53 protein-coding genes, 1 other RNA gene and 1 pseudogene (1 of these 55 cut by a window edge) are annotated in these 56467 nt (G+C 60.5%); 35 read left to right on the forward strand and 20 right to left on the reverse strand.

Features of this window, described 5'->3' with window-relative positions; translation table 11 throughout:
* A partial coding sequence (locus ACM6HV_RS16495; RefSeq protein ID WP_414904773.1) for a M10 family metallopeptidase occupies positions 1 to 1419 on the reverse strand: 1419 nt, incomplete at its 3' end.
* Between the two features lie 267 nt (positions 1420 to 1686).
* On the opposite strand from ACM6HV_RS16495, the gene ACM6HV_RS16500 reads away from it, so the two are divergent.
* Positions 1687 to 2331, forward strand: a complete 645-nt coding sequence (locus ACM6HV_RS16500) for an MBL fold metallo-hydrolase (protein ID WP_145593167.1) — start codon at positions 1687 to 1689, stop codon at positions 2329 to 2331.
* 116 nt (positions 2332 to 2447) lie between these two features.
* Positions 2448 to 3182, forward strand: a complete 735-nt coding sequence (locus ACM6HV_RS16505) for an OmpA family protein (RefSeq protein WP_007961595.1) — start codon at positions 2448 to 2450, stop codon at positions 3180 to 3182.
* 263 nt (positions 3183 to 3445) lie between these two features.
* On the opposite strand, the gene ACM6HV_RS16510 is transcribed toward ACM6HV_RS16505, so the two are convergent.
* Complete coding sequence (locus tag ACM6HV_RS16510) at positions 3446 to 3880, reverse strand: YhcB family protein (protein WP_007961596.1); 435 nt, start codon at positions 3878 to 3880, stop codon at positions 3446 to 3448.
* Between the two features lie 144 nt (positions 3881 to 4024).
* On the opposite strand from ACM6HV_RS16510, the gene ACM6HV_RS16515 reads away from it, so the two are divergent.
* From ACM6HV_RS16515 to zapE, 3 genes are all read left to right on the forward strand, one after another.
* Entirely contained in the window at positions 4025 to 4654 is a 630-nt protein-coding gene (locus ACM6HV_RS16515) for an alpha/beta hydrolase (protein WP_414904992.1), read from the forward strand.
* 24 nt (positions 4655 to 4678) lie between these two features.
* On the forward strand, positions 4679 to 6034 hold the full coding sequence (locus tag ACM6HV_RS16520; RefSeq protein WP_414904774.1) for a tryptophan--tRNA ligase: 1356 nt from the start codon (positions 4679 to 4681) through the stop codon (positions 6032 to 6034).
* A 90-nt stretch (positions 6035 to 6124) separates the two neighbouring features.
* On the forward strand, positions 6125 to 7219 hold the full coding sequence (zapE, locus tag ACM6HV_RS16525; RefSeq protein ID WP_041074841.1) for a cell division protein ZapE: 1095 nt from the start codon (positions 6125 to 6127) through the stop codon (positions 7217 to 7219).
* Positions 7220 to 7399: 180 nt separating this feature from the next.
* On the opposite strand, the gene ACM6HV_RS16530 is transcribed toward zapE, so the two are convergent.
* Positions 7400 to 8296 (reverse strand): GlxA family transcriptional regulator, encoded by an 897-nt coding sequence (locus ACM6HV_RS16530; protein ID WP_174376918.1) that lies wholly within the window; start codon positions 8294 to 8296, stop codon positions 7400 to 7402.
* Between the two features lie 250 nt (positions 8297 to 8546).
* On the opposite strand from ACM6HV_RS16530, the gene ACM6HV_RS16535 reads away from it, so the two are divergent.
* Positions 8547 to 9683 carry an acyl-CoA dehydrogenase family protein gene (locus ACM6HV_RS16535; protein ID WP_414904775.1) on the forward strand — a complete coding sequence of 379 codons (1137 nt, stop codon included), beginning with the start codon at positions 8547 to 8549 and terminating at the stop codon, positions 9681 to 9683.
* A gap of 102 nt (positions 9684 to 9785) precedes the next feature.
* Here the strand turns inward: ACM6HV_RS16535 and ACM6HV_RS16540 are convergent, their stop codons facing one another.
* A complete protein-coding gene (locus ACM6HV_RS16540; RefSeq protein ID WP_041073179.1) occupies positions 9786 to 10826 on the reverse strand; it encodes an NADP(H)-dependent aldo-keto reductase in 1041 nt (346 codons plus the stop codon).
* Positions 10827 to 11070: 244 nt separating this feature from the next.
* Here ACM6HV_RS16540 and rplM point away from each other — a divergent pair, with 244 nt between their 5' ends.
* The 7 genes from rplM (at position 11071) to ACM6HV_RS16575 (ending at position 15956) form a co-directional block, all read left to right on the forward strand.
* Positions 11071 to 11499 carry a 50S ribosomal protein L13 gene (gene rplM / locus ACM6HV_RS16545; protein WP_003228062.1) on the forward strand — a complete coding sequence of 143 codons (429 nt, stop codon included), beginning with the start codon at positions 11071 to 11073 and terminating at the stop codon, positions 11497 to 11499.
* Positions 11500 to 11513: 14 nt separating this feature from the next.
* Positions 11514 to 11906, forward strand: a complete 393-nt coding sequence (gene rpsI, locus ACM6HV_RS16550; protein WP_007961615.1) for a 30S ribosomal protein S9 — start codon at positions 11514 to 11516, stop codon at positions 11904 to 11906.
* A 269-nt stretch (positions 11907 to 12175) separates the two neighbouring features.
* Entirely contained in the window at positions 12176 to 12769 is a 594-nt protein-coding gene (petA, locus tag ACM6HV_RS16555; protein WP_003228055.1) for a ubiquinol-cytochrome c reductase iron-sulfur subunit, read from the forward strand.
* The gene (locus ACM6HV_RS16560; RefSeq protein ID WP_095668348.1) at positions 12769 to 13980 is read left to right on the forward strand and encodes a cytochrome b; all 1212 of its coding nucleotides are present in this window, start codon (positions 12769 to 12771) and stop codon (positions 13978 to 13980) included. Before petA ends, ACM6HV_RS16560 begins: the two co-directional genes overlap by 1 nt.
* The gene (locus ACM6HV_RS16565; protein WP_414904776.1) at positions 13980 to 14762 is read left to right on the forward strand and encodes a cytochrome c1; all 783 of its coding nucleotides are present in this window, start codon (positions 13980 to 13982) and stop codon (positions 14760 to 14762) included. Before ACM6HV_RS16560 ends, ACM6HV_RS16565 begins: the two co-directional genes overlap by 1 nt.
* A gap of 146 nt (positions 14763 to 14908) precedes the next feature.
* The gene (locus ACM6HV_RS16570; protein ID WP_003228048.1) at positions 14909 to 15526 is read left to right on the forward strand and encodes a glutathione S-transferase N-terminal domain-containing protein; all 618 of its coding nucleotides are present in this window, start codon (positions 14909 to 14911) and stop codon (positions 15524 to 15526) included.
* Positions 15527 to 15542: 16 nt separating this feature from the next.
* Positions 15543 to 15956, forward strand: coding sequence for a ClpXP protease specificity-enhancing factor (locus ACM6HV_RS16575; protein WP_145593172.1), 414 nt, complete (start codon positions 15543 to 15545; stop codon positions 15954 to 15956).
* A gap of 152 nt (positions 15957 to 16108) precedes the next feature.
* Here ACM6HV_RS16575 and ACM6HV_RS16580 read toward each other — a convergent pair whose 3' ends face one another.
* The 4 genes from ACM6HV_RS16580 to ACM6HV_RS16595 form a co-directional block, all read right to left on the reverse strand.
* A complete protein-coding gene (locus tag ACM6HV_RS16580; RefSeq protein ID WP_145593173.1) occupies positions 16109 to 16687 on the reverse strand; it encodes a BON domain-containing protein in 579 nt (192 codons plus the stop codon).
* Complete coding sequence (locus tag ACM6HV_RS16585; protein ID WP_025109297.1) at positions 16684 to 17277, reverse strand: phosphoheptose isomerase; 594 nt, start codon at positions 17275 to 17277, stop codon at positions 16684 to 16686. The genes ACM6HV_RS16580 and ACM6HV_RS16585 overlap by 4 nt, the downstream gene beginning before the upstream one ends.
* Positions 17278 to 17381: 104 nt before the next feature.
* The gene (locus tag ACM6HV_RS16590; protein ID WP_414904777.1) at positions 17382 to 17744 is read right to left on the reverse strand and encodes a YraN family protein; all 363 of its coding nucleotides are present in this window, start codon (positions 17742 to 17744) and stop codon (positions 17382 to 17384) included.
* Entirely contained in the window at positions 17744 to 19555 is a 1812-nt protein-coding gene (locus tag ACM6HV_RS16595) for a penicillin-binding protein activator (protein WP_414904778.1), read from the reverse strand. The genes ACM6HV_RS16590 and ACM6HV_RS16595 overlap by 1 nt, the downstream gene beginning before the upstream one ends.
* 177 nt (positions 19556 to 19732) lie before the next feature.
* Here ACM6HV_RS16595 and rsmI point away from each other — a divergent pair, with 177 nt between their 5' ends.
* The 18 genes from rsmI (at position 19733) to lpxC (ending at position 39285) form a co-directional block, all read left to right on the forward strand.
* The gene (rsmI, locus tag ACM6HV_RS16600) at positions 19733 to 20638 is read left to right on the forward strand and encodes a 16S rRNA (cytidine(1402)-2'-O)-methyltransferase (RefSeq protein WP_414904779.1); all 906 of its coding nucleotides are present in this window, start codon (positions 19733 to 19735) and stop codon (positions 20636 to 20638) included.
* A gap of 73 nt (positions 20639 to 20711) precedes the next feature.
* Positions 20712 to 21065, forward strand: an RNA gene (gene rnpB / locus ACM6HV_RS16605) — RNase P RNA component class A.
* Between the two features lie 401 nt (positions 21066 to 21466).
* On the forward strand, positions 21467 to 21922 hold the full coding sequence (gene mraZ / locus ACM6HV_RS16610; RefSeq protein ID WP_003228026.1) for a division/cell wall cluster transcriptional repressor MraZ: 456 nt from the start codon (positions 21467 to 21469) through the stop codon (positions 21920 to 21922).
* Positions 21919 to 22866: a 16S rRNA (cytosine(1402)-N(4))-methyltransferase RsmH gene (rsmH, locus tag ACM6HV_RS16615; protein WP_414904780.1), complete on the forward strand. Its 948-nt coding sequence runs from the start codon at positions 21919 to 21921 to the stop codon at positions 22864 to 22866. Before mraZ ends, rsmH begins: the two co-directional genes overlap by 4 nt.
* Positions 22863 to 23156 (forward strand): cell division protein FtsL, encoded by a 294-nt coding sequence (gene ftsL / locus ACM6HV_RS16620; RefSeq protein ID WP_041073157.1) that lies wholly within the window; start codon positions 22863 to 22865, stop codon positions 23154 to 23156. Before rsmH ends, ftsL begins: the two co-directional genes overlap by 4 nt.
* The gene (locus tag ACM6HV_RS16625) at positions 23156 to 24895 is read left to right on the forward strand and encodes a peptidoglycan D,D-transpeptidase FtsI family protein (protein ID WP_174376919.1); all 1740 of its coding nucleotides are present in this window, start codon (positions 23156 to 23158) and stop codon (positions 24893 to 24895) included. The genes ftsL and ACM6HV_RS16625 overlap by 1 nt, the downstream gene beginning before the upstream one ends.
* A complete protein-coding gene (locus ACM6HV_RS16630; protein WP_414904781.1) occupies positions 24895 to 26358 on the forward strand; it encodes a UDP-N-acetylmuramoyl-L-alanyl-D-glutamate--2,6-diaminopimelate ligase in 1464 nt (487 codons plus the stop codon). The genes ACM6HV_RS16625 and ACM6HV_RS16630 overlap by 1 nt, the downstream gene beginning before the upstream one ends.
* Complete coding sequence (locus ACM6HV_RS16635) at positions 26351 to 27718, forward strand: UDP-N-acetylmuramoyl-tripeptide--D-alanyl-D-alanine ligase (RefSeq protein WP_414904782.1); 1368 nt, start codon at positions 26351 to 26353, stop codon at positions 27716 to 27718. Before ACM6HV_RS16630 ends, ACM6HV_RS16635 begins: the two co-directional genes overlap by 8 nt.
* Complete coding sequence (mraY, locus tag ACM6HV_RS16640; protein ID WP_025109289.1) at positions 27718 to 28800, forward strand: phospho-N-acetylmuramoyl-pentapeptide-transferase; 1083 nt, start codon at positions 27718 to 27720, stop codon at positions 28798 to 28800. The genes ACM6HV_RS16635 and mraY overlap by 1 nt, the downstream gene beginning before the upstream one ends.
* Positions 28801 to 28805: 5 nt before the next feature.
* Positions 28806 to 30152: a UDP-N-acetylmuramoyl-L-alanine--D-glutamate ligase gene (murD, locus tag ACM6HV_RS16645; protein WP_414904783.1), complete on the forward strand. Its 1347-nt coding sequence runs from the start codon at positions 28806 to 28808 to the stop codon at positions 30150 to 30152.
* A complete protein-coding gene (ftsW, locus tag ACM6HV_RS16650; RefSeq protein WP_003228018.1) occupies positions 30149 to 31366 on the forward strand; it encodes a putative lipid II flippase FtsW in 1218 nt (405 codons plus the stop codon). Before murD ends, ftsW begins: the two co-directional genes overlap by 4 nt.
* A complete protein-coding gene (gene murG / locus ACM6HV_RS16655) occupies positions 31356 to 32426 on the forward strand; it encodes an undecaprenyldiphospho-muramoylpentapeptide beta-N-acetylglucosaminyltransferase (RefSeq protein WP_047296414.1) in 1071 nt (356 codons plus the stop codon). The genes ftsW and murG overlap by 11 nt, the downstream gene beginning before the upstream one ends.
* Entirely contained in the window at positions 32419 to 33879 is a 1461-nt protein-coding gene (gene murC / locus ACM6HV_RS16660) for a UDP-N-acetylmuramate--L-alanine ligase (RefSeq protein ID WP_007961634.1), read from the forward strand. The genes murG and murC overlap by 8 nt, the downstream gene beginning before the upstream one ends.
* The gene (locus ACM6HV_RS16665) at positions 33876 to 34850 is read left to right on the forward strand and encodes a D-alanine--D-alanine ligase (protein WP_041073145.1); all 975 of its coding nucleotides are present in this window, start codon (positions 33876 to 33878) and stop codon (positions 34848 to 34850) included. The genes murC and ACM6HV_RS16665 overlap by 4 nt, the downstream gene beginning before the upstream one ends.
* Positions 34851 to 34854: 4 nt before the next feature.
* On the forward strand, positions 34855 to 35721 hold the full coding sequence (locus ACM6HV_RS16670; RefSeq protein WP_041073143.1) for a cell division protein FtsQ/DivIB: 867 nt from the start codon (positions 34855 to 34857) through the stop codon (positions 35719 to 35721).
* 15 nt (positions 35722 to 35736) lie between these two features.
* Positions 35737 to 36996: a cell division protein FtsA gene (ftsA, locus tag ACM6HV_RS16675; RefSeq protein ID WP_003228014.1), complete on the forward strand. Its 1260-nt coding sequence runs from the start codon at positions 35737 to 35739 to the stop codon at positions 36994 to 36996.
* A gap of 68 nt (positions 36997 to 37064) precedes the next feature.
* Positions 37065 to 38261, forward strand: a complete 1197-nt coding sequence (ftsZ, locus tag ACM6HV_RS16680; protein ID WP_025109282.1) for a cell division protein FtsZ — start codon at positions 37065 to 37067, stop codon at positions 38259 to 38261.
* Between the two features lie 112 nt (positions 38262 to 38373).
* A complete protein-coding gene (gene lpxC / locus ACM6HV_RS16685) occupies positions 38374 to 39285 on the forward strand; it encodes a UDP-3-O-acyl-N-acetylglucosamine deacetylase (protein ID WP_007961638.1) in 912 nt (303 codons plus the stop codon).
* Positions 39286 to 39434: 149 nt separating this feature from the next.
* Here lpxC and ACM6HV_RS16690 read toward each other — a convergent pair whose 3' ends face one another.
* From ACM6HV_RS16690 to ACM6HV_RS16720, 7 genes are all read right to left on the reverse strand, one after another.
* A complete protein-coding gene (locus ACM6HV_RS16690) occupies positions 39435 to 40940 on the reverse strand; it encodes a sensor domain-containing diguanylate cyclase (protein ID WP_414904784.1) in 1506 nt (501 codons plus the stop codon).
* Between the two features lie 208 nt (positions 40941 to 41148).
* Positions 41149 to 42465 carry an OprD family porin gene (locus tag ACM6HV_RS16695; protein WP_414904785.1) on the reverse strand — a complete coding sequence of 439 codons (1317 nt, stop codon included), beginning with the start codon at positions 42463 to 42465 and terminating at the stop codon, positions 41149 to 41151.
* 196 nt (positions 42466 to 42661) lie between these two features.
* Complete coding sequence (locus ACM6HV_RS16700) at positions 42662 to 42883, reverse strand: hypothetical protein (protein ID WP_047296402.1); 222 nt, start codon at positions 42881 to 42883, stop codon at positions 42662 to 42664.
* Positions 42884 to 43187: 304 nt separating this feature from the next.
* Positions 43188 to 44552, reverse strand: a complete 1365-nt coding sequence (locus tag ACM6HV_RS16705; RefSeq protein WP_414904786.1) for a heavy metal sensor histidine kinase — start codon at positions 44550 to 44552, stop codon at positions 43188 to 43190.
* A complete protein-coding gene (locus ACM6HV_RS16710) occupies positions 44542 to 45219 on the reverse strand; it encodes a heavy metal response regulator transcription factor (RefSeq protein WP_007916978.1) in 678 nt (225 codons plus the stop codon). The genes ACM6HV_RS16705 and ACM6HV_RS16710 overlap by 11 nt, the downstream gene beginning before the upstream one ends.
* Positions 45220 to 45226: 7 nt before the next feature.
* Complete coding sequence (locus ACM6HV_RS16715; protein WP_414904787.1) at positions 45227 to 48328, reverse strand: multidrug efflux RND transporter permease subunit; 3102 nt, start codon at positions 48326 to 48328, stop codon at positions 45227 to 45229.
* Entirely contained in the window at positions 48325 to 49482 is a 1158-nt protein-coding gene (locus tag ACM6HV_RS16720; RefSeq protein ID WP_414904788.1) for an efflux RND transporter periplasmic adaptor subunit, read from the reverse strand. Before ACM6HV_RS16720 ends, ACM6HV_RS16715 begins: the two co-directional genes overlap by 4 nt.
* A 796-nt stretch (positions 49483 to 50278) precedes the next feature.
* Here ACM6HV_RS16720 and ACM6HV_RS16725 point away from each other — a divergent pair.
* The 4 genes and pseudogenes from ACM6HV_RS16725 (at position 50279) to ACM6HV_RS16740 (ending at position 52673) form a co-directional block, all read left to right on the forward strand.
* Positions 50279 to 50584 (forward strand): type 1 fimbrial protein, encoded by a 306-nt coding sequence (locus ACM6HV_RS16725; RefSeq protein ID WP_145593187.1) that lies wholly within the window; start codon positions 50279 to 50281, stop codon positions 50582 to 50584.
* A 111-nt stretch (positions 50585 to 50695) separates the two neighbouring features.
* On the forward strand, positions 50696 to 50935 hold the full coding sequence (locus ACM6HV_RS16730; RefSeq protein WP_047296393.1) for a hypothetical protein: 240 nt from the start codon (positions 50696 to 50698) through the stop codon (positions 50933 to 50935).
* A 148-nt stretch (positions 50936 to 51083) separates the two neighbouring features.
* A pseudogene (locus ACM6HV_RS16735) lies at positions 51084 to 51365 on the forward strand (PAS domain-containing protein); the annotation flags it as partial.
* A gap of 204 nt (positions 51366 to 51569) precedes the next feature.
* Complete coding sequence (locus ACM6HV_RS16740) at positions 51570 to 52673, forward strand: methyl-accepting chemotaxis protein (RefSeq protein WP_414904993.1); 1104 nt, start codon at positions 51570 to 51572, stop codon at positions 52671 to 52673.
* 114 nt (positions 52674 to 52787) lie between these two features.
* Here the strand turns inward: ACM6HV_RS16740 and ACM6HV_RS16745 are convergent, their stop codons facing one another.
* The 5 genes from ACM6HV_RS16745 to norR form a co-directional block, all read right to left on the reverse strand.
* A complete protein-coding gene (locus tag ACM6HV_RS16745; protein ID WP_414904789.1) occupies positions 52788 to 53537 on the reverse strand; it encodes a YkgJ family cysteine cluster protein in 750 nt (249 codons plus the stop codon).
* Positions 53538 to 53623: 86 nt separating this feature from the next.
* A complete protein-coding gene (locus ACM6HV_RS16750) occupies positions 53624 to 53947 on the reverse strand; it encodes a hypothetical protein (protein WP_414904790.1) in 324 nt (107 codons plus the stop codon).
* A gap of 147 nt (positions 53948 to 54094) precedes the next feature.
* On the reverse strand, positions 54095 to 54553 hold the full coding sequence (locus tag ACM6HV_RS16755; RefSeq protein ID WP_414904791.1) for a GNAT family N-acetyltransferase: 459 nt from the start codon (positions 54551 to 54553) through the stop codon (positions 54095 to 54097).
* Between the two features lie 27 nt (positions 54554 to 54580).
* Positions 54581 to 55483 (reverse strand): chemotaxis protein CheV, encoded by a 903-nt coding sequence (locus ACM6HV_RS16760; RefSeq protein ID WP_414904792.1) that lies wholly within the window; start codon positions 55481 to 55483, stop codon positions 54581 to 54583.
* A 192-nt stretch (positions 55484 to 55675) separates the two neighbouring features.
* Positions 55676 to 56467, reverse strand: the 3' portion of a protein-coding gene (gene norR / locus ACM6HV_RS16765) for a nitric oxide reductase transcriptional regulator NorR (RefSeq protein ID WP_414904793.1). The gene runs 762 nt beyond the window's last position; 792 of the gene's 1554 nt are visible here — the last part of the coding sequence; its start codon lies beyond the right edge, outside the window — the gene reads right to left on this strand; it ends in the stop codon at positions 55676 to 55678.

The following is a 56467-nucleotide window of genomic DNA, read 5'->3' on the forward strand; positions in this document are numbered from 1 at the left end:
ACCACCGCCACCGATCATGGTGTCGGCGCCGAGGCCGCCGTCGAGGGTGTTGGCCTGCTCGTTGCCGTTGATGCGGTTGTCGAGGTTGTTGCCGGAGCCGTTGATTGCATCCAGGCCTGTCAGCACGAGGTTTTCTACGTTGGCACTCAGGGCAAAGGACACGGAGCTGCGAACCGTATCGATTTCGCTGGCCAGCGTGCTGGTTTCGGTGACCGTATCGCCCAGGTTATCGACGATGTAAGTATCGTTGCCCGCACCACCGATCAGGGCGTCCGCACCCTGACCACCGTCCAGGATGTTATTGCCGTCATTACCGGCGATCGTGTTGTTTTGCGCGTTGCCCGTACCATTGAGGTTGGCGGAGCCGATGAGGTTCAGGTTCTCCAGGTTGGCACCGAGCACATAGTCGATGCTGGCGTTGACGGTGTCGTTGCCCATGCCCGCGTAGTCAAAAATGACATCCCCGGCATTGTCCACGTAGTAAGTGTCGTTGCCGGCACCACCGTACATGGTGTCTGCACCGGCGTTACCGTTGAGGGTGTTATCCAGATCATTGCCGAATAGAACGTCATTGAAAACCGAACCGATGGCGATTTCGATCTTGGCACCGTAGGCAATCGCCAAACCATTGTTGATGAGGTATCCCGTAGACTGATCGACAAAGGCCTTGCCGATATAACTGTAGGTCCCTTCATTAAGGTTGAGCGTCACGGCGGACAATTGGTTGCTGCCGTCGAGGGTGTCGATGCCGCCTGCGTCCCAGATGGTTTCGAAGATCGACTGGTCGGGTGCCCACGAGTAGACGTTATTGCCTGTCTGCCACTGCATGTTGGCACCGTATAGGCTCTGGATCGCGAGGATGTCGAGCAACATCGGTGTGGTCGGTTGATACGAGTAGTTGCTGTTGTAGCTCATCACTGTGAAATGAACATCATCCAGCGACGAGTCCAGCAATGTCTTGTTTGTGGAGCTGGCATCAAATGGATGCTTGAGCCCCAGCGCATGACCGATCTCATGAACAAAGGTCAAGTAGTCGTAGGAGCCTTTGCCCGGGTTGGCCTCGTTCGTCTCCGGGCCGATCCAGACATCGCCTGCTCTCGGGGTGTTGGCCGGGAAATAGGCCCACGCGGCGGTTTGGTTGTCCATCAGGCGATAGGCACCGAACCGGAGATCGCCAACGTTATTGATGTCATCGCTGGTCAGGGTGAAACTGAGATTGGCCACCGCACTCCAGGAAGCCAGCGCATTGACTACCGCACCTTTCTGCCCCGCAGTCAGCTCATACAGTGCGTTGTATTCATTATCCGCGCTGTAGTTGGTGACGAAATACGATGTATTCGGCGCCATGAAGCTGTAGCTGAGGTTGGTCGGCCCCGAAGAGGGCCAGTTCGCACCCAGCCAGTAGGTACCGTAAATCAAGCTGTCGACAGACTTGTTTCCGGTCATCGATGAAGGAAATGAAAAAGAGTAAGACGATGGAGTAGGCATGGGGGGGTCCTGAGTGCGCTGCGGTCAATCCCGAATGCGACCGCTACAAAAAAGGCGATTTTGCACCAAAGAAAATAGATTTGACATCATTTGGCCACTATTTTTGTTTCGTGACGTCAATTTACTGACCTGGCGTTATGTATCGGCTCATAAAGTAGAATCCTGAGCCACGTTCACCGCCGGCCGTCGAGGAAATTCATGCCAGCCCCAAGCCCTGTCCTTATCCGCGAAACCTTCCCCGTCGGCCCCTTGCAGTGCAACTGCACGATCATCGGCGACCCGATCACTAAAAAAGCCATCGTCGTCGACCCAGGCGGCAATCCTGACCTGATCATGACGCGCCTTGATGCTCACGGTCTGAAAGTCGTCAGCATCATCCACACCCACGCGCACCTCGATCACTTCCTGGCCTCCGGCCAGATGAAGGAGAAAACCGGTGCCACCTTGCACCTGCACAAGGACGATCAGTTCCTGTGGGACAACCTCGAGATGCAATGCCAGATGTTTGGTGTGCCGTACACTCCGGTGCCGTCGCCGGATCGCTGGTTGAGCGACGATGAAGAACTGGCCTGTGGCTGCGGTGTCGCGCTGCATACGCCGGGACATACGCCCGGTTCCATGAGCTTTTGGTTTTCCGAGGCTAAGCTGTTGATTGCCGGCGACACGTTGTTTCGTCGCGGGGTAGGGCGCACGGATTTGTGGGGCGGCGATCAGGCGACCATCGTGCGATCGATCAAGCAGCGGCTGTACACGCTCGACGAAGACGCAATCGTGATTGCCGGGCATGGTCCGGACACGCGTCTCGGGGATGAAATGCGGGAAAACCCGTTCGTGCGCGCCTAAACATTTTGTCACGAGTGTGCGGCGGAATTTTTCGGCATTGTCATGATCCAACGCCCGCACAGGTCTATTGCCTAGGGCCGCTGCCACACAGAATGCGAAAAAACCAGGAGCTCTTCATGTTCACCACGCCTCGTTTGATTATTGTTGCTACCGCTGTGGCCATGTTGGCCGGCTGCGCCTCACCCAACCCGTATGACAATCAGGGGCAGGCCGACGGTGGCTCGCAAGGCATGAGCAAAACCGCCAAGTACGGTGGCCTCGGTGCTCTGGCCGGCGCCCTGGCGGGTGCCGCCATCGATCACAACAACCGTGGCAAGGGCGCCCTGATTGGCGCGGCGGTGGTCGGTGCGTCGGCGGCCGGTTACGGTTACTACGCCGACCAGCAAGAGAAAAAGCTGCGCGCCAGCATGGCCAACACCGGGGTTGAAGTGCAGCGCCAGGGCGATCAGATCAAACTGATCATGCCGGGCAACATCACCTTCGCCACCGATTCGGCGAACATCGCCCCAAGTTTCTACCAGCCGCTGAACAATCTGGCGAACTCGCTGAAGGAGTTCAACCAGAACCAGATCGAAATCGTCGGCTACACCGACAGCACCGGCAGTCGCCAGCACAACATGGATTTGTCCCAGCGTCGTGCACAGAGCGTGGCCACCTACCTGACCTCGCAAGGTGTCAGCGGTGCCAACCTGTCGGCCCGTGGCGCCGGCCCGGATAACCCGATTGCCAGCAACGGTGACGTCAATGGCCGCGCGCAGAACCGCCGCGTCGAGGTCAACCTGAAGGCGATTCCGGGTCAGCAGTATGGTGGTCAGCAGCAACAGCCGGGTACGGTTCAGCAGTATCCGTAACTGAATGCTTGAGTGAAGAAATGCCCGGTCTTGCGACCGGGCATTTTTTTGCCCGAACGCAGTCGCCCTGTAGGAGCTGCGGCACGCTGCGATCTTTTGATCTTCAGCTTTCAACAACAAGATCAAAAAGATCGCAGCCTCGTTTCACTCGACAGCTCCTACAGGGTTACTGGGCCCGTGCAGGCACCCCAAACTCAATAGATACAAAAAAGCCCCCGGACAAGCGAATTGTCCGGGGGCTTTTTGTTGGGCGCGAAACCCGATTACTTCTTCAGACCGTAATGCTCATCGAGCATGCCCGGTGAGTTCGGGGCTTTTGGCGCGTAATCACGCGGCGGCTCCTGATCGCGCGGCGGCGTCAGGCGTTCGCGCGGTGCCTGGGCGGCATCGGCGTGCAAGGCGGCGATCAGGCGTTGACGGGTCTGCTCGTCCAGGGCCAGGCGGTTGGCGCCCTCGGCGAGATGATCCTGCACTTCCTGATAGCTCTGGGTCAGCTTCTTGACCAGCATCGCGGTGCTGTTGAAGTGGGTGACCACCTCGTTTTGGTAGCTGTCGAAACGCTCCTGGATATCATCCAGTTGACGCTGCGTGCGGCTCGGCGCGGCATTCGGTGCGACGCGAGCGATCAGGAATCCAATGGCGACACCCACAACCAGGGCAAGAGTCGGTAACAACCAAACTAAGAGCGAGTGTTCCACGAGTCCTTCCTCTATAAACGGCTTTGCTTTACGTTAACGGCTCGAACCTGCGCTGTATACCGCGATTCACTCGCAATAGATTGGCACAGACAATTTGCTAGACGAGTCGACCCGATTCGAGGTCACGGAGTTCCTTCCTTGCTGATGCGTGAAACCCCTGTAGTGATTGATGGCCCAGTCGGCCATATCGAAGCGTTGTATCTGGATAGCGAGCAGCCAATCGGCATCGCGCTGATCTGCCATCCGAACCCGGTGCAGGGCGGCACCATGCTCAACAAGGTCGTCTCGACCCTGCAGCGCACCGCGCGCGACGCCGGCCTGATTACTTTGCGCTTCAACTATCGCGGCGTCGGTGCCAGCGAAGGCTCCCACGACATGGGCAGCGGTGAAGTCGACGACGCCCAGGCCGCTGCCGCTTGGCTGCGGGAAAAACACCCGGATCTGCCGCTGACCCTGTTCGGTTTCTCCTTCGGCGGATTTGTTGCAGCAAGTCTCGGCGGTCGTCTCGAAGCCCAAGGCGTGCAGCTCAAGCAGCTGTTCATGGTCGCGCCGGCGGTGATGCGCCTGGGCGATCAGGATCAACTGCCACAGCACGGCGAGCTGACCGTGATCCAGCCGGAAACCGACGAAGTGATCGATCCGCAGCTGGTCTACGACTGGTCGGAACAACTCAAGCGCCCCCATGAGCTGCTGAAAGTGGCAGAATGCGGACACTTTTTTCATGGCAAGCTGACCGATCTCAAGGATCTGATCCTGCCGCGTCTCTCGAATTGATTGCAGTCTGACAAGCGATTACCCATGACGAACCGTACCCGTATCCTCACCGGCATCACCACCACCGGCACGCCGCACCTGGGCAACTACGCCGGCGCCATCCGCCCGGCGATCCTCGCCAGCCGCGACAGCAATGCCGACTCGTTCTACTTCCTGGCCGACTACCACGCCCTGATCAAATGCGATGACCCGCTGCGCATCCAGCGCTCGCGTCTGGATATCGCCGCGACCTGGCTGGCCGGTGGCCTGGATGTCGACCGTGTGACCTTCTATCGCCAGTCCGACATCCCGGAAATCCCTGAGCTGACCTGGCTGCTGACCTGCGTAGCCGCCAAAGGCTTGCTCAACCGGGCGCACGCCTACAAGGCCTCGGTGGACAAGAACGTCGAGAGCGGTGAAGACCCGGATGCCGGCATCACCATGGGCCTCTACAGCTACCCGGTGCTGATGGCGGCGGACATTCTGATGTTCAACGCGCACAAGGTCCCGGTCGGTCGTGACCAGATCCAGCACGTGGAAATGGCCCGCGACATCGGCCAGCGCTTCAACCACCTGTTCGGCCAGGGCAAAGAGTTTTTCACCATGCCTGAAGCGCTGATCGAGGAGAGCGTGGCGACCTTGCCCGGCCTCGACGGGCGCAAGATGTCGAAGAGCTACGACAACACCATCCCGCTGTTCTCCAGCGCCAAAGAGATGAAGGACGCGATCTCGCGGATCGTCACCGACTCCAAAGCGCCGGGCGAAGCCAAAGATCCGGACAACTCGCACCTGTTCACCCTGTTCCAGGCGTTCGCCACACCGGCGCAGGCTGACGAATTCCGCAGCGAACTGCTCGGCGGTCTGGGTTGGGGCGAGGCGAAGAATCGTCTGTTCCAGTTGCTCGACAAAGAACTGGGCGAGTCCCGCGAGCGCTATCACCAGTTGATCGAGCGCCCGGCGGATCTGGAAGACATCCTGCAACACGGCGCGAAAAAGGCTCGTGCGGTGGCGACGCCGTTCCTCAACGAACTGCGTGAAGCGGTTGGCCTGCGTTCGTTCGTCAATCAGGTGCAAGTCGCGGCGACCACCAAAAAGAAAGCCGTGAAAGCTGCACGTTTCGTCAGTTTCCGTGAAGACGACGGCAGCTTCCGTTTCCGTCTGCTGGCGGCAGATGGCGAGCAACTGCTGCTGTCGCGTAACTTCGCCGACGGCAAAACCGCCGGCCAGGTGACCAAGCAACTGCAAACCGGTCAGGCGCTGGACATCCGCAATCAAGACCTGAGCTTCAGCGTGTGGCTGGAAGGCGAGTGCGTTGGCGACAGCCCGGCGTTCGCTGATGCTGCTGCGCGGGACGCGGCCATCGAAGCTTTGCGTGTAGCGCTGACCCCGGTTCAGGACTAAACAACGGCGCGGCCCGACCAAGGGCTGATTGCCATTCCCAAGGGCCGTCGCTACAGTGACGGCCCGTTTTTGTTGCCTTGCTAACGAATTATGACGCCCCTAGAACGATATCAAGCTGATCTGAAACGCCCGGACTTCTTCCATGACGCCGCGCAGGAAACTGCTGTGCGTCATCTGCAGCGCCTGTACGACGATCTGATCGCGGCCGAGCAGAACAAGCCGGGTTTGCTGGGCAAGCTGTTTGGCAAGAAGGATCAGACGCCGGTCAAGGGCCTGTACTTCTGGGGCGGCGTGGGGCGCGGCAAGACTTATCTGGTCGACACCTTCTTCGAAGCGCTGCCGTTCAAGGAAAAGACCCGCACCCACTTCCACCGTTTCATGAAACGTGTGCACGAAGAGATGAAAACCCTCGGCGGCGAGAAAAACCCGCTGACCATCATCGCCAAGCGCTTTGCGACCGAGTCGCGAGTGATCTGCTTCGATGAATTCTTCGTCTCGGACATCACCGACGCGATGATTCTCGGCACGCTGATGGAAGAGCTGTTCAAGAACGGCGTGACCCTGGTCGCGACCTCGAACATCGTTCCGGACGGCCTGTACAAGGACGGTCTGCAACGCGCGCGCTTCCTGCCGGCCATTGCGCTGATCAAGCAGAACACCGAAATCGTCAACGTCGACAGCGGCGTCGACTACCGCCTGCGCCACCTCGAACAAGCGGAGCTGTTCCACTATCCGCTGGACGAAGCCGCGCACGAAAGCCTGCGCAAGAGCTTCAAGGCCCTGACGCCGGAATGCACGGCGGCGGTGGAAAACGATGTGCTGATCATCGAGAACCGCGAAATTCGTGCCCTGCGCACCTGTGACGACGTGGCTTGGTTCGACTTCCGTGAACTGTGCGACGGCCCGCGCAGCCAGAACGACTACATTGAGCTGGGCAAGATCTTCCACGCCGTGCTGCTCAGTGGCGTCGAGCAGATGAGCGTCACCACCGACGACATCGCCCGACGCTTCATCAACATGGTCGACGAGTTCTACGACCGTAACGTCAAGCTGATCATTTCTGCCGAAGTCGAGCTGAAAGACCTGTACACCGGCGGACGCCTGACGTTCGAATTCCAGCGTACGCTCAGCCGTCTGCTGGAGATGCAATCCCACGAATTCCTGTCCCGGGCGCACAAGCCTTAAGCGGGTTCGGCAAACAAAAAAGGGCCTGCGATTGCAGGCCTTTTTTTGTACGCACTGAATTACCCTGTGGGAGCGAGCCTGCTCGCGAAGGCGGTGTGTCAGCCAACAATTTTGTTGAATATGAAACCGAATTCGCGAGCAGGCTCGCTCTCACAGTGGCATCACACTTTTGTGGGAGGCCTACGCAGCCTGCTGAAACTGCTGCCGATACTGGTTCGGCGACAGCTCGGTGTGCTGGCGGAACAGCCGCGCAAAGAAGCTCGCATCGTCGTAGCCGACCTCATAACTGATGGTCTTGATGCTCTTGCGGCTGCCGGACAGCAAGCCCTTGGCGGTCTCTATACGCAACCGTTGCAGGTAGTGCAGCGGCTTGTCGCCAGTCGCAGTCTGAAAGCGGCGCATGAAGTTACGGATGCTCATGCCGTGCTCGCGGGCCACGTCTTCGAAGCGGAACTTGTCGGCGAAATGCTCTTCGAGCCAGTGCTGGATCTGCAGGATGATCACGTCCTGGTGCAGCTTCTGCCCGCCGAAACCGATACGTCCCGGCGAATAACTGCGCTGCACTTCATACAAAATGTCGCGGGCCACGGCTTGCGCCACGTTGGCGCCGCAGAAGCGTTCGATCAGGTAGATATAGAGATCGCAGGCCGAAGTGGTGCCGCCGGCGCAATACAGGTTGTCGGCGTCGGTCAGGTGCTTGTCCTGATTGAGGTACACCTTGGGAAAGCGCTCGGCGAAGGCATTGAAGAAGCGCCAGTAGGTGGTCGCTTCCTTGCCGTTGAGCAGACCGGCCTCGGCCAGCCAGAACACCCCGGTGGCTTCGCCGCAGAGCACGGCGCCACGGGCGTGCTGCTCGCGCAGCCACGGCAGGATCTGTGGATAACGGCTGCACAGCGTATCGAAATCGTCCCAGAACGCCGGGAGGATGATGACGTCGGCGTTTTCCAGGCCGCCGTCCACCGGCATCATCACGTCACTGAAACTGTTCACTGGTTTGCCGTCGGGGCTGACCAGCCGGGTTTCGAACGCCGGTGTCAGGCCGTGGCCCAGTTGTTTACCGTAACGCAGGCTGGCCAGATGGAAGAAATCCTTGGCCTGCATGAGGGTGGATGCGAAAACCCGGTCGATTGCCAGGATGCTGACGCGCCGCAAGGGCGTGGAGACTTGCTTGGACATAATTCAACTTTTGTTTTGTTTTTATAAGGGAAAGTGGTCACCAGACGGCTGGATCGTCTTATTTTTTGTCGGATGTGTCCAGTGTCCTGTGTCGGAGGTGAGGCTTAGTCTCTGAAGGTCATATTCCTCCAACAAGAATGAAAGGTGCCGCATGATCCCCAGAACCTTGTTCAGCTCCGAGCACGAATTGTTCCGCGACAGCGTACGAACCTTCCTCGAAAAAGAGGCCGTGCCGTTCCATGCGCAATGGGAGAAACAAGGCCACATCGACCGCAAACTGTGGAACAAGGCGGGGGAGGCGGGGATGCTCTGCTCGCACCTGCCGGAAGAGTACGGCGGCCTGGGCGCGGACTTTCTGTACAGCGCCGTGGTAATCGAAGAGGTCGGTCGCCTGGGTCTGACTGGGATCGGTTTCTCGTTGCATTCGGACATCGTTGCGCCGTACATCCTGCATTACGGCAGCGAAGCGCTTAAGCAGAAGTACCTGCCGAAACTGGTCTCGGGCGAGATGGTCAGTGCGATTGCCATGACCGAACCGGGTGCGGGCTCCGACCTGCAAGGGGTCAAGACCACCGCAGTGCTGGACGGCGACGAGTATGTGATCAACGGCTCCAAGACTTTCATCACCAACGGCTTCCTCGCTGACCTGGTGATCGTGGTCGCCAAGACTGATCCGAAGGCCGGCGCCAAGGGCACCAGTCTGTTTGTGGTGGAAGCGAATACGCCCGGCTTCGAGAAGGGCAAGCGCCTGGAGAAGGTCGGAATGAAGGCGCAGGACACGTCGGAATTGTTCTTCCAGGACGTGCGTGTTCCCAAGGAAAACCTGCTGGGTCAGGCCGGTGCGGGGTTTGCCTATTTGATGCAGGAATTGCCACAGGAGCGTCTGACCGTGGCGATTGGTGGTCTGGCCTCAGCCGAAGCGGCGCTGCAATGGACGCTGGATTACACCCGTGATCGCAAGGCGTTCGGCAAGGCGATTGCCGACTTCCAGAACACCCGCTTCAAACTGGCGGAAATGGCTACCGAGATTCAGATCGGCCGAGTATTTGTCGACAAGTGCCTGGAGCTGCATCTGCAGGGCAAGCTCGACGTTCCGACAGCGGCGATGGCCAAATACTGGGGCACCGACCTGCAATGCAAGGTGCTCGACGATTGCGTGCAGTTGCATGGCGGCTACGGTTTCATGTGGGAATACCCGGTGGCCCGGGCGTGGGCGGATGCACGGGTGCAGCGGATCTATGCCGGTACCAATGAAATCATGAAGGAGATCATTGCGCGGTCGCTGTGAGTTCTGCGGTGAATTGACGAGCCCCTTCGCGAGCAGGCTCGCTCCCACAGGGATTGCCGTACCTGTGGGAGCGAGCCTGCTCGCGAAGCTTTTAGGGATTGATCAAGGCGCCGGATTCGGATGATCCTTGTGAATCGCCTCGATCCCTGCCAGCACTTCATCGGAAAGCTTCAGATCAAAACTGGCAATGTTGCTGTCCAGTTGCTCCAGCGTCGTTGCGCCAATGATGTTGCTGGTGACGAACGGTTGCTGGGTGACGAATGCAAGGGCCATCTGCGCCGGATCAAGACCGTGTTCACGGGCCAGGGCCACGTAACGGCTGCAGGCCGCTTCCGATTGCGCGTTGAAATAGCGGCTGAAGCGGCTGTAAAGGCTCAGGCGACCTTTCGGCGGACGCGCGCCACCTTCGTACTTGCCGGACAGGAAACCGAACGCCAGCGGCGAATAGGCGAGCAGTCCGCACTGTTCGCGGATGGCGATTTCCGCCAGGCCGATTTCAAAGCTGCGGTTGAGCAGGTTGTACGGGTTCTGGATCGACACCGCGCGCGGCCAGCCCCGGGCTTCGGCCAGGGCAAGGAAGCGCATGGTGCCCCACGGCGTCTCGTTGGACAGGCCGATGTGGCGGATCTTGCCGGCCTTGACCTGTTCGTCGAGCGCTTCAAGGGTGTCTTCGAGCGGCGTCAGGTTGGCTTCGATCTTGTGTTTGTAGCCCAGTTGTCCGAAAAAGTTGGTGCTGCGCTCCGGCCAGTGCAACTGGTAGAGGTCGATGTAATCGGTCTGCAGGCGCTTGAGGCTGGCATCCACCGCTTCAGTGATGTGCTGGCGGTTGTGGCGCAGGTTTTTGTCGCGGATGTAGTCGATGGTGTTGCCGGGGCCGGCGATCTTGCTGGCGAGGATCCAGTCGGCACGATCACCGCGGCTTTTGAAATAATTGCCGATGTAGCGCTCGGTGGTGGCGTAGGTTTCGGCTTTCGGCGGCACCGGGTACATCTCGGCGGTGTCGATGAAATTGATCCCGGCTTCCTTGGCCCGCTCGATCTGGGCGAAGGCTTCAGCTTCAGTGTTTTGCTCGCCCCAGGTCATGGTGCCGAGGCAGATTGCACTCACGTTCAGGTCGGTACGGCCTAGCTGGCGATAGTCCATCGGGTGCTCCTTGGGCAAAACAATCATAAAAGCAGGTTGAAAATTTTTTCGCAATCTGCATAATTGCCGACCTCTTTCTGCAGTGGAAGTGATGCGCCGCCGCCGAAGAATCTTGCCGTTGAACGGACGCGCCGACCCGAGCCCCCGAAAGCGTCTGTATCCGGCTGCCTTTGACTTGTCAAAGTACGCACTATTCAGTAAGATCCGCCGTCTTATTTACAGGCGGCCCCTGAGGCTATAAAGAATGAAAACTTTTACTGCTAAACCGGAAACAGTAAAGCGCGACTGGTTTGTCGTCGACGCTGCTGGTCAGACCCTGGGTCGTCTGGCCACCGAAATCGCGAGCCGTCTGCGTGGCAAGCACAAGCCTGAGTACACTCCTCACGTTGACACCGGCGACTACATCGTCGTCATCAACGCCGAGCAGATCCGTGTAACCGGCGCTAAAACCACTGACAAAATGTACTACTCCCACTCCGGTTTCCCGGGCGGCATCAAGTCGATCAACTTTGAAAAGCTGATCGCCAAGGCCCCTGAGCGCGTGATCGAGACCGCGGTTAAAGGCATGCTGCCTAAGAACCCGCTGGGTCGTGACATGTACCGTAAGCTGAAAGTCTATGCGGGCGCTGCACACCCTCATACTGCTCAGCAGCCCCAAGAACTGAAGATTTAACGGAATAGTTCATTATGTCGGCGACTCAAAATTACGGCACTGGCCGTCGCAAGACCGCAACCGCACGCGTTTTCCTGCGTCCGGGTACTGGTAACATCTCCATCAACAACCGCTCCCTGGACTCGTTCTTCGGCCGCGAAACTGCCCGCATGGTAGTTCGTCAGCCGCTGGAACTGACCGAGACTGTCGAGAAGTTCGACATCTACGTCACTGTCATCGGCGGCGGTGTAAGTGGTCAGGCTGGCGCAATCCGCCACGGCATCACTCGCGCTCTGATGGACTACGACGAAACCCTGCGTAGCGCTCTGCGCAAAGCTGGCTTCGTTACTCGCGACGCCCGTGAAGTTGAACGTAAGAAAGTTGGTCTGCGCAAAGCGCGTAAGCGTCCGCAGTACTCGAAGCGTTAATTCGTTTCCACGTTCAAAAAAGAACGCCCGATTCCTCGCGGAACCGGGCGTTTTTTTATGCCTGCGATTTATTAAAGAATTGCGCTGTGACAACTTGCCACATTCGTAGACCCCCTATACTACAAGGCTTGAGGGTGGGAGCTCCCGGTAATTCCCTTGTCAGAATTGGGGCTTTTCATTACCATCTCGGCAAAATTTTTATAAGTAACATTGATTTATTTAGTAGATGCCTGATTTAACAGGCCACAAAGCTGATGGGAGAGGACTGAATGAGCAATGACGGCGTGAATGCAGGCCGGCGTCGCTTCTTGGTAGCAGCCACATCCGTGGTGGGTGCTGCAGGAGCGGTGGGGGCTGCGGTCCCGTTCGTGGGGTCATGGTTTCCCAGTGCCAAGGCGAAAGCCGCCGGTGCACCGGTGAAAGTGAATGTCAGCAAGATCGAGCCAGGACAGCAGATGATTGCCGAATGGCGCGGCCAGCCGGTGTTCATTGTCCGCCGTACTGCGGAAATCCTGGGGAATCTCAAGAAGATCGAGGGCCAGCTCTCCGATCCGACTTCCAAAAACTCCACGCAACCTACTTATGTCGATCCTGAAGTGCGCTCGATCAAGCCGGAAATCCTGCTGCTGATCGGGATCTGCACTCACCTGGGTTGCTCACCCACCTTCCGTCCCGAAGTGGCGCCTGCGGACTTGGGTAAAGACTGGGTCGGCGGCTATTTCTGCCCTTGCCACGGTTCTCACTACGATCTGGCTGGCCGCGTCTACAAGTCGCAACCTGCGCCTTTGAACCTGCCAGTTCCCCCGCATTCCTATGAGACCGATGACCTGATTGTCATTGGCGTCGATACGGAGAAAGCGTGATGAGCAAGTTCATGGATTGGGTTGATGCACGCTTCCCCGCCACCAAAATGTGGGAAGACCATCTCAGCAAGTATTACGCGCCAAAAAACTTCAACTTTTTCTATTTCTTCGGCTCCCTGGCGCTGCTGGTGCTGGTCAACCAGATCGTCACCGGTGTCTGGCTGACGATGAGCTACACGCCGTCGGCAGAAGAGGCGTTCGCTTCCGTCGAATACATCATGCGCGACGTCGAGTACGGCTCGATCCTGCGTCTGCTGCACTCCACCGGCGCTTCGGCGTTCTTCATTGTGGTTTATCTGCACATGTTCCGGGGCCTGCTCTACGGTTCATACCAGAAACCGCGTGAGCTCGTCTGGGTGTTCGGCATGCTGATCTACCTGGCGCTGATGGCTGAGGCCTTCATGGGTTATCTGCTGCCTTGGGGGCAGATGTCCTACTGGGGTGCCCAGGTGATCATCTCGCTGTTCGGTGCGATTCCCGTCATCGGCAACGACCTGACCCAGTGGATTCGTGGTGACTACCTGATCTCCGGAATCACTCTGAACCGCTTCTTCGCCTTGCACGTCGTGGCGTTGCCGATCGTGATTCTCGGTCTGGTGGTGCTGCACATTCTGGCGCTGCACGAAGTCGGTTCGAACAACCCGGACGGCGTCGACATCAAGAAGCACAAAGACGAAAACGGTATCCCGCTGGACGGCATTGCCTTCCACCCGTACTACACTGTGAAAGACATCGTCGGCGTGGTGGTGTTCCTGTTCATCTTCTGCTTTATCGTGTTCTTCTTCCCGGAAATGGGCGGCTACTTCCTCGAAAAGCCGAACTTCGAGCAAGCCAACCCTTTCAAGACGCCTGAGCACATCGCACCGGTCTGGTACTTCACGCCGTTCTACGCGATCTTGCGTGCGATCCCGGACAAGCTCATGGGCGTGATCGCTATGGGTGCCTCGATTGCCATGCTGTTCGTGCTGCCGTGGCTGGACCGCAGTCCGGTCAAATCGATGCGTTACAAGGGCTGGATGAGCAAAATCTGGCTGCTGGTGTTCTGCATTTCCTTCGTGATTCTCGGCATTCTGGGCGTACTCGCCCCGACGCCGGAGCGCACGCTGGTGTCGCAGATCTGCACCTTCCTGTACTTCGCCTACTTCATTCTGATGCCGTTCTACACCAGGCTCGAGAAGACCAAACCGGTTCCGGAAAGGGTGACTGGCTGATGAAAAAGTTATTTTTTGCTGTGATTTTTGCTGCGCTGCCTGTGCTGTCTTTTGCCGCCGTACACGGTGGTCCGGAGCTGGAAAAAGTCGACATCGACGTGTCCGATAAAGCTGCCCTGCAGGACGGCGCGCGTACCTTTGCCAACTATTGCATGGGTTGCCACAGTGCCAAGTTCCAGCGTTACGAGCGGGTGGCCGATGACCTTGGCATTCCCCACGAAATGATGCTCGAGAAGCTGGTGTTCACCGGTGCCAAGATTGGCGACCACATGAACATCGGCATGCAGCCGGCAGACGCCAAGACCTGGTTCGGTGCTGCGCCACCGGACCTGACCCTGGTGGCTCGGGTGCGTGGCACTGACTGGCTCTACGGATACCTGCGCTCGTTCTACGAAGATCCGGCGCGCCCATGGGGCGTGAACAACAAGGTCTTCCCGAACGTCGGCATGCCTAACGTGCTGGTCGGCCTGCAAGGTCGTCAGGTGGTGGGCTGCAAGCAAGTGCAGATCGTCGAGGACGGCAAGAAGCAATACGATCCGCTGACCGGTACGCCGCTGACGCATGAAGCATGCGATCAGCTGACCATCGTGCCGAAAACCGGTGCTCTGAACGAAGAGCAGTTCGATGAGAAGGTCAAGAATCTGGTAACCTTCCTGGCTTACTCGGCTAACCCGGTTAAGCTGCAACATCAGCGCATCGGTACTTACGTCTTGCTGTACCTGGCGTTCTTCTTTGTGTTCGCCTACCTGCTCAAGCGTGAATACTGGAAAGACGTGCACTGATACGCTTCAAGCATTGCTGTTAATCGCGCGCGCCCAAGGGTGCCTCCGATAACGCAATGTCTGGTTCGCCAGGCATTGCGGGAGGCGCCCTCTGGGCGCGCGCGTTTTTCCGGTTCCAATCATTTCAACAAGCGAGGAGGATCGCCATGGGCGTGACCAATCGGTTGGCCTGTTACTCCGACCCCGCCGACCACTATTCCCACCGAGTGCGCATCGTGCTTGCAGAGAAGGGTGTCAGCGCCGAAATCATTTACGTGGAAGCTGGCCGCCAGCCGCCTAAACTGATTGAGGTGAACCCTTACGGCAGTCTCCCGACACTGGTCGATCGCGACCTGGCGTTGTGGGAGTCGACCGTGGTGATGGAGTATCTGGATGAGCGTTACCCGCATCCGCCACTGATGCCGGTTTACCCGGTGGCGCGTGCCAACAGCCGTCTGCTGATTCACCGTATTCAGCGCGACTGGTGTGGTCTGGTGGATCTGATCCTGGATCCGAAAACCAAGGAAGCCGCGCGTGTCGTGGCGCGCAAGGAATTGCGTGAAAGCCTGACGGGCGTGTCGCCACTGTTTGCCGACAAGCCGTTTTTCCTCAGTGAGGAACAAAGTCTGGTGGATTGCTGCCTATTGCCAATACTCTGGCGTTTGCCGATTCTGGGTATTGAACTGCCGCGGCCGGCCAAGCCGCTGCTTGATTATATGGAGCGCCAGTTTGCGCGTGAGGCTTTCCAGGCGAGTCTGTCTGGCGTCGAACGCGATATGCGCTAAGGCTTAAGGAGCCGCTATGAACTCCAGTCGACCTTATCTGGTCCGCGCGCTCTACGAGTGGATTGTGGATAACGATTGCACCCCGCACATGCTGGTCAATTCCGAATACCCGGCAGTGCAGGTGCCGCAGGGCTTCGCCAGTGACGGGCAAATTGTCCTGAACATTTCGCCCAGCGCCGTGCGGCACTTGCACATGGACAACGACGTGGTGACCTTCGAGGGTCGCTTCGGTGGCGTTCCGCACAGTCTGTATGTGCCAATCAGCGCGATTCTGGGCATCTACGCCCGGGAGAACGGGCAGGGCATGGTGTTCGATCTCGAGTCGCCGATGGATGACGAAGACGATATCGAGCCTGATGACGATGTGCCGCCACCCGACAGCGAGCCGCCGCGCCCAAGTGGCCGGCCAAGTTTGAAAGTGGTGAAGTAATAAAAAAGGCGACCCGAGAGGGTCGCCTTTTTTATTACGCAGGAGCTGCCGCAGGCTCGGGCCGCGTTCGGACGATCTTTTGATCTTGTTTTTCAAGACCAAGATCAAGATCTAAAGATCGCAGCCTGCGGCAGCTCCTACATGGGTATCGGTCAGTCGATGTATTCGAACAGCTTCACGATTTTCTGCACACCGGAAACGCCTTGCACCAGATTGGTCGCCTGTTGCGCTTCCTGTTTGGTCAGCAGGCCCAGCAGGTAAACGATACCGTTCTCGGTCACGACCTTGATGCGCGAGCCGGGAATGCTGGCGTCGGTCAGCATCTGGGTCTTGATCTTGGTGGTCAGCCAGGCGTCGTTCTGGCGAGCGAGGAAGCTTGAAGGTGCAATCACTTGCAGTTCGTTGTGCACTTTCTTCACGCGCTGGACGTTGGCGGCGGCCTGTTCGGCCTTGGCCTTGAGGTCTTCGCGCGGCGTCTGGCCGGCAAGCAGGACCACGCCGTTGAAGCTGGTGACGACGATATGCGAATCCTTGTCCAGGCCTGGGTCGGCCTTGGCCACGTTGACGCCGACTTTGGTTTCGATCAGCGAGTCGTCGATTTTACTGCCGAAGGTTCGGGTGCCGCGGTCGTCTTCAATCGGCGCTTCACGGCTGGCATTCACCACCGAGGTGCAGCCGCTGATGCCGAGGCACAGGGTCAAGGCCAGAAGGCCAAGGCGATTAGGGGTCATTCTTCACTCCCGAACAGTTGGCTGTCGATCAGATCGCAGAGGCAATGGATCGCCAGCAGATGGACTTCCTGAATACGTGCAGTGACATGGGCCGGTACGCGAATCTCGACATCTTCAGGCAGCAGCAGTGAAGCCATGCCGCCGCCATCGCGGCCAGTCAAAGCTACGACAACCATTTCGCGATCATGTGCGGCCTGGATCGCTTGAATAATGTTTGCCGAGTTGCCGCTGGTCGAGATCGCCAGCAATACGTCGCCGGGTTGACCCAGTGCGCGGATCTGCTTGGAGAACACTTCGTTGTAGCTGTAGTCGTTGGCGATCGAGGTGATGGTCGAGCTGTCGGTGGTCAGGGCGATGGCCGGCAGGCTCGGGCGTTCGCGCTCGAAGCGGTTGAGCAGTTCGGAAGAGAAGTGCTGGGCGTCGCCGGCAGAGCCGCCGTTGCCGCACGAAAGCATTTTGCCTTCGTTGAGCAGGGCGTTGACCATGATCTGGCTGGCTTGCTCGATGTGCGGTGCAAGTACGTCCATCGCCTGTTGCTTGGTGTCGATACTGGCCTGGAAAAGCTGGCGAATTCGGGATTGCATGTCCATCTGTGTGACCTTAAGTAGCGCGGCTGTTCGGCACGTGAATGTGCAGCCCGCAAAGCAAAGAGCAAAAATTGTCGGTGAAAGTGTCCGGGGTGGGGTGCAGAGAATCAACCATCGAATGCATTCTGCAACCAGTTCAACTGATCCGGATGGCTGTCGATGGCCACCACGTCGAAGCGGCAAGGGGAATCGGCCCAGCGCGACTCGCGCTGAAGAAAATACTGTGCGGCGAAAATCAGCTTCTGCCGTTTGCGCTCATCGATGCTAGCGAGCGCGCCACCCCATTGAGTGTTTTTTCTGTAGCGGACTTCGACGAATACTACTGTATCGCCATCAAGCATGACCAGATCAAGCTCGCCCCGTTTGCATGACCAGTTCTGCGCCAGCAGGCGCAGACCCTGGTGTTGCAGATGCTCGAGCGCCTGGCGCTCGGCATCTTTACCGCTTTGCAGGTGCGAGCCGTCGGGCATCAGCGCGGGGTGTCCGGCAGGCGTTGAACTTGGCCGTTGACGAACTGCGCCCATGGCAACTGACGCACCACGCGTTGGGTCTGGGTCATGCCCAGGCTGCCCGACTGACCTTCGATGCGGCTGTCCGGCAACGCCTTCAACTGACCCAGGCGCGGCGCCAGACGGTAGGCGTCGACGCCCATGGCGTAAAGGCGACCCAGGCTGCCGGCCGCTTGCGGCCATTGCGCGGTGACTTGCTGACGCAGCGGGTCATTGGCTTCCAGCAACCATGGGGTTTCGCAGAAGCGCACGCCGTTCATGTCGTTGTACTGGTTCACATCGCCGCTGGCGCTGTACACGTGGGAAGTTGCGTACACCGGAACATCACCCGCGTACTGGAAGTTCAGGGTCGGCTTGATCTGCTGCGCTTGCTGCGGGGTGGCTGCCAGGAAGATGAACTCAATGTCCTGACGACGCGACGGCTGCGCGGCGACATTGGTGCCAACAGCGTTTTGCAGGCTCTTGGCGCGGGCTTCGCTTTGACGCAGCTGGAACATGTCAGCGATCTGCTGGGCCAGTTGCACTGGCTGATCAACACGTTCGGTGGCAACGATGCTGCCGCCATTGGCCTGCCAGTCCTGGCTGAACGCACGCAATACGCGGTCGCCCCATTCGCCTTTCGGCACCATGATCGCCGCGCGATGCAGGCCGTCGGCGCGGGCGCGACGCGAAACTTCGCGGGCTTCGTCTTCAGCGGCCAGGCCGAACTGGAACAGTTGCGCCGGACCTTGATCGCCCTCGCTGTAATTCAATGCGAGGGTGGTGATTGGCAGTTGCGGACGGGTGCTCAGTTGTTTGACCAGCGGTTTTTCCAGCGGGCCGACCACCAGTTGCACGCCATCAGCCTGGGCCTTGCGGTAGAACTCGTCCATCGAGGTCAGCTTGGAGCTGTCATAGAACTCGATGGCAGGCGGCTTCTGGCCGGCCTGTTGCGCTTGATAGTGCGCCGCCATGAAACCTTCACGCAGCGCTTTACCGACCGAGGTCAGTGGGCCGTCTTGCGGCAGCAGCAGGGCAATCTTGCTCAGGGGCTGGCTGGCCAGTTCCTTGAGTTTGGTCAGTGGCAGCGGCAGGTTGATTGCAGCTGGGTGCTTTGGATTCTGTGCGCGCCAGGCATCGATCGCCGCTTGCTGCTGTTCCAGGGTGCCGGCGGTTTTCACAGCCAGGGCCAGGCCCATCCAGCCGCCGAGATCGTCGGCGGTGTTGGGTTGCAGTTGATCGGTCGGCAGCGAAGCGATCAGGGTCCAGATCGCTTCATGGTTCTTGCTCGCGGCTTCGCCTTTGAGCATTGGAGCGATGAAGATGCGCTCACGAGCGGCTGCCAGGGTCTGGCCGTCGGCTTCCAGTGCGCGGGCGTGCACGGTGCCGGTGCGAACTTGCTGATCTTCCGGCATTTCGCTCAGGTGCTGCAGGCTCGGATGGCTCAGGGCGGTCAGTGCAGCTTTTGGCTGATTACGCGTCATTGCCAGCTCGGCGGACAAGGTGCTGGCGAAGATCTGCTGGCCTGGCTTCAACTGCTCCATTGGCACTTGTTGCAGGATCTGCGCGGACTGGCCGGCATTGCCCTGGCGATAAGCGAGGTCTGCCGCGCTCAAGCGCAACAACGCGGCTTTTTCCGGCGTCTTGGCCTGGGTAGCCTGTTCGAGCAGTTGCTCGATGCTGGCATCCGGAGTCCGTGGAAGTTCGCCAAGGCTGGAGGAGGGGGAGCTGGCGCAGGCCGCCAATAAGGCAGCGAGGCAGAGGGCAGTGAACAGCCGCAGGCAAGCGATCATGTAAGTGTTCCTGATACTCGATCAAATTAGCGTGGAATTGTACCCAAGCGCTGGCCGGGGCGCGATGTTACTGGTGTGAAACCGTCAATTTAGCTGAAGCAAATGTTGCGGCATCGCACAAAGGAGCGCAAAACCGGCGTCGGCCGGAACGCATCGCAAGCCTCGTGACGCGTTACAATGCCGGCTTTTACCGAACACGAGGTGTGCGCTTTGACTGCTCCAGGTCCTTTGAATTCCGCTGCTGGCTCGCTTTATGTGGTGGCGACGCCCATCGGCAACCTGGACGATATCAGCGCCCGGGCTCTGAAAATCCTCCGCGAAGTGGCATTGATCGCCGCCGAAGACACGCGGCACTCGGCACGTTTGATGCAGCACTTCGGCATTGCCACGCCGCTGGCCGCGTGCCATGAACATAACGAACGTGATGAAGGTAGCCGCTTTATTACCCGTTTGCTGGCAGGCGATAACGTCGCGCTGATATCTGATGCCGGGACACCGCTGATTTCCGATCCGGGTTATCACCTCGTGCGTCAGGCGCGGGCGGCGGGCATCAATGTGGTGCCGGTGCCGGGTGCCTGTGCGTTGATCGCAGCGCTGTCGGCGGCGGGGCTGCCCTCCGACCGGTTCATTTTTGAAGGCTTCCTGCCGGCCAAGTCGGCAGGGCGCAAGGCGCGCCTGGAATCGGTAAAGGAAGAGCCACGCACGCTGATTTTCTACGAGGCCCCGCATCGCATTCTCGAGTGCCTGCAGGACATGGAAGCGGTGTTCGGTGGCGAGCGTCAGGCGTTGCTGGCCCGGGAAATCACCAAGACCTTCGAGACGCTCAAAGGCTTGCCGCTGGCTGAGTTGCGGGCGTTTGTCGAGTCCGACAGCAATCAGCAGCGCGGCGAGTGCGTGGTGCTGGTCGCGGGCTGGTCTGCACCGCAGTCCGAGGACGCGGTCAGCAGCGAGGCGATGCGCGTCCTCAACCTGCTGCTCGAAGAGATGCCGCTCAAGCGCGCTGCCGCCCTGGCCGCGCAAATCACCGGTGAGCGCAAAAACGTGCTGTATCAGGTCGCACTGGAACAGCAGAAGGGCGGGTAACCCGTCGCGCAGACGGGTTTCACGGCTATTAGCGCTTGTTCTTCGGGCGCTCTGCCGTTAACCTGCGCGGCGGAGAGTCGATCGGACAGTCGCTGCCCTCTATGAAAATTAGAGGGGGGAGGAAAGTCCGGGCTCCATAGGGCGAAGTGCCAGGTAATGCCTGGGAGGCGTGAGCCTACGGAAAGTGCCACAGAAAATAACCGCCTAAGCGCTTCGGCGCCGGTAAGGGTGAAAAGGTGCGGTAAGAGCGCACCGCACGTCTGGCAACAGTTCGTGGCTAGGTAAACCCCACTTGGAGCAAGACCAAATAGGGTCCCAAGGCGTGGCCCGCGCTGGGACCGGGTAGGTTGCTAAAGATGTCCAGTGATGGCCATCGTAGACGAATGACTGTTCAAGACAGAACCCGGCTTACAGATCGACTCTCCACCTTTTTCTTTCCCTGCTTGAATCAATGGCATCAGGGCTGGTTATTATCGGCAGGCCTGCGCTAAAGTCCGGCAGCGGCAAATGCAGTAATAGCCATTTCCCACCTTGCTTCAATCAACAGCAGAAGCGCTTTTGTAATACCGAAAAAATCTTACTCTTAACAAATCACTTTAACTTCCGAGCGCAGCTTTCAGTGCTGCATCAAGTTATTAGTCAAAAGTATCCGCCAAATTGTCGTTGCCCCTCCTTTTAAGCTCCTAAATCTCCGTTCTGTAAGGGTTTTCCTTTAATCCGCGCCTTGACGGTGTGGTGGGCGCATTCCTATAGTGTGCGCAAGTGGCGGAAAGTGGCATGAAGTGGGTTTTTTGAGCTCAAAACGATAAAAATTGGAGAAACGCTGACGTGTTTCGCGGAGCTAACGCTATCAGTCTCGATGCAAAGGGCCGTCTCGCCATGCCGAGCCGGTACCGTGACGAGCTCGTTTCGCGTAGTTCCGGCCAGTTGATCGTGACCATTGATGCCGTTGATCCGTGCCTGTGTGTCTACCCGCTCGACGAGTGGGAAATCATTGAAACCAAGTTGCGTGCACTCCCTTCGCTTCGCGAAGAGAACCGTCGCCTGCAGCGTTTATTGATTGGTAATGCCGTCGACCTCGAACTCGACGGCAGTGGTCGTTTTCTGGTTCCACCGCGTCTGCGCGAATACGCAAAGCTTGATAAGAAAGCGATGCTGGTGGGCCAACTGAACAAGTTCCAATTGTGGGACGAGGATGCATGGAACGCGGTGTCTGCCGCCGACCTTGCTGCTATTCAACAACCGGGCGCCATGCCTGACGAACTGCGTGATTTGATCCTGTGACTATTGATAGCGGCTTTAACCACATCACCGTACTGCTTGACGAAGCCGTCGAGGCTCTCGCCGTACGTCCTGATGGCTGCTATCTGGACGGTACGTTCGGGCGCGGCGGGCACAGTCGGCTGATCCTCAGCCAGCTCGGGCCGGACGGCCGGCTGATCGGATTCGACAAGGATCCTCAAGCGATTGCCACCGGGCAAACGCTAGCGGCCGAAGACGGCCGCTTTGTCGTTGTGCAGCGCAGCTTTGCCGAACTGGGTTCGGTGGTTGCCGAACAAGGGCTGAGCGGCAAGGTCAGCGGCATCCTGCTCGATCTCGGCGTGTCGTCGCCGCAACTGGATGACGCCGAGCGCGGCTTCAGTTTCCTCAACGACGGCCCGCTGGACATGCGTATGGATCCGTCCCGTGGCATCAGCGCCGCCGAATTCGTCAACACCGCGTCGGTGGAAGAAATCGCCCGGGTGTTCAAGGAATACGGCGAAGAACGTTTCTCCGGGCGCATGGCCCGTGCGGTGGCCGAGCGTCGCGACATCAAACCGTTCGAGCGCACCGCCGATCTGGCCGAAGTTCTGAAAGTCGCCAACCCGGCGTGGGAGAAGGGCAAGAACCCGGCGACCCGTGCGTTCCAGGGTTTGCGTATTCACGTCAACAACGAACTGGGCGATCTGGAAGCCGGCCTCGAAGCCGCACTGGATGCTCTGGAAGTCGGTGGCCGTCTGGTGGTCATCAGCTTCCACTCGCTGGAAGACCGCATCGTCAAACTGTTCATGCGCAAACTGGTGAAAGGCGAAGCCGACAACCTGCCGCGCAACCTGCCCGTGCGCCACGTGGCGTTCGAACCAAAAATCAAAATCCATGGCAAAGCGCAGACGGCCTCCGACGCCGAACTCAAAGCCAACCCACGTTCCCGTAGCGCTGTCATGCGTGTCGCGGAGAAGTTGCGGTGAGCAAGCTTTTCGCCAAGCCCCTGCCGGGCGGCAGCTTTATCATGCTGCTGCTGTTTGTCGGCGTGCTCGTGTCGGCCATCGGCGTGTCTTACAGCGCGCACTGGAACCGGCAGTTGCTTAACACCCTTTACAACGAACTCAGCGTGCGCGACAAGGCGCAGGCCGAGTGGGGGCGTCTGATTCTCGAGCAAAGCACCTGGACAGCGCACAGCCGCATCGAAGTGCTGGCCACTGAACAATTGAAAATGCACATTCCGGGCGCGGCTGACGTGAAGATGGTGGCGCCATGATGAAACTCGAAGGCGCACTCTTCCCGTGGCGCTTCCGCCTGATGGTCGCTCTGCTCGGCGTGATGGTCGCGGCGATCTGCTGGCGCATCATCGACCTGCAAGTGGTTGACCGTGACTTCCTCAAGGGGCAGGGCGACGCGCGCAGTCTCCGTCACATCCCGATTCCTGCTCACCGTGGTCTGATCACCGACCGTAATGGCGAGCCGTTGGCCGTGAGTACCCCGGTGACGACGCTGTGGGCCAACGCCAAGGAAATGCAGACGGCCAAAGAGAAGTGGCCGGCACTGGCCGCGGCGCTGGGGCAGGATCCGAAAGCCCTGGCCGAACGTCTCGAAGCTCAGGCCAACAAAGAATTCATTTACCTGGTGCGCGGGCTGACCCCCGAGCAGGGCCAGGCTGTGCTCGACCTGAAAGTGCCGGGCGTTTACGGCATCGAAGAATTCCGCCGCTTCTACCCGGCCGGTGAAGTCACCGCGCACATGGTCGGATTTACCGACATTGACGATCACGGGCGTGAAGGCGTCGAGCTGGCCTACGACGAGTGGCTGGCCGGGGTGCCGGGCAAGCGGCAGGTCATCAAGGATCGGCGCGGTCGGCTGATCAAGGATGTCCAGGTCACCAAGAACGCCAAGGCCGGCAAGCCCTTGGCGTTGTCGATTGACCTGCGTCTGCAATACCTGGCGAACCGCGAGCTGCGCAACGCGATCATCGAGAACGGCGCCAAGGCTGGCAGCCTGGTGATCATGGACGTGAAGACCGGCGAGATTCTCGCCATGGTCAACCAGCCAACCTATAACCCGAACAACCGTCGCAACCTGCAGCCGGCGATGATGCGTAACCGCGCGATGATCGACGTGTTCGAGCCGGGTTCGACCATGAAAGCGATCTCGATGAGTGCCGCGATCGAATCCGGGCGCTGGAAACCGACCGACACCGTCGAGGTGTATCCGGGCTCGCTGCAGATCGGCAAGTACACGATCAAGGACGTGTCGAAGACCGAAGGTCCGGTACTCGACATGACCGGCATCCTGATCAATTCCAGTAACGTCGGCATGAGTAAGGTCGCGTTCGATATCGGCGGGGAAACCATTTACCGTCTCGCACAGAAAGTCGGACTCGGCCAGGACACCGGCCTGGGCTTTCCGGGCGAGCGCGTCGGCAACCTGCCGAACTACCGCGACTGGCGCAAAGCCGAAACCGCGACACTGTCTTATGGCTACGGTATTTCCGTGACCGCGATCCAGCTGGTGCACGCATTCTCGGCGCTGGCCAACAACGGTCGTCTCGCACCGCTGACGCTGATCAAAACCGACAAGCCGCCGCAGACCACACAGGTATTGCCGGAAGCAGTCGCGAAAACCATGCAAGGCATGCTGCAGCAAGTGATCGAAGCACCGCGCGGCGTGTTCCGTGCGCAGGTGCCGGCGTATCACGTGGCCGGCAAGTCGGGTACTGCACGTAAAACGTCGGTGGGCACCAAGGGCTACGCCGAAAACTCCTACCGCTCGCTGTTCGCCGGTTTCGGCCCGATGAGCGATCCGCGTTACGCCATCGTGGTGGTGATCGATGAACCGTCCAAGGCCGGTTACTTCGGTGGTCTGGTGTCGGCGCCGGTGTTCAGCCGTGTGATGTCCGGCACCCTGCGTCTGATGAATGTGACCCCGGACAACCTGCCGACCACCCAACAGGCCAACGCCACCCCGGTCGTTCCGCTGAAAGCCAATGGAGGGCGCGGCTGATGTCTCTGAGTCTGAACAAGATATTCCCCCACGCCGGCCACGATCTGCTGATCCGTGAGTTGGCGCTGGACAGCCGCAACGTGCGCGCGGGCGACCTGTTCCTCGCCGTGCCCGGTGGCAAGTTCGATGGCCGTGCGCACATCGCCGATGCCTTGCAGCGCGGCGCGGCGGCAGTTGCTTACGAAGTGGAAGGCGCCACCGTGCTGCCGATCACCGAAGTGCCGTTGATTCCGGTCAAAGGCCTGGCGGCGCAGTTGTCCGACATCGCCGGGCGCTTTTATGGCGAGCCGAGCCATCACTTGAACCTGATCGGTGTTACCGGCACCAATGGCAAAACCAGCGTGACCCAACTGGTCGCGCAAGCACTCGATCTGCTTGGTCAGCATTGCGGCATCGTCGGTACGCTGGGTTCCGGCTTCCATGGCGCGCTGGAAAGTGGCCTGCACACCACGCCGAATCCGATCGCCATGCAAGCCACTCTGGCCGACCTGAAAAAGGCCGGGGCCAAAGCCGTGGCCATGGAAGTGTCGTCCCACGGTCTGGATCAGGGCCGGGTCAGCGCGTTGGCGTTCGACGTCGCGGTGATGACCAACCTGTCCCGCGACCATCTGGATTATCACGGCACCATGCAGGCTTACGCCGAGGCCAAGGCCAAGCTGTTCGCCTGGAATGACCTGAAGTGCCGCGTGGTCAACCTCGACGACGATTTCGGTCGGCAGTTGGCCGGCGAAAAACGCGAGTCGCGTTTGATCAGTTACAGCCTGCTCGACAGCAGCGCCTATTTGTATGTCCGCGAAGCGCAGTTCGATGACCACGGCGTACGCGCCACGCTGGTCACGCCGCAGGGCGAACACCACCTGCGCAGCACGCTGCTCGGTCGTTTCAACCTGAGCAATGTGCTGGCGGCGGTCGGCGCTTTGCTCGGTCTGGATTATGCGCTCGACGAAATCCTCAAGGTGTTGCCGAAACTTGAAGGCCCGGCCGGGCGCATGCAGCGTCTGGGTGGCGGCACTCAGCCACTGGTGGTGGTCGATTACGCGCACACCCCGGATGCCCTGGAAAAAGTTTTGACCGCGCTGCGTCCACACGTCAAAGGCCAGTTGCTGTGCCTGTTCGGCTGTGGCGGTGATCGTGATCGCGGCAAGCGTCCGCTGATGGCCGAAGTGGTCGAGCGTCTGGCCGATCGCGTACTGGTCACCGATGACAACCCGCGCACGGAAGACCCGGTGCAGATTTTCGATGACATCCGCGCCGGTTTCACTGCTGTGGATAAAGTCACCTTCGTCGCCGGCCGTGGTCAGGCGATTGCCCAGCTGATCGCTGCTGCATCGGCCGATGACGTGATCGTTCTGGCAGGCAAGGGCCACGAGGACTATCAGGAAATCAACGGCGAGCGGCACGCTTTCTCCGATCTGGTCGAGGCCGATCATGCCCTCACTGCGTGGGAGGTGGCCCATGCTTAAGGCCCTGACATTGAGCGAACTGACCAACGTGCTCGACGCCCGTCTGATCAGCAGCGACGCCAGTTTCGATGGCGTCAGCATCGACAGCCGTGCGATCACCGCTGGCCAACTGTTTATTGCCCTGACTGGCCCGCGCTTTGACGGTCACGATTACCTGAACGATGTCGCCGGCAAAGGCGCGGTCGCGGCACTGGTCGAGCGTGAAGTCGCTGACAGCACCCTGCCGCAACTGCTGGTCAAGGACACCCGTCAGGCCCTCGGCCAGTTGGGTGCGCTGAACCGTGCCGCGTTCACACAACCGGTCGCGGCCATTACCGGCTCCAGCGGCAAGACCACGGTCAAGGAAATGCTCGCGAGCATCCTGCGTACCCGCGGTCCGGTGCTGGCGACTCGCGGCAATCTGAACAACGATCTCGGCGCACCGCTGACCCTGCTCGAACTGGCGCCGGAACACACTGCCGCCGTGATCGAACTGGGCGCCTCGCGTCTGGGCGAAATCGCCTACACCGTCGGGCTGACCAAGCCGCACGTGGCGATCCTCAACAACGCTGGCACTGCCCACGTTGGCGAGTTCGGCGGGCCGGAAAAAATCGTCGAGGCCAAAGGCGAGATTATCGACGGGCTGGCGACGGATGGCGTCGCCGTGCTCAACCTCGACGACAAGGCCTTCGGAATCTGGAAGCTCCGCGCCGGCGCACGCAAGGTGCTGACCTTCTCCTTGAGCAATCCGCAGGCAGATTTCTACGCCAGCGACCTGAGCACCGATGCCCGGGGTTGCCCGGCCTTCAACCTGCATACACCTGAAGGTGTGGAGCACGTTCAACTGAACCTGCTCGGCACCCATAACGTCGCCAACGCCATGGCTGCCGCCGCTGCCGCTCACGCCTTGGGCGTGTCGCTGTTCGGCATTGCCACCGGGCTTGGCGCGGTACAACCGGTCAAGGGCCGCACCGTCGCGCAACTGGCGAAGAACGGCATGCGCGTGATCGATGACACTTACAACGCAAACCCCACCTCCATGTGCGCTGCCGTTGATATACTCGCCGGCTTTTCCGGCCGCACCGTCCTGGTGCTCGGAGATATCGGCGAGTTGGGCGACTGGGCGGAGCAGGGGCACCGCGACGTGGGCGAATACGCCCGGGGCAAGGTTTCCGCGCTTTACGCGGTCGGGCCGAACATGGTCCACGCCGTGAACGCATTCGGCCAAGAGGCGCATCACTTCGGCACGCAAGCCGAACTGATCCAGGCCCTCGACGCCGAGCAGGACACAAACACCACCATTTTGATCAAGGGTTCGCGCAGTGCAGCGATGGAAAACATCGTTGCGGCTCTGTGCGGGTCCAGTCTGGAGAAACATTAATGCTGCTGCTGCTAGCGGAGTATCTGCAACAGTTCTACAAAGGCTTCGCGGTCTTCCAGTACCTGACCCTGCGCGGGATCCTCGGTGTGCTGACCGCGCTGGTTTTGTCGCTGTGCTATGGCCCGTGGATGATCCGCACCCTGCAGAACCGTCAGATCGGCCAGTCCGTTCGCAACGACGGCCCGCAATCGCACCTGTCCAAGTCGGGTACGCCGACCATGGGCGGCGCGCTGATTCTGTCTTCCATCGGTGTCAGCACCCTGTTGTGGGCTGACCTGAGCAACCGCTACGTCTGGGTCGTGCTGTTGGTGACCCTGCTGTTCGGTGCCATCGGCTGGGTCGATGACTACCGCAAAGTGATCGAGAAGAACTCCCGTGGCTTGCCAAGCCGCTGGAAATATTTCTGGCAGTCGGTCTTTGGCCTGGGCGCAGCGATCTTCCTTTATATGACCGCCACCACGCCTGTGGAGACCACGCTGATCCTGCCGATGCTCAAGGACTACAGCATTCCGCTGGGCGCCGGTTTCATCGTGCTCACCTACTTCGTGATCGTCGGTTCGAGCAACGCGGTCAACCTGACCGACGGCCTCGACGGGCTGGCGATCATGCCAACCGTGATGGTCGGCGGAGGCCTGGGCATCTTCTGCTACCTGTCGGGTAACGTGAAATTCGCCGAGTATCTGCTGATTCCTTACGTGCCGGGCGCGGGCGAACTGATCGTGTTCTGCGGCGCACTGATCGGTGCCGGTCTGGGCTTCCTCTGGTTCAACACCTACCCGGCGCAAGTGTTCATGGGCGACGTCGGTGCTCTGGCACTCGGCGCGGCACTGGGCACCATCGCAGTAATCGTCCGTCAGGAAATCGTCCTGTTCATCATGGGCGGCGTGTTCGTGATGGAAACCCTGTCGGTGGTTATCCAGGTTGCCTCTTTCAAGCTGACCGGGCGCCGTGTGTTCCGCATGGCACCGATTCACCACCACTTTGAACTCAAGGGCTGGCCCGAGCCACGCGTGATCGTCCGTTTCTGGATCATCACCGTGATTCTGGTGCTGATCGGCCTTGCCACCCTGAAGCTGAGGTAGAACGAGTGTCTCTGATCGCTTCTGACCACTTCCGCATCGTTGTCGGCCTCGGCAAGAGCGGCATGTCCCTGGTTCGCTTCCTGGCGAACCGGGGCGTGTCGTTTGCCGTTGCCGACACGCGGGACAATCCACCGGAACTGGCCACGCTCAAGCGTGACTATCCGCACGTGGAAGTGCGTTGTGGCGAGCTGGACGTCGAATTCCTGTGCCGCGCCGACGAGCTCTACGTGAGTCCCGGTCTGGCGCTGGCGACCCCGGCCCTGCAAGCCGCTGCCGCCCGTGGCGTGAAAATGTCCGGCGATATCGAGCTGTTCGCGCGTAACGCGCGGGCGCCGATCGTGGCCATCACCGGTTCCAACGCGAAAAGCACCGTCACCACCCTGGTCGGCGAGATGGCGGCTGCGGCCGGCAAGCGCGTCGCGGTGGGTGGCAACCTCGGCACGCCGGCGCTGGACCTGCTCAGCGACGACGTCGAGCTGTACGTGATGGAGCTGTCGAGTTTTCAGCTGGAAACCACCGACCAGCTCAACGCTGAAGTGGCTACCGTGTTGAACATCAGCGAAGACCACATGGACCGCTACAGCGGCCTGCCGGCCTATCACCTGGCCAAGCACCGGATCTTCCGTGGCGCGAAGCAGTTCGTGGTCAACCGTCAGGACGCGCTCAGCCGTCCGCTGATCGGCGAGAGCCAGCCGTGCTGGACCTTCGGCCTGAACAAACCGGATTTCAAGGCCTTCGGCCTGCGCGAAGAAGACGGCGAGAAATACCTGGCCTTCGAATTCCAGAACCTGATGCCGGTGCGCGAACTGAAAGTGCGTGGCGCGCATAACCAGGCCAATGCCCTCGCGGCACTGGCACTGGGGCATGCGGTCGGCCTGCCGTTCGACGCCATGCTTGATGCCCTGCGTAACTTCACCGGCCTCGAACACCGCTGCCAGTGGGTGCGTGATCTCGACGGCGTCGGTTACTACAACGATTCCAAAGCCACCAACGTCGGTGCGGCGCTCGCGGCCATCGAAGGCCTGGGTGCGGATATCGATGGCAAGGTCGTGCTGATCGCCGGTGGCGACGGCAAAGGCGCCGAGTTCAACGATTTGCGCGATCCGGTGGCGGCCAACTGCCGCGCCGTGATCCTGATGGGCCGCGACTCCGACAAGATCGGCGCAGCCATCGGTGACGCCGTGCCGCTGATTCGCGCCACTTCGCTGGTCGACGCCGTTGCGCAATGCCGCGCGGTCGCCCAACCGGGTGACGTGGTGCTGCTGTCGCCGGCCTGCGCCAGTTTCGACATGTTCAAGAATTACGAAGACCGTGGTCACCAGTTCGTCCGCGCCGTGGAGGATCTGGCATGAGCCTGCGCAATATCATCAAGCCTTACCCGTCTCCGATCATTACCGGCCGTGGCATCGACCTCGATTTCCCGATGCTCGCCGGCTGCCTGGCGCTGCTGGGCCTGGGCCTGATCATGATCGCCTCGGCCTCCACCGAAGTGGCGGCGGCGCAGTCGGGCAGCGCGCTGTACTACATGATTCGCCACCTGATCTATGTGGCGCTGGGCCTGGGTGCCTGCATCATCACCATGATGATTCCGATCGCCACCTGGCAGCGTCTGGGCTGGATGATGCTGATCGGTGCATTCGGTCTGCTGGTGATGGTGATCGTCCCCGGGATCGGCCGTGAAGTGAACGGTTCGATGCGCTGGATCGGTTTCAGCTTCTTCAACGTACAGCCGTCGGAGATCGCCAAAGTCTTCGTGGTGATCTACCTCGCCGGTTATCTGGTGCGTCGGCAGAAAGAAGTGCGCGAGAGCTGGATGGGCTTCTTCAAGCCCTTCATCGTGCTGCTGCCGATGGCGGGCCTGTTGCTGATGGAGCCGGACTTCGGTGCCACCGTGGTAATGATGGGGGCTGCGGCGGCGATGCTGTTCCTCGGCGGAGTCGGGCTGTTCCGCTTCTCGCTGATGGTGGTTCTCGCAGTCGGGGCCGTGGTCTTGCTGATTCAGATGCAGCCCTACCGGATGGCGCGTCTGACTAACTTCGCCGACCCGTGGGCCGACCAGTTCGGCGCCGGTTATCAGTTGTCGCAGGCGTTGATTGCCTTCGGTCGCGGTGAGTGGCTGGGCGTTGGCCTGGGCAACAGCGTGCAGAAACAGTTCTATCTGCCTGAAGCGCACACCGACTTCGTGTTCTCGGTGCTGGCCGAAGAGCTCGGCGCCGTCGGTTCGCTGTGCACCGTGGCGCTGTTCGTGTTCGTGTGTATTCGCGGCATGTACATCGGTCTGTGGGCCGAGAAGGCCAAGCAGTTCTTCGCCGCGTATGTGGCCTACGGTCTGTCGTTCCTGTGGATCGGTCAGTTCCTGATCAACATCGGGGTGAACGTCGGCCTGTTGCCGACCAAGGGCCTGACCCTGCCGTTTCTCAGTTATGGCGGCAGTTCCCTGGTGATCTGCTGCGCCTGCCTTGGTCTGTTGCTGAGGATCGAGTGGGAGAGTCGGACCCACCTGGGCAGTGAAGAGATGGAATTCCATGAGAGCGACTTCGCCGAGGAGCCGAACCATGGGCGCTAACGTATTGATCATGGCCGGCGGCACCGGCGGCCACGTGTTCCCGGCGCTGTCCTGTGCTCGCGAATTCCAGGCACGCGGTTACACCGTGCACTGGCTCGGCACGCCACGCGGGATCGAAAACGATCTGGTACCGGCTGCAGGTCTTGAACTGCACCGCATCAATGCCACGGGTTTGCGTGGCAAGGGCAAGCTGTCGCTGCTCAAGGCGCCGTTCATGTTGCTCAAGTCGGTGTGGCAGGCGCGGGCGGTGATTCGCAAGCTGCGTCCAGTCTGCGTGGTCGGCTTCGGTGGTTATGTGACCGGGCCTGGCGGGATTGCCGCGAAACTGGCCGGTGTGCCGGTGATCGTTCACGAACAGAACGCCGTGGCCGGCACCGCCAATCGGTTGCTGGTGCCGTTCGCCGCCCGGGTGTGTGAAGCGTTCCCCGACACCTTTACTCTGTCGGACAGCCGCCGTACCACCGGAAACCCGGTGCGCAGCGAGCTGTTCCTCGAAACATCGCGACCGGCTCTGGCCGGGCGCAAAGCGCGTTTGCTGATCCTCGGCGGAAGCCTGGGCGCAGAACCGTTGAACAAGTTGCTGCCTGAAGCCCTGGCGCAAGTCCCCGCCGATTTGCGTCCGGACGTGTTTCATCAGGCTGGCAAAAACCACGATGAAGTGACTGCTGAGCGCTACCGCGCCGCCGGCGTGGATGCGCAGGTGCAGCCGTTCATCAAAGACATGGCCCAGGCCTATGGCTGGGCTGACCTGGTGGTGTGCCGCGCTGGCGCGCTGACCATCAGTGAGCTGGCCGCCGTTGGTCTGCCCTCGATGCTGGTGCCTTTGCCCCACGCGATCGACGATCACCAGACCCGCAACGCCGATTATTTGGCCCGTGAAGGCGCTGCCTTCGTGATGCCGCAAAGAACGACTGGTGCCGCGGACCTTGCCGCGCGCCTGACAGAGGTCTTGATGCAACCGCAACGACTCGAAGAAATGGCCCAAGCGGCCCGCCGTCTGGCCAAACCCGATGCCACCCGCAGCGTGGTCGATACCTGCCTGGAGGTGGCCCATGGTTGAGAATCAGAAAGCCATGCCACAACCGGAAATGCGCCGTATCCGTCGCATCCACTTCGTCGGTATCGGCGGCGTGGGCATGTGCGGCATCGCTGAAGTGTTGTTGAACCTGGGCTATGAAGTGTCCGGTTCCGACCTGAAAGCGTCGCCGGTGACCGAGCGTCTGGAATCGTTCGGGGCGCACATCTATATCGGCCACCGTGCCGAGAACGCTGCGACCGCCGATGTGCTGGTGGTTTCCAGCGCTGTGAACACCTCCAACCCGGAAGTGGCGACCGCCCTTGAGCGTCGTATCCCGGTGGTACCGCGTGCCGAGATGCTCGCCGAGCTGATGCGCTATCGCCACGGCATTGCCGTCGCCGGCACCCACGGCAAAACCACCACCACCAGCCTGATCGCTTCGGTGTTCGCCGCTGGTGGTCTGGACCCGACCTTCGTCATCGGTGGCCGTCTGAATGCCGCGGGCACCAATGCCCAGCTCGGCACCAGCCGCTATCTGATCGCCGAAGCCGACGAAAGCGATGCGAGCTTCCTGCACCTGCAACCGCTGGTGGCGGTGGTGACCAACATCGACGCCGACCACATGGCGACCTACGACGGTGACTTCAACAAGCTGAAGAAAACCTTCGTCGAGTTCCTGCACAACCTGCCGTTCTACGGTCTGGCCGTGATGTGCCTGGACGATCCGGTGGTGCGTGAAATCCTGCCGCTGGTCAAGCGTCCGACCGTGACCTACGGCTTCAGCGAAGACGCCGACGTGCGCGCGATCAATGTGCGTCAGCAGGGCATGCAGACCTTCTTCACCGTGCTGCGCCCGGATCGCGAGCCGCTGGACGTGTCCGTGAACATGCCGGGCAACCACAACGTGCTCAACTCGCTGGCGACCATCTGCATCGCCACCGACGAAGGCGTCAGTGATGAAGCCATCGTTCAGGGCCTGTCCGGGTTCCAGGGCGTTGGCCGACGCTTCCAGGTCTACGGCGAACTGCCGGTGGACGGCGGCAACGTGATGCTGGTCGACGACTATGGTCACCACCCGACCGAAGTCGCGGCGGTGATCAAAGCCGTGCGCGGTGGCTGGCCGGAGCGCCGTCTGGTGATGGTCTACCAGCCGCATCGTTACAGCCGCACCCGCGACCTGTACGACGATTTCGTCAATGTACTGGCCGATGCCAACGTGCTGTTGCTGATGGAAGTCTATCCGGCCGGCGAAGAGCCGATCCCGGGCGCGGACAGCCGCAAGTTGTGCAACAGCATCCGTCAGCGTGGTCAGCTCGACCCGATCTACATCGAGCGCGGTGTCGACCTCGCGCCGCTGGTCAAGCCGCTGCTGCGTGCCGGCGACATCCTGCTGTGCCAGGGCGCCGGGGATATCGGCGGTCTCGCGCCGAAGCTGTTGAAAAGTGAATTGTTCGCCGGCGCCGTGGCGGCGTCGGTCGAGGGGAAGTTGAAATGACTGCTGCCTACGCCAACCTGTTCTCCACCATCGCGCCGAAAGACTTCGGCCGGGTCGCCGTGCTGTTCGGTGGCATGAGTGCCGAGCGTGAGGTTTCGCTGAAGTCCGGTAACGCTGTGCTCGACGCGCTGCAAAGCGCGGGTGTGGACGCGTTCGGGATCGACGTCGGCGAGGATTTTCTGCAGCGTCTGCTGAGCGAAAAGATCGACCGTGCGTTCATCATTCTCCACGGCCGTGGCGGTGAAGACGGCTCCATGCAGGGCCTGCTCGAATGCGCCGGCATTCCCTACACCGGCAGCGGCATCCTCGCCTCGGCACTGGCGATGGACAAACTGCGCACCAAGCAGGTCTGGCACAGCCTCGGGATTCCGACGCCGCGTCACGCCGTGCTGTGCAGCGAAGCCGATTGTATTTCCGCGGCGACGGAACTGGGCTTCCCTTTGATCGTCAAACCGGCGCATGAAGGTTCAAGTATCGGGATGGCCAAAGTGAGTTCTGCGTCCGAGTTGATCGACGCATGGAAAGCGGCCAGTACCTACGATTCGCAAGTCTTGGTTGAACAATGGATTCAAGGTCCGGAGTTCACCATCGCCACCCTGCGTGACCAGGTGTTGCCTCCTATCGCCCTGGGTACACCGCACACGTTCTACGACTACGACGCCAAGTACATCGCCAACGATACCCAGTACCGCATTCCGTGCGGGCTGGATGCCGCCAAGGAGCAGGAACTCATGGATCTCACGGCCAAGGCCTGTGAGGCGCTGGGTATTGCCGGTTGGGGCAGGGCGGACGTGATGCAGGACGCCGACGGGCAGTTCTGGTTCCTGGAAGTGAACACCGCACCGGGCATGACCGATCACAGTCTGGTGCCGATGGCGGCCCGTGCTGCCGGTCTGGACTTCCAGCAACTGGTTCTGGCCATTCTGGCCGCCAGTGTTGAAGGCTCCGGTCATACAGAGGCGCGAGGTTAAGACCATGCAAGGCGCTCAGCTCAGACATCAGCCACCCGCACCCGGCCGCAAGCCGGTGCCGCGGGGTGCCAGCCGAATGGTGGCCAAAGAGCCGATGTCTGCGCGCCTGCCGAAAGCCAATTTCGGCTTTCTGAAAAGCCTGTTCTGGCCAGTGCTCCTGGTGGCGCTCGGGTTCGGTACCTACGAAGGCGCGCAGCGTTTGCTGCCGTATGCCGACCGGCCGATCACCAAGATCGCCGTGCAGGGCGACCTGAGCTACATCAGCCAGCAAGCGGTGCAGCAGCGAATCGCCCCGTACGTGGCGTCGAGCTTCTTCACCATTGATCTGGCCGGCATGCGCACCGAGCTTGAACAGATGCCCTGGATCGCCCACGCCGAAGTACGCCGGGTGTGGCCGGACCAGGTGGTGATCCGCCTCGAAGAGCAACTGCCAGTGGCCCGTTGGGGCGACGAGTCGCTGCTCAACAACCAGGGCCAGGCGTTCACGCCCAAGGAACTGGCGAACTACGAACACCTGCCACAGCTGTTCGGCCCACAACGGGCCCAGCAGCAAGTGATGCAGCAGTATCAGGTGCTGAGCCAGATGCTCCGGCCGCTGGGTTTCTCGATCGCGCGCCTGGAACTGCGTGAACGTGGCAGCTGGTTCCTGACCACCGGTGCCGGTAGCTCCGGCCCCGGCATCGAGCTGCTGCTGGGACGCGGCAACCTGGTGGAAAAGATGCGCCGCTTCATCGCCATCTATGACAAGACGCTTAAAGACCAGATTACGAACATTGCGCGCATCGATCTGCGCTACGCCAACGGCCTCGCTGTTGGCTGGCGGGAACCAGTAGCGCCGACGACAGCCCAACCGGCTGTCGCAAAGAATTAAGAAGAGGCAGGACCCATGGCAAACGTGCAAAGCGGCAAAATGATCGTCGGTCTGGATATCGGCACCTCCAAGGTGGTGGCGCTGGTAGGCGAGGTCGCGGACGACGGCACGCTGGAAATCGTCGGTATCGGTACTCACCCGTCCCGCGGCCTGAAGAAGGGCGTGGTGGTGAACATCGAGTCCACCGTGCAATCGATCCAGCGCGCGATCGAAGAAGCCCAACTGATGGCGGGCTGCCGCATTCACTCGGCGTTCGTCGGCGTGGCCGGCAATCACATCCGCAGCCTGAACTCCCACGGCATCGTGGCGATTCGTGACCGCGAAGTGAGCTCGGCTGACCTGGAGCGTGTACTTGACGCTGCCCAGGCCGTGGCGATCCCGGCTGACCAGCGCGTGCTGCACACCCTGCCGCAGGATTACGTGATTGATAACCAGGAAGGCGTCCGCGAGCCTCTGGGCATGTCCGGCGTGCGTCTGGAAGCCAAGGTTCACGTGGTCACCTGCGCCGTCAACGCTGCACAGAACATTGAAAAGTGCGTGCGTCGCTGCGGTCTGGAAATCGACGACATCATTCTCGAACAACTGGCCTCGGCTTATTCGGTACTGACCGACGACGAAAAAGAGCTGGGCGTGTGCCTGGTCGACATCGGCGGCGGCACCACCGACATCGCGATCTTCACCGAAGGCGCGATCCGCCACACCGCGGTGATCCCGATTGCCGGTGATCAGGTGACCAACGACATCGCCATGGCGTTGCGCACCCCGACCCAGTACGCCGAAGAGATCAAGATCCGCTACGCCTGTGCGCTGGCCAAACTGGCCGGTGCCGGCGAAACCATCAAGGTGCCGAGCGTTGGCGACCGTCCACCGCGCGAACTGTCGCGTCAGGCCCTGGCCGAGGTGGTCGAGCCGCGTTACGACGAACTGTTCACCCTGATCCAGGCCGAACTGCGTCGCAGCGGCTACGAAGACCTGATCCCGGCGGGCATCGTCCTGACCGGCGGTACCTCGAAGATGGAAGGCGCCACCGAGCTGGCCGAGGAAATCTTCCACATGCCGGTGCGCCTGGGTGTGCCGCACGGCGTGAAGGGTCTGGATGACGTGGTGCGCAACCCGATTTATTCCACTGGCGTTGGCTTGCTGATGTACGGCCTGCAGAAGCAGTCCGACGGGATCTCGTTCTCGGGCATCGGCAGCCGCGACAGCTACAGCAACGATGAGCCACAGGCGCCGTTGCTGGACCGATTGAAGAAGTGGGTTCAAGGCAACTTCTAACGCTTTACCGCAACACCGCTACAAAAATGCAGTAGGCGAAAAAACTAGAGAATGTAAGGAGAGGGAAAATGTTCGAACTCGTAGACAACATCCCCGCAAGCCCGGTAATCAAAGTTATCGGTGTTGGCGGTGGCGGCGGCAACGCTGTCAACCACATGGTCAAGAGCAACATCGAAGGCGTTGAATTCATCTGCGCCAACACTGATGCTCAAGCGCTGAAAAACATCGGCGCGCGCACCATTCTGCAACTGGGCACCGGTGTGACCAAAGGCCTGGGCGCCGGCGCCAACCCGGAAGTCGGCCGTCAGGCTGCGCTGGAAGATCGCGAGCGCATCGCTGAAGTGCTGGCCGGCACCAACATGGTGTTCATCACCACTGGCATGGGCGGCGGTACCGGTACCGGTGCTGCGCCGATCATCGCCGAAGTGGCCAAGGAAATGGGCATCCTGACTGTTGCGGTCGTGACCCGTCCGTTCCCGTTCGAAGGCCGCAAGCGTATGCAGATTGCCGACGAAGGCATCCGCATGCTCTCCGAAAGCGTCGACTCGTTGATCACCATTCCGAACGAGAAGCTGCTGACCATCCTCGGTAAAGACGCAAGCCTCTTGTCGGCGTTCGCCAAGGCTGACGACGTACTGGCCGGTGCCGTGCGCGGTATTTCCGACATCATCAAGCGTCCGGGCATGATCAACGTCGACTTCGCCGACGTGCGTACCGTGATGAGCGAAATGGGCATGGCGATGATGGGCACTGGCTGCGCCAGCGGTCCGAACCGTGCACGTGAAGCGACCGAAGCGGCCATCCGCAACCCGCTGCTGGAAGACGTGAACCTGCAAGGTGCACGCGGCATCCTGGTGAACATCACCGCCGGTCCTGACCTGTCCCTGGGTGAGTACTCCGACGTGGGTAGCATCATCGAAGCCTTCGCTTCGGAGCACGCGATGGTCAAGGTCGGTACCGTGATCGATCCGGACATGCGCGACGAACTGCACGTCACCGTGGTTGCCACCGGTCTGGGCGCGAAAATCGAGAAGCCTGTGAAGGTCATCGACAACACCGTTCACACCTCCATGGCTGCCGCTCAGGTTCAACAACCGGCTCCTGCGCGTCAGGAAGCTCCGGCGGTGAACTACCGTGACCTGGACCGTCCGACCGTCATGCGCAACCAGGCTCAGGCCGGTGCTGCGACTGCCGCGAAGATGAACCCGCAGGACGATCTGGATTACCTGGACATCCCGGCATTCCTGCGTCGTCAGGCCGATTGATGGAATGTATCAGGGCTATGACGGTGATTGGTGTTCAGCAAAGGCTCGGTCTGCTATTATCGCCAGCCTTTGTTGATACCAGTTCGCAATTTGCGCTGAAGCGGCCCAAGCCATGATTAAACAACGCACACTGAAAAATATTATCCGTGCCACAGGTGTAGGCCTGCATTCCGGGGAGAAGGTCTACCTGACCCTCAAGCCTGCGCCTGTCGACACTGGCATTGTGTTTTGTCGCGCTGACCTCGACCCTGTGGTGCAGATTCCTGCCCGCGCGGAAAACGTCGGTGAAACCACTATGTCGACGACGCTGATCAATGGCGACGTCAAAGTGGACACGGTAGAGCACTTGCTCTCGGCCATGGCTGGCCTGGGCATCGATAACGCCTACGTCGAGCTCTCCGCGTCCGAAGTCCCGATCATGGATGGCAGCGCTGGACCGTTCGTATTCCTGATTCAATCGGCTGGCCTGGAAGAGCAGGACGCCGCCAAGAAATTCATCCGCATCCTGCGTGAAGTGACAGTGGAAGACGGCGACAAGCGCGCCACTTTCGTCCCTTTCGAAGGGTTCAAGGTGAGCTTCGAGATCGATTTCGATCACCCGGTATTCCGGGACCGCACCCAAAGTGCAAGCGTGGATTTTTCCAGCACTTCGTTCGTAAAAGAAGTCAGCCGCGCCCGTACTTTCGGTTTCATGAGTGACATCGAGTACCTGCGCAAGCACAACCTCGCACTCGGCGGCAGCGTTGAAAACGCGATCGTGGTGGATTCCGATGGTGTACTGAACGAAGACGGCCTTCGCTACGAAGACGAATTCGTGAAGCACAAGATCCTCGATGCGATTGGCGACCTGTACCTGCTGGGTAACAGCCTGATTGGTGAGTTCAAAGGCTTCAAGTCCGGTCACGCACTGAACAACCAGCTGCTGCGCAAGTTGATTGAGCAGACAGATGCGTGGGAAGTCGTGACGTTCGAAGACGCCAGCACTGCACCGATCTCTTACATGCGCCCGGTTGCGGCGGTGTAAGTAAAAAACCTCTCTAGTTTTTTGAAGGCCATCCTCGGATGGCCTTTTTTTATGCCCTTATTAAAAGCAAAAGATCACAGCCTTCGGCAGTTCCTACAGGGAAAGATATTCCAACTGTAGGAGCTGCCGAAGGCTGCGATCTTTTGATCTTACGAACTGACAACCCGATTGCGACCGCTCTCCTTGGCCTGATACAACGCCTTGTCCGCCGCAAACAGCAGTTGCTCCAGCGACATCTCGACTGCCGATGTCCAAGTGCTGATACCGATACTGACGGTCATTGCCACGTCCGCGCCCTCGACCCTCGGCATCTGCGCCACCGCCTGACGAATGTGTTCAGCAATCTGCCGGGCACCGCTGCTGTCGGTTTCGGCGAGGATTACCGAGAACTCTTCGCCGCCGTAACGGGCGACCAGATCGCCGGGGCGGCGCACGTTCGCCGTGATCACCTTGGCCAGTTCGCGCAGCGCCTGGTCACCGGCTTGATGCCCGTGACGGTCGTTGAACGCCTTGAAGTGGTCGGCATCGATCATCATCACCGACAGCGGCTTGCCCGAGCGCTGGGCGCGGAACCATTCGTGGCGCAGCGACTGATCGAGCATCCGCCGGTTGGCCACGCCGGTCAGCGCATCGGTGGCAGCCAGTTGCGCCAACTCGCGTTCGGCGCGCTGGCGCAAACGCAGCTCGCGGGCGAGCAGCCAGGTCAGCCACAGCAGACCGGCACACAGCACGCCGGTGGCGCCACTGATCAACAGTGCCGTGCGCCGCCAAGTGCCGAACACCTCATCGCTGGAGAGCGCGACCATCACCGTCAACGGCAGATTGCCGACCCGCGAATAGGTGTAAAGCCGTTGCTGGTGGTCCATGCTCGAAGTGCTGGTGAAACTGCCGCTGCCATCCTTGTCGCCGAGAATCCGGACCACGTTGGGTCGGTTGCCGAAGCTCTTGCCGATGGAGTCGCTTTGCAGATGCGGCTTCTGCGCCAGTAGCACACCGTCGCTGTTGATGATGTTCAGCGTGCTGTCTTTGCCGATGTCGAGGCTGTTGAACAACTGATCGAAGTAGTCGAGTTTCATCGACGCCACCGCCACGCCGGCGAATTCGCCGGTTTCCGAGGAGATCCGCCGACTGAAGCTGATGCGCCACTGATTGGCGTCGTCGCAATCGCAGCGGGTCTTGAACGGGCGACTGATGAACATGCCGGTATCGCGGTTGAAGGCATGGGCAAGGAAGTAATCGCGATCGGCGAAGTTGCCTGGTTTGGGTTCGATCCGCGATGAGTCGGCAACCACATCGCCATGCTTGTCCAGCAGGAGGATGTCGCCCTTGAAACGCGCGGTGGTCGAGCGGTCGAACAGCGCCAGATGGCGAATCTGCGGGGTGACGTCGCGCAAGTCATCGCGCTGGGCGGCGGCGATCAGGCCTTGCAGGGTCAAGTCGTACAACTCGACCGTGCGCAGGACGTCGGCGTCGATCAACTGGGCGATGGTGGTGGCGCTGCGGGTGGCCGATTCCTGAGCGTTGGCGTGCTCACGAATCAGCAAAAAAGTGACGATGCACAGAATCGCGATCACGGTCAGCGAACTGCCGCAGATCAGCAGCAATTCGGGGCGTCCGGTCTTGCCCGCCAGAGGTGGGGTACGGCTCGCGATCATGATGGGCTGTCGGTTGGGGTGAGACTTATAAGAGTAGTTGCACAAACACTGCTGCTGAAGCCAGAAATCTATCCCGGTGTGGGAGCGAGCCTGCTCGCGAAAGCGCTGTGTCATTCAACCTGGATGTCGAATGGTAGACCGCTTTCGCGAGCAGGCTCGCTCCCACAGGGTGCATCACCGAATTAAAGACGGTGTTATGGCGCCGATCTTAGAAGACGTTGATCGGGTAGTCGACAATCACGCGGTATTCATCGGTGTCGGTGTCGATCGCGCCGTAGCCGTTGCCGCCACGGTTGGTTGCCCATTGCAGGCGCACCGCGAGATCTTTCGCCTGGCCGCTCTGCACCACGTATTTCAGATCAAGGTCGCGCTCCCAGTGCTTGGCGTTGCGACCGTCGGCGCTGTACCACGAGGCATAGCCCTTGCTGTCCGGATCGACCTTGGTCAGGTCCACGGTGCCACGCGAATAGGAAACCGCCGACGTCAGACCCGGCAGACCGAGACCGGCGAAGTCGTAGGCGTACTTGAGCTTCCACGAGCGTTCGTTCGGGCCGTTGAAGTCCGAGTACTGTTGCGAGTTATCGAGGTAAACGCTGTCGCCCTGGCTGATGTAGTCGAACGGCGTGTTGCCGTTCACGCGCTGGTACGCAGCGGTGACGCTGTGGTTGCCGATGCCGACGGTGAAATGCAGGCTGTAGGTGTTGTTGTCGATGTTACCCAGCAGCGCGTCGCCGGTGTCTTGCGTGTGATAGAAGTGCAGGCCCGGGTTGAGGCTGACCAGATCGTTCAACTGCCAGGTGTAGTCCAGGTCGTAGTAGTACTGGTTCCAGATGTCCTTCAGCTCGGCGGCGTAGAGATTGCTGGTCAGGCCCTCGACGCCGCTCCAGGACACGCCGGCCCAGTTCAGGTGGCGGCTTTCGTCGCCCTCGGCGAGTTTGCCGTACGAGGTGCCGATGCGCTGGCGACCGCTCTGGTTGTACGGCTTGGTGAAACTGGCCTGGCCACCTTCGAACATCCAGCCGTCGAAGCTGTGGTTGGTCAGGCTGACGCCACGAAAGGTCTGCGGCAACATGCGCGATTCACCGCCGGCAATCACCGGGTTGGTGAGTAACAGGTCACCGGCCTTCAACTCGGTATCGAACGCGCGCATTTTCAACATGCCACCTGCGGTCGAGAACGAGCCCGGCGCTTTGCCATTGCCATCGCTGATCGGCAGGATGCTCGAGCCATCGGTACCGCCACCGCCGTCGAGCTTCAGCCCGAGCATGGCGTGGGCATCAATGCCGAAGCCGACCGTGCCTTCGGTGTAACCCGACTGGAAGATCCCGAGAAAACCCTGACCCCACTCGATGTTATCGTCCGTCTGCTGCAGGCGGTTGCGATTCATGTAGTAGTTGCGAGCGTTGAGGTTGAGGCTCGAGCCGTCGACGAAACCTTCCCTGGCGGCTTCGTCGGCATGGGCGGCGGGGGCAATCGTTGCGGCAATTGCAATGAACAGCGGGGTGAAACTGACTGGGTAACGCACTTGCGATGGAGCTCCTTGGGTCAACTGACACTTCAATGTCTTGAGGTGCGGGATATTTCTTGTTGTTACAGACGAACCAAACGGCTTTCAGACCACAACGAAAAAAGGCCGCTGAAAGGCAGCGGCCTGGAAGGACGACGGTTGAACGGGAAGAGCCAAACAACCGCGTCGAGGGAAATGTTTCGCGGTGCGCGACTCAGCTGTCTTTCTCGGCCGCTTGAGCCTGGGAAGTGGCGGCCTGTGGGGCTTGCGAGGCGTCTTGCGACTTGGCCATCACTTCTGCCCGGGACTGTTCGAACGCGTGAGCGCGAGCAGCATTCTGCGCGACGAACGCCTGCGATTCTTCAGCCATCGCCATTGGCGACAGGATCAATGAGGACAAAACGAAAGCGCTGGCAATACCCATACTGTTGGACATCTTGAAAACCTTCTTGCTTGGCAAGTGCTGTTTGGTGCGGGCAAAGATAAGGTTGCCGAGCGTTGGGAAACAGCGTGATTTTCATAAATGACTGTTGCGCAGGAGGTAAAAGTGGAAGGTCTCGGTGCAGCCAAGAGCAACCCCCTCACCCCAGCCCTCTCCCCCAAGGGGGCGAGGGGGAAAGGGAGCAGATCGGGGGCTTTTCAAAACTTGAGTTCGACTGGATATTTCAGGTCGATGCAACTCCAGAGAACAGCTCGGTCAGTCCCCTCTCCCTCCGGGAGAGGGTTAGGGTGAGGGGCTTCTAAACAGGCAAATAAATCCCGAAGGTATTCATCCCCCGATCACTGCGCACAAACACATCCCCACCGTGCATCAGCGCAATCGCCTTGACGATCGCCAGCCCCAATCCATGGTTATTGCCGCTGTTGCTGCGCGAGGCATCGACTCGATAGAAGCGCTCGAACAGACGCGGCAAGTGCTCGCTGGCAATCGGCGATCCCGGGTTGGCCACACCAATGCTGACCTGATGGTCTTCAACCTCGATCCGCACTTCGATCACCTTGCCCGGCTCGGTGTGCTGCACGGCGTTGCTCAGCAGATTGATCAATGCCCGGCGCAGATGCGCGATCTCGATGCTCACCTGTGCATCGCCACTGACGTGGACCTGCACTTGCGCGTCTTCGAGGATGAAATCCAGGTACTCAAGCGTGGTCGCGACTTCATCGGCCAAAGAAGTCTCGGTCAGTTTGGTGGCCTTGCTGCCCTGGTCGGCGCTGGCCAGAAACAGCATGTCGTTGATGATCGAACGCAGGCGTTCCAGCTCTTCGAGGTTCGATTGCAGCACTTCGAAGTAATGCTCGGCGGAGCGCCCGCGGGTCAGCGCGACCTGGGTCTGGCCAATCAGGTTGGTCAGTGGCGAGCGCAGTTCATGGGCGACATCGGCGTTGAACGATTCCAGTCGTGAGTAGGCCTGTTCGACCCGCTCCAGCGTGGAGTTGAACGAATCGACAAACTGCTCAAGCTCCGGCGGCAATGGCGACATCCGCAAGCGTCCGGCCCGCAGGGGGGGCGCGAGGCGCTGGGCTTCGTCCGACAGTTTGATCAACGGCTTGAGGCCGATTCGCGCGACCCAGTAACCCAGCGCCGAGGCCATCAGCACACCGACAATCGCGAGGCTGACGAGAGCGATCAACAGCTTGTGTTGGGTCTCGTGGAACGTTTCGGTGTCGATGCCGATCATGAACCGCAGCGGCGGGCGCTGATCCTTGGCCGGCAACTCGGTCAGCAGCACTTTCAGCGGATAAGGATGTTCAGGCAACTGCAGATCATGCATGCCGGTCGGGCCCTGGGCGAAGGCGCGGATTTGCGCGTCCGGCTCACCATACTCGTAACCGGGATCAGCGCTGACCACCCAGAAACGAATGCGCTTGTCTTCCTCGCCGAGCAGCTTGAGCTTGGCGTTGATCTTCACCCAATGCTCGGGTGTGCCGTAACGATTGAGCGCCGATTCGAGCACGCTGTAACGCGCATCCAGCTCGGCTTCCGGGAGCAGGCCCAGGCCCTTGTCGACCTGTTGATACAGTGCGCCGCCGATCAACAGAAACACCAGCAGCGCCACCAGGGTGAACATCCCGCTTAAACGCAGGGCAATCGAATTACTGGACACCACGGCTCTCCAGCACATAACCCATGCCGCGAATCGTGTGCAGCAGTTTCTCGTCGAACGGCCCGTCGAGCTTGGCCCGCAGACGTTTGATCGCGACTTCGACGACGTTCGCATCGCTGTCGAAATTGATGTCCCAGACCATCTCGGCAATCGCGGTTTTCGAGAGGATTTCACCTTGCCGGCGCGCCAGAACACTGAGCAGCGAGAACTCTTTCGCCGTCAGATCCAGGCGGGTGCCGGCGCGGGTGGCCTTGCGGCTGATCAGGTCGATCCACAGGTCGGCGATGCTCACTTGCACCGGTTCATGCCCGCCGCTGCGGCGGGTCAGCGCCTGCAGGCGAGCCACCAGTTCGAGGAAGGAAAACGGCTTGCCGAGGTAATCATCGGCGCCGTCGCGCAGGCCCTTGATGCGGTCTTCGACGCGCTCACGGGCGGTGAGCATGATCACCGGAGTCTGCTTGCGCGCACGTAACGCGCGCAGTACGCCAAAGCCGTCCAGGCCCGGCAACATCACGTCGAGGACGATCACCGCGTAGTCGCTTTCCAGCGCCAGGTGCAGGCCTTCGACGCCGTCGCGGGCCAGGTCCACGGTGTAACCCTGTTCCGTCAGACCGCGGTGCAGATAGTCCGCGGTTTTTTCCTCGTCTTCGATAATCAGAACGCGCATGACCGCCTCAGTCTGTAGTCGCCAATGCCGTCGTGGGCATTGGTTTGGGCCTGTGGAACAGCCGCTCAAGCCACAAGTATATGACCGGCGTGGTAAACAGCGTCAGCATCTGGCTGACCAGCAAGCCGCCCACCACCGCGATCCCCAGCGGCTGGCGCAGTTCGGCGCCGGTGCCATAACCGAGCATCAGCGGCAGGGCACCCAGCAGGGCGGCGAGGGTGGTCATGATGATCGGCCGGAATCGCGTCAGGCACGCCTCGTAAATCGCATCCTGCGGCGGCAAGCCGCGATTGCGCTGCGCCTCGAGGGCAAAGTCGATCATCAGGATGCCGTTCTTTTTGACGATACCGATCAGCAACACCAAGCCGATCAACGCCATGATCGAGAAGTCCTGGCCGCAGATCCACAGCATGATCACCGCACCGAGACCGGCTGCCGGCAGGGTCGAGATGATCGTCAGCGGATGCACGAAGCTCTCATAAAGCACGCCGAGAATGATGTACACCGCCACCAGCGCCGCGAGAATCAGCCACGGCTGACTGGCCAGCGAACTCTGGAACGCCTGCGCCGCGCCCTGGAAGTTGCCGCTGATCGCGGTCGGCATGCCGATTTCGGCCTTGGCCTGATTGAGCAGAATCACCGCATCACCCAACGCCACGCCGGGCGCCAGGTTGAACGACAGGTTGGCGGCCGGGAACATGCCGTCATGAGCAATCGACAGCGGGCCAATGGTCGGCGCATCGAATTTGGCCAGCGCCGACAGCGGCACCATCTCGCCGCTCAACGGCGAGCGCAGGTAGAAATAATTGAGGCTTTCGGCCTTGCCGCGTTGCTTGGTGTCCAGTTCCAGAATCACGTTGTACTGATTGACCTGGGTCTGAAATTCGTTGATCTGGCGCTGGCCGAACGCATCGTACAGCGCTTCGTCGACGTCACTGGCGGTCAGGCCGAAACGCGCGGCGGCGCTGCGGTCGATGCTGATGTGGGTGATGCTGCCGCCCAGTTGCAGGTCGTTGGAAATGTCGCGGAACGCCGGGTTACTGCGCAGCTTTTCGGTCAGACGCTGGGTCCAGGTGGCGAGGGTCGCGCCGTCGTTGCTCTTGAGCACGTATTGGTACTGCGCGCGACTCGGGCCGGAGCTGAGGTTGATGTCCTGACCGGCGCGCAGGTACAGGACGATGCCCGGGACTTTCATCAGTTGCGGACGAATCCGGTCGATGAACTGACTGGCCGAGACGTCGCGGTCGCCGCGTTTTTTCAGGGCGATCCAGAAGCGGCCATTGGCGATGGTCTGGTTGCTGCCGGACACGCCGACCGAGTGCGAGAACGCTTGAACGGCCGGGTCGGCGGCGACGATTTCGGCCATCGCCAAGTGTTTTTTAACCATGTCGCCGTAGGAAATATCCGCAGCGGCTTCGGTGGTGCCGAGGACAAAACCGGTGTCCTGTACCGGGAAGAAACCCTTGGGGATAAAGATGTAACCGGCAATCGCCAGTGCCAGCGACAGGCCGAACACGCCGATCATCAGTTTCTGGTGGGCGAGGGCACGGCGCAGACCTTTTTCGTACCAGCCGAGCAGGCGTTCGCTGAAGCCCGGTTTGTCGTGGGCGTGATGCACCGGTTTGCGCATGAACAGCGCGGCCAGCGTCGGTGCCAGGGTCAACGACACCACCACCGAAATCAAAATGGTCGAAGTTGCGGTCAGGGCGAATTCCTTGAACAACCGCCCGACCACACCGCCCATGAACAGCAGCGGAATGAACGCCGCCACCAGCGAGAAACTGATCGAGACCACGGTGAAGCCGATTTCGCCGGCACCTTTGACCGCCGCCTCGCGCATGCTGTCGCCGGCCTCCAGATGCCGGTGGATGTTCTCCACCACGACAATCGCATCGTCCACGACAAACCCGACCGCGACGACAATCGCCACCAGCGTCAGGTTGTTCAGGCTGAATCCCAGCAGGTACATCAGGGCGAAACTGGCGGTCAGCGACACGCCGAGTACCGCCGAGACGATCATGGTCGCTGACAACTGGCGCAGAAACAGCGCCATCACCGCCACCACCAGCAGGATCGCGATCAACAGGGTGATCTCGACTTCATGCAGCGAGGCGCGGATGGTCTGGGTGCGGTCGATCAGGGTTTTCACCTGCACCGAGGCCGGGAGCATGGCTTCGAGGCCGGGCAGGGCGGCTTGAATGCGGTCGACGGTTTCGACAATGTTCGCCCCCGGTTGCCGCGAGATCACCAGGTTCACCCCGGGTTGATCACCGGCCCAGGCCTGCACGTAGGCATCTTCCGAACCGTTGACGACTTTGGCGACATCCCGCAGGTGAACCGGGGCGCCGTCCTTGTAGGAAACGATGAGTTGGCTGTAGTCCTCGGGTTTGAACAACTGGTCGTTGGTCGACAGTGTCGAGATGCTCGATTCGCCGTACAACGCACCTTTGGCGAGGTTGAGGCTGGTCTGCTGGATCGCCAGACGAATGTCGGCGAGGGTCAGGCCGATCGCCGCCAGTTTGTCGGCCGAGGCCTGCACACGGATCGCCGGACGTTGCTGACCGGTGATGTTGATCTGGCCTACACCGTCGATCTGACTGATCTGACGCGCCAGCAGGGTTTCCACCAGGTCGCTGAGTTCGGTGCCGGGCATTTGCGTCGAGCTGACGCTGAGGATCAGTACCGGGCTGTCGGCCGGGTTGACCTTCTTCCAGGTCGGCAGGGTCGGCATGTCCTTGGGCAGCTTGCCGGCGGCGGTGTTGATTGCGGCCTGGACTTCCTGGGCGGCGGTGTCGATGCTCTTGTCGAGGGTGAATTGCAGGGTCAGCAGACTGGAACCGAGCGCACTGCTGGAGGTCATCTGGGTCATGCCGGGGATGGCGCTGAATTGCACCTCCAGCGGGGTGGCGACGGACGAGGCCATGGTGTCGGGGCTGGCGCCAGGCAACTGCGCCGAGACCTGAATTGTCGGAAATTCCGCTTCCGGCAGTGGGGCAATCGGCAGGCGCGGGAAGGCAATCACCCCGACCAGCACCAGCGCGATGGTCAGCAGAATGGTCGCGACGGGGTGATCGATGCACCAGGTGGAGACGCCTGTGTGCTGCTTCATGGCTTGGGCTCCGCTTGCACCACCTGCGGCGGCTCGCTCATGACCTGCACGGTAGAGCCGGGTTTGAGCCGTGACTGGCCGTCGCTGACCAATTGATCACCAGCCTTCACGCCTTTGATGATGTCCTGGCCGCTGCCTTGATAAACCATCTGCACCTGCACGGCTTCGACCTTGTCGCCATTCACGCGATAGACGAAGTGTTGATCAAGACCGCGCTGTACAACGGTGGGCGGCACCACCAGCGCATCCTTGTCCAGCGCCGTCTGAATTTTTACCGTCACCAACAGGCCCGGCCAGAGTTTCTGGCTGGCGTTGTTGAACTCGGCCTTGGCGCGGATGGTGCCGGTGTTGGCGTTGATCTGGTTGTCGATCAGGGTCAGGTGACCTTCGCCGAGCAGGTTGCCGGTTTCGCCATCGGTGTCGGCGCCGATGTAGGCCTTGACCTGGGCGTGCTGCGGGTCGTTGATCAGGCCCTGCAGGGTCGGCAGCATTTGCTGCGGCAGCGAGAATTCCACGGCGATCGGGTCGATCTGGGTCACGCTGAACAGGCCGGCGGTGTCGGTCATGCGCAGGAAGTTGCCTTCGTCGACTGTACGAATACCGACGCGGCCGGTGACCGGGGAGCGGATCTGCGTGTAGGAAAGTTGTACCTGCGCCGCGTCAATCGAGGCTTGGTTGCCTTGGGCGGTGGCCTTGAGTTGGTTGACCAGTGCCTGTTGCTGGTCGTAGGTCTGTTTGGAGACGCCGTCGTCGACGCTGAGCAGTTTGTAGCGCTTGAGGTTGACCAGGGCGACTTGCAGTTGTGCCTGGCTTTCGCCCAGTTGCGCGCGGGCCTGATCGAGGCTGGCGCGGATCGAGCGGTCGTCGATGGTGGCCAGCAGGTCGCCGGCTTTGACCAGTTGGCCTTCCTTGACGAGGATTTTGGTGAGGATGCCATCGACTTGTGGGCGCACTACTACGCTGTGCAATGAGAGGACCGAACCGATGCCGCTGGTGTAGCGGGGCACGTCTTTTTCGCTGACCGTCACGACGCGGACCGGGATGGCGGTCGGAGTGGCCAGTTTGGTCGGGGCGGGTTTCAGTGCCCACCATGTGCCTGCGGCGGCCAGAGCGATCAGTAGGGCTAGCAGGGCTTGGTTTTTCTTGATTCGCATGAAATGGGGCGCCAAGGGCTGGAGTTTGGGCAGGTTGGGTCTTTATAAACTTGTTTGGGGGTCAGGAGGGTGACGGCTGGCTGTCAGCGCTGTCAGTTTCGCCGGGGTGTATATCCGTTTCTGCGGGTGTGGCTGATTAGGGTTTCGCCCTTACGGCGACTCACTTTTTTTACAAACGCCTAAAAAAAGTAAGCAAAAAAACGCTTGCTCCTGCGTTCGGCCCGCTCGCTGGGGCTCGGGGTCCCTTCGCTGCGGGATCGATCCGGGCGCAGCGCCTACGGTTTGCTTCGCTGCACCTCCTCTCGCTGTGTTTGGCTGCGCCAAACGGTCGCTACGCTCCCACCCCCGGATCAATCCCTCCGCTCAGCCTTCCGATGTCGCCCGTGGATCAAGATCAAGAGCTGCAGCCGAGCTTGCGCTCATCCTGTTGAGTGGGGCGGCTGCGCCGCGTGCGGGTTGTACTTGTTTTCCCTGTAGGAGCTGCCGCAGGCTGCGATCTTTTGATCTTGCTTTTGCTCTTTTGTGGGAGCTGGCTTGCCAGCGATGGCGGCCTGACAGCCGACCAATCTCTGGCAGGTGTACTCGGTCCACCTGTGGGAGCGAGCCTGCTCGCGAAGACGCCTGTGCGGACGACGCATCTCTGCCAGCTATTGTTGTTAGCCGGTGCCAAAAAGGCTCCGATCATTCCCGATTCGGGACTCAAATGGCGACTAATCTTCTCAAGATCCAGCCCCGAGCGCGGATAAACATTGTGTAGCCCGGGTTTCGCTGGGCCTCACATCGGGAGTGTCTAGATATGAAGCTGAAAACCGCAATGTCATGTGTGCTTCTCCTGCTTCCACTCACCACGTTCGCCGCGCCCGGCAGCCAATCCGGCGAGATCCGTTTTACAGGGCAGATCGTTGATTCCGGCTGTGCAGTCGAGCGTGCGGGAGCGTTGTCTTCCACCGGGGCCCGTCGAGTTGAAATCAAGCCCGGTGTGAACGTCGATGTGGACACGTATCGCAATGCCTGCAGCCATCAGGCACTGCCGCTCTCCATGTCCTATGAACCGTTGCAGACCTCGACCGACAAAGGCATCGTCACCATTACTTACCTGTAAACCGTTCGGCGTGCGCTGCAAATCTTCAGGTGCCGAGTCCGGGCGCGCAGGTATACTGCGCGCCTTCGCGGCTCACTGTTCGGGCCGGACTTTTTGCTTTGCGGAGCTTTTATGACTTCCCCGATCCAACCGCCGGTTGACGACGCTGTGAGCGATGTCCCGGCCGAGCTGACTGACGCCAGCGAGACCAAACCCGAGATCCCGGCTTTCAAATTTCCGTTCAAACCGGGTGAACTGGCGGCCGCCAAGGGTTCGAATCAGCCGTGGTACAAGAACGGCGCCAAGAACGGCCACACCAAGACCCCGGGCATGGCCCCGCCGGGTACCCGCCGTTCGATGGGCAAGCGCTGAGTTTCATCCCGCCTTCAGCCATCACTGCGATTTTCCGTCGCAGTGATGGCTAAGTGCTCATCCCCTGAGCCAGATCAATATTTGACCAATTGGTGCGCTTAGAGTCAGCAGCCCTGCCGACTCTTCCCATAAAACGAGCGCGCTTTCCATGAAGATCAATCTCCCGGTAACCGGCCGTAACGTCGATGTGGCGCTGGATGCGAACATTCTTTCGACCACCGATCTGACCAGCGCGATCACTTACGCCAACGACGATTTCATTCAGATCAGCGGTTATAGCCGCGACGAATTGCTCGGCACGCGACACAACTTGTTGCGTCACCCGGACATGCCGGCGCAGGCGTTTGCCCATATGTGGCAGACGCTCAAGAGCGGTCGTTCGTGGATGGGGCTGGTGAAGAATCGTTGCAAGAATGGCGACCATTATTGGGTCAGCGCTTATGTCACGCCGGTCACGCAGAACGGCGTGGCGGTGGAGTATCAGTCGGTGCGCACCCGGCCTGATGCGCGGTGGGTGGCCGCGGCGGAGCGGGTTTATGCGCAGTTGCGTGGCGAATTGAAGGGACGGCGGCCGCTGCTCAGGCTAGGTTTGCGCGGCAGGATCACGGTGTTGGCCAGTGCGTTGCTGGGTCTGGTGTTGGGGATCGAGGCCTGGTTGCGTCCGGAGTCGGCATGGATCGATGGCACGGCATTTGTCGTCGGCAGCAGTGTGTGTGCATTAGGCGTGCGCTGGATTCTGCGTCCGCTGGAACGGCTGAGCGAGCGGGCGCGGCAGATCGCGGACAATCCGTTGAGCCAGGGCATTTACACCGGGCGCGGCGATGAGTTCGGCCAGATCGAGTTTGCCCTGCAGATGCTCGAAGCCCAGGTCGGCGCGGTGGTCGGGCGTATGGGTGACGCATCGCAACAGTTGGCCGGGCATGCGGCGCAACTGGTTGATCATCTGCAAATAAGCCACAGCAGTTCGCTGGCGCAGCAGGCGGAAACCGATCAGGTGGCGGCAGCGATTCACCAAATGGCCGCCAGTGTCGCGCAGGTCGCCAGCCATGCGCAGCAGGCGTCGGTGGCGGCAGACCTGGCCGATACGGAAACCCGTGAAGGGCATTGGCTGGTCGGTGAAAGTCGCAGTGCGGTGTTGCGTCTGGCCGAGGAATTGCAGCGGGCGACCGAGGTGATCCATCAGCTCGAAGGCCACAGCAGCGAGATTTCCGGGGTGCTGGAGGTGATCCGCAGCATCGCCGAGCAGACCAATCTGCTGGCGCTTAACGCGGCGATCGAAGCGGCGCGCGCGGGCGATGCCGGGCGCGGTTTTGCAGTGGTGGCGGATGAGGTGCGCGGGTTGGCGCGGCGCACGCAGCAATCGACCAACGAGATCCAGCGGATGATCAGCACCCTGCAAAACGGCGCGCGCGATGCGGTGCTGGTGATGCAGCAAAGCAGTGAGCATGTGGATAACAGCGTCGAACAGGCACAGCGTGCGGCGCGGGCGCTCGATGGAATCAGCGAGCGGGTCGAGCAGATTACCGAGATGAGCCTGCAGATTGCCGCAGCGGTGGAGCAGCAAAGCGCGGTGAGCGAAGACATCCATCGCAATATCGTCAGCATTCGCACGGCGTCCGAATTGACGGTGGATGAGGGGCGGCTGAGTCAGCGCAACTCTGAGGATGTGGCGGGGTTGGCGGGGGATTTGCGCTTGCTGGCGCGGGAGTTCTGGGGGCGGCGACAGGTTCGGGATTGAGGTTGCCTGGGCCAGCCTCTTCGCGAGCAGGCTCGCTCCCACATTTGAAATGCAATCCATTGTGGGAGCGAGCCTGCTCGCGAAGGGGCCATTCGCCCCGACGAAAACTCCGGATCAAGCCGCCCGCAGCGAAATAAACGCATACGTCTGCGCCGGCTCCGTCACTACCTGCGCACCGGCCGCCAGCAATTGCCCGGCTACATCATCCCCGGACAAATGAAACAGCCATTCACTGAATGCTGTGTTCAGTGGCTGGGAAGACACCTGATCGATCACAGCCGCAAAAGCGTCCATCTGCGGCAAATACGCGGTGAACCCGTCGCCCTTGAGTGCTGTGGTGCGAATTCCCAGTGCGGCGCAGATCGCATCCTTGATCCGAATATCGTCGCGATCAGCCTGGCGTGAACGCTGGATCAATTCCAACAGCTCCTGGTCAACCAGCTCCCCACCGACAATCAGCAGCGGCCCCTGCTGCCACGACTCTGGCGGGCAATCCTTGGCGGCCGGATTGAGCGGGATGTGCGGATTGATTTCTGCCGGATAAATCCTGCACACCAACGGTCGGCGCTCGTAGATACGGCACAGGTTGTCTTCGTCAAGATTCCGGCAGCGACCGACGTTGTAGGCGGCGAAAGTGATTGCCACGTGGGCCTCGGTGGTACCGCTGCGCACTGCCGCTGAACGTCGTTCAGCGTGTTCACGCTGCTGCGCCGGCAGGCCCAGGCCGTTGCCGAGAAAGGCCTCCACCAGCACGATCACCTGACCACCGTCCGCCGCCCACATGCGGGCTTCGGCGAGGGTCAGGGGCACATGGTGGTCGGTGCAGCATTTGCCGCAACCGACGCAGGAAAATGTCGTTTTCATTGCACGATCAATCTTCAATCAGGGTGTGAAACGGCGACATAAAGTCGCCAGGCTGAGGCTGGTCGAAGCAAGTTGTGCGCCAGTCCTCAAGGCTTGGCGGTCGGACCAATCGAGTCCCATTCGGTGACGAACGCGGTTTTCGACTTTTTGCTGTACAGGCACAGCTCAGTGCCTTGCTGGCCTTTCATGTGTTTTTGCGGGTATTGGCCTTGCAGCAGCACGGCGGTGTAGCCGACGCGGTCATCGAACTGCGCGGGGCTGCCGACCGGTTTCGCAGCTTTCAGGCCGCTGGCCTTGGTGCAACTGGCGAGCACGGTTTTATCGTAAGCGGCCCAGGCGTCGGGGCTGGAGGCGTGGGCCTGGGAGGCGAGGGCGGTGAGGCAGAGCAGGCTTAGGGTGAGGGCTTTCATCGTGGGCGTCCTTGGTCGTGGGGGGCCAAGGTTGGAGTCTGCCCGGGAAGGGAAGTTGCCTGTGCTGGCCTCTTCGCGAGCAGGCTCGCTCCCACAATTTGAAATGCATTCCAGGGTGGGAGCGAGCCTGCTCGCGAAGACGGTCGATCAGTCCGGTACAAGTTCCCGGCGAACCACCATCATCCCGGCACTCTCATACAACCGCTGCGCCCGCAGGTTGTCTTCCAGCACCTTCAGATCGACAAATCCTTCGCGCCTTTGCTGAAACACCTTGAATGCATTCAACAACAACGCCCGACCCAGTCCACGACCCTGAGCGCGTGGATGCACCACCAGATTCTTGATGTAGGAACTGGTCCAGCACTGCGCCACACCGATCACGCCTTCGGCGTCTGTGGCAATCCAGCACAACTCGGGATCGTATTCGGCATCGCTTTCAAAGCGCTGTTGCCACTCCTCCAGCGCTGGCACGCGACCGCCGCCCTCGCGGTAGCCGAGTTGCATCAGCTGATGCACGGCCACCGCCAGTTCCGGACGATAGGTGCTCAGCTCAATGCCTTCCGGCCAGTGGGGCGGCGGCACGTCTTGACGAAGGTCGCGCCGCATCAGAAAGCAGTACGTCTGGCTCAAGATTCAATGACCGTTGGCTGCGACGTGTTTGGCGGCTTCGATCAGGCGCTGGGTCAGTTCCGGCGAAGAGAACTTGGTCAGCACCGCGTTGGCCCCGGCCAGACGCGCTTTCTCGCTGTTCATCGCGCTGTCGAGCGAGGTGTGCAGCAGCACGTAGAGGTGGGCGAAGTCCGGCGTCTCGCGCAGGGTGCGGGTGAAGGCGTAGCCGTCCATCACGGACATTTCGATGTCGGAGACGATCAGGTTGATCTGCTGTGCGGTGCCTTGCAGATCCAGCAGGCAGTCGATGGCTTCCTTGGCACTGCGCGCGGTGTGACATTGCAGGCCGAGGTTGCGCAGGGTGTGCACCGATTGCTGCAACGCCACCTGACTGTCGTCGACCACCAGAATCCGTGCATTGCCCAGCACTTCGGCGTCTTCCATGCTCAGGTCGGTCGGGGCCATTTCGATCTGCGCCGGTGCGATGCTGTGGATGACTTTCTCGATATCGAGCACTTGCACCAGCGTGCCGTCGACCGAGGTCACGCCGGTGATGTAGGCGCGCGAACCGCCGGAGCCGAACGGCGGCGGCTTGATGTCGGTGGTCAGGCAATGGACGATTTTGCTCACCGCCTGCACATGCAGACCCTGCTTGGAACGGCTGACGTCGGTAACGATCAGGCAGCCGCCGTTCGGGTCTTCCAGCGGTCGCTCGCCAATGGCGCGGCTGAGGTCGATCACCGACAGCGACGCGCCGCGCAGGGTGGCGATGCCTTTGATGTGCGGATGTGACTCGGGCATTTTGGTCAGCGGCGGGCAGGGAATGATTTCACTGACTTTCAGCAGGTTGATCGCCATCAGCTTGCCGCTGCGCAAGGTAAACAGCAGAAGCGAAAGTGAATCTGCGCGGGCTTTGGTGGAAGACATATAAACCTTCTGTGGAAAAAGGTGATGGGCGAGGGTGCAAATCGCCAGAAACTATTGATGCCGGGTTATCGACTTGTCGGGGGCAGGCTTTAGTGCCATTGAGCAGGCAGAAGATCAAAAGATCGCAGCCTGCGGCAGCTCCTACAGGGGAAGTTAACTCTGTAGGAGCTGCCGAAGGCTGCGATCTTTGCTTTATTTCATCCCCAATCGCTTGGCCAGCCGCCCAAGATTCGCTCGGTCCAGCCCCAACTCCCGCGCCGCACTCGCCCAGTTATCCTGATGACGCTCAAGCGCAGCACTGATCAACTGCCGCTGATATTGCTCGGTGGCACTGCGCAAATCGCCGTTGATCAACGGCATGGCGGGCACCTCGGCAACCGGCTCAACCGAGTTATCCACAACCTCCCGCGGCAAATCCAGATCCGCCGCGCTCAGGCTGAGAATCTTCGGCCTGACCTTGCAGTTGCCCAGCGCCTTCAGCGCACTGCGCCCGATCAAGTGTTCCAGCTCGCGCACGTTGCCCGGCCAAGTGTAGGCGAGCAGCGCGTCTTGGGCGTCGCTGCTCAGGCGCAGGCTGTTGAGGCCCATGCGCGAGCGGTTCTGTTCCAGAAAGAAGCCGCTGAGCAGCAACACATCGCGGCCGCGATCGCGCAGTGCCGGCACTCGCAGCGGGTACACGCTCAAGCGGTGATAGAAGTCGGCGCGGTAGCGGCCGCTGCGCACTTCTTCGGCCAGATCGCGGTTGGTCGCGGCGATCAGGCGCACATCGACCAGATGTTCCTTGTCCGAGCCGAGTCGCTGCAACTGGCCGCTTTGCAGCACGCGCAGCAACTTGGCTTGTACGGTCAGTGACAGTTCGCCGACTTCATCGAGAAACAGCGTGCCGCCATTGGCCAGTTCGAACTTGCCGCGGCGGTCGCTGGTGGCACCGGTGAAGGCGCCGCGCACGTGGCCGAACAATTCGCTCTCGACCAGCGTATCGGG

Source organism: Pseudomonas sp. IT-P260 (assembly GCF_949768395.1).
GTDB lineage: Bacteria > Pseudomonadota > Gammaproteobacteria > Pseudomonadales > Pseudomonadaceae > Aquipseudomonas > Aquipseudomonas parakoreensis.

Coding starts and splice junctions, on each gene's coding strand:
- ACM6HV_RS16515 (WP_414904992.1), top strand. CDS start 4,025: ATGCGTGAAACCCCTGTAGTGATTGATGGCCCAGTCGGCCATATCGAA.
- lpxC (WP_007961638.1), top strand. CDS start 38,374: ATGATTAAACAACGCACACTGAAAAATATTATCCGTGCCACAGGTGTA.
- ACM6HV_RS16750 (WP_414904790.1), bottom strand. CDS start 53,947: ATGAAAGCCCTCACCCTAAGCCTGCTCTGCCTCACCGCCCTCGCCTCC.
- ACM6HV_RS16725 (WP_145593187.1), top strand. CDS start 50,279: ATGAAGCTGAAAACCGCAATGTCATGTGTGCTTCTCCTGCTTCCACTC.
- ACM6HV_RS16710 (WP_007916978.1), bottom strand. CDS start 45,219: ATGCGCGTTCTGATTATCGAAGACGAGGAAAAAACCGCGGACTATCTG.
- murC (WP_007961634.1), top strand. CDS start 32,419: ATGGTTGAGAATCAGAAAGCCATGCCACAACCGGAAATGCGCCGTATC.
- ACM6HV_RS16635 (WP_414904782.1), top strand. CDS start 26,351: ATGCTTAAGGCCCTGACATTGAGCGAACTGACCAACGTGCTCGACGCC.
- ACM6HV_RS16690 (WP_414904784.1), bottom strand. CDS start 40,940: ATGATCGCGAGCCGTACCCCACCTCTGGCGGGCAAGACCGGACGCCCC.
- rsmI (WP_414904779.1), top strand. CDS start 19,733: ATGCCGGCTTTTACCGAACACGAGGTGTGCGCTTTGACTGCTCCAGGT.
- ACM6HV_RS16595 (WP_414904778.1), bottom strand. CDS start 19,555: ATGATCGCTTGCCTGCGGCTGTTCACTGCCCTCTGCCTCGCTGCCTTA.
- ACM6HV_RS16560 (WP_095668348.1), top strand. CDS start 12,769: ATGAGCAAGTTCATGGATTGGGTTGATGCACGCTTCCCCGCCACCAAA.
- zapE (WP_041074841.1), top strand. CDS start 6,125: ATGACGCCCCTAGAACGATATCAAGCTGATCTGAAACGCCCGGACTTC.
- ACM6HV_RS16570 (WP_003228048.1), top strand. CDS start 14,909: ATGGGCGTGACCAATCGGTTGGCCTGTTACTCCGACCCCGCCGACCAC.
- murG (WP_047296414.1), top strand. CDS start 31,356: ATGGGCGCTAACGTATTGATCATGGCCGGCGGCACCGGCGGCCACGTG.
- ACM6HV_RS16670 (WP_041073143.1), top strand. CDS start 34,855: ATGCAAGGCGCTCAGCTCAGACATCAGCCACCCGCACCCGGCCGCAAG.
- rpsI (WP_007961615.1), top strand. CDS start 11,514: ATGTCGGCGACTCAAAATTACGGCACTGGCCGTCGCAAGACCGCAACC.
- ACM6HV_RS16630 (WP_414904781.1), top strand. CDS start 24,895: ATGTCTCTGAGTCTGAACAAGATATTCCCCCACGCCGGCCACGATCTG.
- mraY (WP_025109289.1), top strand. CDS start 27,718: ATGCTGCTGCTGCTAGCGGAGTATCTGCAACAGTTCTACAAAGGCTTC.
- ACM6HV_RS16540 (WP_041073179.1), bottom strand. CDS start 10,826: ATGGACTATCGCCAGCTAGGCCGTACCGACCTGAACGTGAGTGCAATC.
- ftsW (WP_003228018.1), top strand. CDS start 30,149: ATGAGCCTGCGCAATATCATCAAGCCTTACCCGTCTCCGATCATTACC.
- ACM6HV_RS16575 (WP_145593172.1), top strand. CDS start 15,543: ATGAACTCCAGTCGACCTTATCTGGTCCGCGCGCTCTACGAGTGGATT.
- ACM6HV_RS16715 (WP_414904787.1), bottom strand. CDS start 48,328: ATGAAGCAGCACACAGGCGTCTCCACCTGGTGCATCGATCACCCCGTC.
- petA (WP_003228055.1), top strand. CDS start 12,176: ATGAGCAATGACGGCGTGAATGCAGGCCGGCGTCGCTTCTTGGTAGCA.
- ACM6HV_RS16760 (WP_414904792.1), bottom strand. CDS start 55,483: ATGTCTTCCACCAAAGCCCGCGCAGATTCACTTTCGCTTCTGCTGTTT.
- ACM6HV_RS16730 (WP_047296393.1), top strand. CDS start 50,696: ATGACTTCCCCGATCCAACCGCCGGTTGACGACGCTGTGAGCGATGTC.
- ACM6HV_RS16535 (WP_414904775.1), top strand. CDS start 8,547: ATGATCCCCAGAACCTTGTTCAGCTCCGAGCACGAATTGTTCCGCGAC.
- ACM6HV_RS16520 (WP_414904774.1), top strand. CDS start 4,679: ATGACGAACCGTACCCGTATCCTCACCGGCATCACCACCACCGGCACG.
- ACM6HV_RS16585 (WP_025109297.1), bottom strand. CDS start 17,277: ATGGACATGCAATCCCGAATTCGCCAGCTTTTCCAGGCCAGTATCGAC.
- ACM6HV_RS16565 (WP_414904776.1), top strand. CDS start 13,980: ATGAAAAAGTTATTTTTTGCTGTGATTTTTGCTGCGCTGCCTGTGCTG.
- ACM6HV_RS16580 (WP_145593173.1), bottom strand. CDS start 16,687: ATGACCCCTAATCGCCTTGGCCTTCTGGCCTTGACCCTGTGCCTCGGC.
- ACM6HV_RS16665 (WP_041073145.1), top strand. CDS start 33,876: ATGACTGCTGCCTACGCCAACCTGTTCTCCACCATCGCGCCGAAAGAC.
- ACM6HV_RS16700 (WP_047296402.1), bottom strand. CDS start 42,883: ATGTCCAACAGTATGGGTATTGCCAGCGCTTTCGTTTTGTCCTCATTG.
- ACM6HV_RS16755 (WP_414904791.1), bottom strand. CDS start 54,553: ATGCGGCGCGACCTTCGTCAAGACGTGCCGCCGCCCCACTGGCCGGAA.
- ACM6HV_RS16745 (WP_414904789.1), bottom strand. CDS start 53,537: ATGAAAACGACATTTTCCTGCGTCGGTTGCGGCAAATGCTGCACCGAC.
- ftsZ (WP_025109282.1), top strand. CDS start 37,065: ATGTTCGAACTCGTAGACAACATCCCCGCAAGCCCGGTAATCAAAGTT.
- ACM6HV_RS16500 (WP_145593167.1), top strand. CDS start 1,687: ATGCCAGCCCCAAGCCCTGTCCTTATCCGCGAAACCTTCCCCGTCGGC.
- ACM6HV_RS16590 (WP_414904777.1), bottom strand. CDS start 17,744: ATGCCCGACGGCTCGCACCTGCAAAGCGGTAAAGATGCCGAGCGCCAG.
- ACM6HV_RS16625 (WP_174376919.1), top strand. CDS start 23,156: ATGAAACTCGAAGGCGCACTCTTCCCGTGGCGCTTCCGCCTGATGGTC.
- ACM6HV_RS16720 (WP_414904788.1), bottom strand. CDS start 49,482: ATGCGAATCAAGAAAAACCAAGCCCTGCTAGCCCTACTGATCGCTCTG.
- ftsA (WP_003228014.1), top strand. CDS start 35,737: ATGGCAAACGTGCAAAGCGGCAAAATGATCGTCGGTCTGGATATCGGC.
- ACM6HV_RS16505 (WP_007961595.1), top strand. CDS start 2,448: ATGTTCACCACGCCTCGTTTGATTATTGTTGCTACCGCTGTGGCCATG.
- rplM (WP_003228062.1), top strand. CDS start 11,071: ATGAAAACTTTTACTGCTAAACCGGAAACAGTAAAGCGCGACTGGTTT.